Source organism: Methylobacterium sp. P5_C11 (genome assembly GCF_054049775.1).
The window spans coordinates 56,980-98,512 of the sequence record NZ_JBFULS010000016.1; the positions used below are offsets into that span (position 1 = coordinate 56,980).

43 protein-coding genes and 2 tRNA genes (1 of these 45 cut by a window edge) are annotated in these 41,533 nt (G+C 68.9%); 22 read left to right on the top strand and 23 right to left on the bottom strand.

The features are described 5' to 3' along the window. On the bottom strand, window positions 1-33 hold the beginning of the coding sequence (locus ACXJKQ_RS11155) for an efflux RND transporter periplasmic adaptor subunit (protein ID WP_457105813.1). The gene continues 1,251 nt to the left of window position 1, outside the view; the window shows 33 of its 1,284 coding nt (coding positions 1-33); it begins with the start codon at window positions 31-33; the stop codon falls past the left edge of the window. A gap of 178 nt (window positions 34-211) precedes the next feature. Here ACXJKQ_RS11155 and ACXJKQ_RS11160 point away from each other — a divergent pair, with 178 nt between their 5' ends. After that, window positions 212-394, top strand: coding sequence for a hypothetical protein (locus ACXJKQ_RS11160; protein ID WP_457105814.1), 183 nt, complete (start codon window positions 212-214; stop codon window positions 392-394). A 58-nt stretch (window positions 395-452) separates the two neighbouring features. Here ACXJKQ_RS11160 and ACXJKQ_RS11165 read toward each other — a convergent pair whose 3' ends face one another. The 4 genes from ACXJKQ_RS11165 to ACXJKQ_RS11180 all read right to left on the bottom strand — a co-directional run bounded on the left by ACXJKQ_RS11165 (window position 453) and on the right by ACXJKQ_RS11180 (window position 3,925). After that, a complete protein-coding gene (locus ACXJKQ_RS11165) occupies window positions 453-1,511 on the bottom strand; it encodes a glycosyltransferase (RefSeq protein WP_457105815.1) in 1,059 nt (352 codons plus the stop codon). Next, a complete protein-coding gene (locus ACXJKQ_RS11170; protein WP_457105816.1) occupies window positions 1,508-2,602 on the bottom strand; it encodes a glycosyltransferase in 1,095 nt (364 codons plus the stop codon). Before ACXJKQ_RS11170 ends, ACXJKQ_RS11165 begins: the two co-directional genes overlap by 4 nt. A 106-nt stretch (window positions 2,603-2,708) precedes the next feature. Further along, entirely contained in the window at window positions 2,709-3,803 is a 1,095-nt protein-coding gene (locus ACXJKQ_RS11175) for a glycosyltransferase family 4 protein (protein WP_457105817.1), read from the bottom strand. After that, window positions 3,800-3,925: a hypothetical protein gene (locus ACXJKQ_RS11180; RefSeq protein WP_457105818.1), complete on the bottom strand. Its 126-nt coding sequence runs from the start codon at window positions 3,923-3,925 to the stop codon at window positions 3,800-3,802. The genes ACXJKQ_RS11175 and ACXJKQ_RS11180 overlap by 4 nt, the downstream gene beginning before the upstream one ends. Before the next feature lie 210 nt (window positions 3,926-4,135). Here ACXJKQ_RS11180 and ACXJKQ_RS11185 point away from each other — a divergent pair, with 210 nt between their 5' ends. Together ACXJKQ_RS11185 and ACXJKQ_RS11190 are read left to right on the top strand one after the other, a co-directional pair. Beyond that, window positions 4,136-5,116: an SPFH domain-containing protein gene (locus ACXJKQ_RS11185; protein ID WP_457105819.1), complete on the top strand. Its 981-nt coding sequence runs from the start codon at window positions 4,136-4,138 to the stop codon at window positions 5,114-5,116. An 8-nt stretch (window positions 5,117-5,124) separates the two neighbouring features. Beyond that, window positions 5,125-5,592, top strand: coding sequence for an NfeD family protein (locus ACXJKQ_RS11190; RefSeq protein ID WP_457105820.1), 468 nt, complete (start codon window positions 5,125-5,127; stop codon window positions 5,590-5,592). Window positions 5,593-5,692: 100 nt separating this feature from the next. On the opposite strand, the gene ACXJKQ_RS11195 is transcribed toward ACXJKQ_RS11190, so the two are convergent. Together ACXJKQ_RS11195 and ACXJKQ_RS11200 are read right to left on the bottom strand one after the other, a co-directional pair. Next, the gene (locus tag ACXJKQ_RS11195) at window positions 5,693-6,064 is read right to left on the bottom strand and encodes a thiol-disulfide oxidoreductase DCC family protein (protein ID WP_457105821.1); all 372 of its coding nucleotides are present in this window, start codon (window positions 6,062-6,064) and stop codon (window positions 5,693-5,695) included. Window positions 6,065-6,168: 104 nt separating this feature from the next. Beyond that, window positions 6,169-9,048 carry a phosphoenolpyruvate carboxylase gene (locus ACXJKQ_RS11200; RefSeq protein ID WP_457105822.1) on the bottom strand — a complete coding sequence of 960 codons (2,880 nt, stop codon included), beginning with the start codon at window positions 9,046-9,048 and terminating at the stop codon, window positions 6,169-6,171. 141 nt (window positions 9,049-9,189) lie between these two features. On the opposite strand from ACXJKQ_RS11200, the gene ACXJKQ_RS11205 reads away from it, so the two are divergent. Beyond that, complete coding sequence (locus tag ACXJKQ_RS11205) at window positions 9,190-9,480, top strand: hypothetical protein (protein WP_457105823.1); 291 nt, start codon at window positions 9,190-9,192, stop codon at window positions 9,478-9,480. Then, window positions 9,477-10,163, top strand: coding sequence for a hypothetical protein (locus ACXJKQ_RS11210; protein ID WP_457105824.1), 687 nt, complete (start codon window positions 9,477-9,479; stop codon window positions 10,161-10,163). Before ACXJKQ_RS11205 ends, ACXJKQ_RS11210 begins: the two co-directional genes overlap by 4 nt. 18 nt (window positions 10,164-10,181) lie before the next feature. On the opposite strand, the gene ACXJKQ_RS11215 is transcribed toward ACXJKQ_RS11210, so the two are convergent. After that, window positions 10,182-10,541, bottom strand: a complete 360-nt coding sequence (locus ACXJKQ_RS11215) for a helix-hairpin-helix domain-containing protein (RefSeq protein WP_457105825.1) — start codon at window positions 10,539-10,541, stop codon at window positions 10,182-10,184. Window positions 10,542-10,766: 225 nt separating this feature from the next. Here ACXJKQ_RS11215 and rpmF point away from each other — a divergent pair, with 225 nt between their 5' ends. After that, the gene (gene rpmF / locus ACXJKQ_RS11220) at window positions 10,767-10,955 is read left to right on the top strand and encodes a 50S ribosomal protein L32 (protein WP_003601373.1); all 189 of its coding nucleotides are present in this window, start codon (window positions 10,767-10,769) and stop codon (window positions 10,953-10,955) included. A gap of 19 nt (window positions 10,956-10,974) precedes the next feature. On the opposite strand, the gene ACXJKQ_RS11225 is transcribed toward rpmF, so the two are convergent. Then, window positions 10,975-11,217, bottom strand: coding sequence for a hypothetical protein (locus ACXJKQ_RS11225; protein ID WP_457105826.1), 243 nt, complete (start codon window positions 11,215-11,217; stop codon window positions 10,975-10,977). A 167-nt stretch (window positions 11,218-11,384) separates the two neighbouring features. Further along, complete coding sequence (gene phaR / locus ACXJKQ_RS11230; protein ID WP_457105827.1) at window positions 11,385-11,975, bottom strand: polyhydroxyalkanoate synthesis repressor PhaR; 591 nt, start codon at window positions 11,973-11,975, stop codon at window positions 11,385-11,387. 324 nt (window positions 11,976-12,299) lie between these two features. On the opposite strand from phaR, the gene ACXJKQ_RS11235 reads away from it, so the two are divergent. The 4 genes from ACXJKQ_RS11235 (at window position 12,300) to ACXJKQ_RS11250 (ending at window position 15,572) form a co-directional block, all read left to right on the top strand. Beyond that, entirely contained in the window at window positions 12,300-13,484 is a 1,185-nt protein-coding gene (locus tag ACXJKQ_RS11235; protein ID WP_457105828.1) for an acetyl-CoA C-acetyltransferase, read from the top strand. A gap of 114 nt (window positions 13,485-13,598) precedes the next feature. Continuing rightward, on the top strand, window positions 13,599-14,327 hold the full coding sequence (gene phbB, locus ACXJKQ_RS11240; RefSeq protein WP_457105829.1) for an acetoacetyl-CoA reductase: 729 nt from the start codon (window positions 13,599-13,601) through the stop codon (window positions 14,325-14,327). Between the two features lie 480 nt (window positions 14,328-14,807). Beyond that, entirely contained in the window at window positions 14,808-15,311 is a 504-nt protein-coding gene (locus ACXJKQ_RS11245; RefSeq protein WP_457105830.1) for a hypothetical protein, read from the top strand. Window positions 15,312-15,332: 21 nt separating this feature from the next. Then, complete coding sequence (locus ACXJKQ_RS11250) at window positions 15,333-15,572, top strand: hypothetical protein (protein ID WP_457105831.1); 240 nt, start codon at window positions 15,333-15,335, stop codon at window positions 15,570-15,572. A 172-nt stretch (window positions 15,573-15,744) separates the two neighbouring features. On the opposite strand, the gene ACXJKQ_RS11255 is transcribed toward ACXJKQ_RS11250, so the two are convergent. Next, complete coding sequence (locus tag ACXJKQ_RS11255; RefSeq protein ID WP_457105832.1) at window positions 15,745-16,971, bottom strand: glycerophosphodiester phosphodiesterase family protein; 1,227 nt, start codon at window positions 16,969-16,971, stop codon at window positions 15,745-15,747. Between the two features lie 97 nt (window positions 16,972-17,068). Here ACXJKQ_RS11255 and yddG point away from each other — a divergent pair, with 97 nt between their 5' ends. Continuing rightward, window positions 17,069-17,974, top strand: coding sequence for an aromatic amino acid exporter YddG (yddG, locus tag ACXJKQ_RS11260; RefSeq protein WP_457105833.1), 906 nt, complete (start codon window positions 17,069-17,071; stop codon window positions 17,972-17,974). A 194-nt stretch (window positions 17,975-18,168) separates the two neighbouring features. On the opposite strand, the gene ACXJKQ_RS11265 is transcribed toward yddG, so the two are convergent. Next, the gene (locus ACXJKQ_RS11265) at window positions 18,169-18,657 is read right to left on the bottom strand and encodes a response regulator (RefSeq protein WP_457105834.1); all 489 of its coding nucleotides are present in this window, start codon (window positions 18,655-18,657) and stop codon (window positions 18,169-18,171) included. A gap of 606 nt (window positions 18,658-19,263) precedes the next feature. On the opposite strand from ACXJKQ_RS11265, the gene ACXJKQ_RS11270 reads away from it, so the two are divergent. After that, entirely contained in the window at window positions 19,264-20,220 is a 957-nt protein-coding gene (locus tag ACXJKQ_RS11270; protein ID WP_457105835.1) for an ABC transporter substrate-binding protein, read from the top strand. A 152-nt stretch (window positions 20,221-20,372) separates the two neighbouring features. Here the strand turns inward: ACXJKQ_RS11270 and ACXJKQ_RS11275 are convergent, their stop codons facing one another. After that, window positions 20,373-20,801 (bottom strand): cupin domain-containing protein, encoded by a 429-nt coding sequence (locus ACXJKQ_RS11275; protein WP_457105836.1) that lies wholly within the window; start codon window positions 20,799-20,801, stop codon window positions 20,373-20,375. 87 nt (window positions 20,802-20,888) lie between these two features. On the opposite strand from ACXJKQ_RS11275, the gene ACXJKQ_RS11280 reads away from it, so the two are divergent. Next, entirely contained in the window at window positions 20,889-21,512 is a 624-nt protein-coding gene (locus tag ACXJKQ_RS11280) for a ribonuclease D (protein WP_457105837.1), read from the top strand. A gap of 163 nt (window positions 21,513-21,675) precedes the next feature. Here the strand turns inward: ACXJKQ_RS11280 and ACXJKQ_RS11285 are convergent, their stop codons facing one another. After that, complete coding sequence (locus ACXJKQ_RS11285) at window positions 21,676-22,314, bottom strand: VOC family protein (protein WP_457105838.1); 639 nt, start codon at window positions 22,312-22,314, stop codon at window positions 21,676-21,678. A 221-nt stretch (window positions 22,315-22,535) separates the two neighbouring features. Further along, a complete protein-coding gene (glnA, locus tag ACXJKQ_RS11290) occupies window positions 22,536-23,945 on the bottom strand; it encodes a type I glutamate--ammonia ligase (RefSeq protein ID WP_238194911.1) in 1,410 nt (469 codons plus the stop codon). A 335-nt stretch (window positions 23,946-24,280) separates the two neighbouring features. On the opposite strand from glnA, the gene ACXJKQ_RS11295 reads away from it, so the two are divergent. Continuing rightward, the gene (locus ACXJKQ_RS11295; protein ID WP_457105839.1) at window positions 24,281-25,315 is read left to right on the top strand and encodes a glutamine synthetase beta-grasp domain-containing protein; all 1,035 of its coding nucleotides are present in this window, start codon (window positions 24,281-24,283) and stop codon (window positions 25,313-25,315) included. Between the two features lie 124 nt (window positions 25,316-25,439). Here ACXJKQ_RS11295 and ACXJKQ_RS11300 read toward each other — a convergent pair whose 3' ends face one another. After that, window positions 25,440-25,616: a DUF2735 domain-containing protein gene (locus ACXJKQ_RS11300; protein WP_457105840.1), complete on the bottom strand. Its 177-nt coding sequence runs from the start codon at window positions 25,614-25,616 to the stop codon at window positions 25,440-25,442. Window positions 25,617-25,797: 181 nt separating this feature from the next. Beyond that, complete coding sequence (locus tag ACXJKQ_RS11305; protein WP_003600526.1) at window positions 25,798-26,136, bottom strand: P-II family nitrogen regulator; 339 nt, start codon at window positions 26,134-26,136, stop codon at window positions 25,798-25,800. A 194-nt stretch (window positions 26,137-26,330) separates the two neighbouring features. Here ACXJKQ_RS11305 and ACXJKQ_RS11310 point away from each other — a divergent pair, with 194 nt between their 5' ends. Beyond that, window positions 26,331-27,833 carry an NAD(P)H-hydrate dehydratase gene (locus ACXJKQ_RS11310; protein WP_457105841.1) on the top strand — a complete coding sequence of 501 codons (1,503 nt, stop codon included), beginning with the start codon at window positions 26,331-26,333 and terminating at the stop codon, window positions 27,831-27,833. On the opposite strand, the gene ACXJKQ_RS11315 is transcribed toward ACXJKQ_RS11310, so the two are convergent. After that, a complete protein-coding gene (locus ACXJKQ_RS11315; protein WP_457105842.1) occupies window positions 27,826-29,370 on the bottom strand; it encodes a multicopper oxidase family protein in 1,545 nt (514 codons plus the stop codon). The genes ACXJKQ_RS11310 and ACXJKQ_RS11315 overlap by 8 nt on opposite strands. Before the next feature lie 148 nt (window positions 29,371-29,518). Here ACXJKQ_RS11315 and ACXJKQ_RS11320 point away from each other — a divergent pair. The 7 genes from ACXJKQ_RS11320 (at window position 29,519) to ACXJKQ_RS11350 (ending at window position 36,986) form a co-directional block, all read left to right on the top strand. Further along, window positions 29,519-29,603, top strand: a tRNA-Leu gene (locus tag ACXJKQ_RS11320). Between the two features lie 130 nt (window positions 29,604-29,733). Further along, a complete protein-coding gene (gene tig / locus ACXJKQ_RS11325; RefSeq protein ID WP_457105843.1) occupies window positions 29,734-31,170 on the top strand; it encodes a trigger factor in 1,437 nt (478 codons plus the stop codon). A gap of 127 nt (window positions 31,171-31,297) precedes the next feature. After that, window positions 31,298-31,924, top strand: coding sequence for an ATP-dependent Clp protease proteolytic subunit (locus tag ACXJKQ_RS11330; protein ID WP_012322036.1), 627 nt, complete (start codon window positions 31,298-31,300; stop codon window positions 31,922-31,924). Between the two features lie 185 nt (window positions 31,925-32,109). After that, window positions 32,110-33,381 carry an ATP-dependent Clp protease ATP-binding subunit ClpX gene (clpX, locus tag ACXJKQ_RS11335; protein WP_043385521.1) on the top strand — a complete coding sequence of 424 codons (1,272 nt, stop codon included), beginning with the start codon at window positions 32,110-32,112 and terminating at the stop codon, window positions 33,379-33,381. 249 nt (window positions 33,382-33,630) lie between these two features. Next, window positions 33,631-36,057: an endopeptidase La gene (gene lon / locus ACXJKQ_RS11340; RefSeq protein ID WP_457105844.1), complete on the top strand. Its 2,427-nt coding sequence runs from the start codon at window positions 33,631-33,633 to the stop codon at window positions 36,055-36,057. Between the two features lie 69 nt (window positions 36,058-36,126). Next, window positions 36,127-36,849: an aspartate/glutamate racemase family protein gene (locus tag ACXJKQ_RS11345; RefSeq protein ID WP_457105845.1), complete on the top strand. Its 723-nt coding sequence runs from the start codon at window positions 36,127-36,129 to the stop codon at window positions 36,847-36,849. A gap of 61 nt (window positions 36,850-36,910) precedes the next feature. Beyond that, window positions 36,911-36,986, top strand: a tRNA-Val gene (locus ACXJKQ_RS11350). A gap of 51 nt (window positions 36,987-37,037) precedes the next feature. Here the strand turns inward: ACXJKQ_RS11350 and ACXJKQ_RS11355 are convergent. The 5 genes from ACXJKQ_RS11355 to ACXJKQ_RS11375 all read right to left on the bottom strand — a co-directional run. Further along, window positions 37,038-37,949, bottom strand: a complete 912-nt coding sequence (locus tag ACXJKQ_RS11355) for an alpha/beta fold hydrolase (protein WP_457105846.1) — start codon at window positions 37,947-37,949, stop codon at window positions 37,038-37,040. Beyond that, a complete protein-coding gene (locus ACXJKQ_RS11360; protein ID WP_457105847.1) occupies window positions 37,950-38,963 on the bottom strand; it encodes an SDR family oxidoreductase in 1,014 nt (337 codons plus the stop codon). A gap of 645 nt (window positions 38,964-39,608) precedes the next feature. After that, window positions 39,609-40,988 carry an HD-GYP domain-containing protein gene (locus ACXJKQ_RS11365; protein ID WP_457105848.1) on the bottom strand — a complete coding sequence of 460 codons (1,380 nt, stop codon included), beginning with the start codon at window positions 40,986-40,988 and terminating at the stop codon, window positions 39,609-39,611. A 79-nt stretch (window positions 40,989-41,067) separates the two neighbouring features. Then, a complete protein-coding gene (locus ACXJKQ_RS11370; RefSeq protein WP_457105849.1) occupies window positions 41,068-41,256 on the bottom strand; it encodes a hypothetical protein in 189 nt (62 codons plus the stop codon). A gap of 47 nt (window positions 41,257-41,303) precedes the next feature. Continuing rightward, on the bottom strand, window positions 41,304-41,533 hold a 230-nt coding region (locus tag ACXJKQ_RS11375; RefSeq protein ID WP_457105850.1), incomplete at its 5' end, for a cupin domain-containing protein.

The following is a 41,533-nucleotide window of genomic DNA, read 5'->3' on the forward strand; positions in this document are numbered from 1 at the left end:
CTTATCCCTGACTGGGCAGGTCGGCGTTTTCATGACGGGCAATCCTGGACGCCCATCAGCATAGCGCCATCCGGCGATGCCGTCGCCGGCCCCCGCGCCGCAGGTTCGAAGCGGCGGCCGGGGAGCGGCTGTCCTGTTCTTTCAACCTGCAACCAGGCGCGAATGGCAACGTTATTGAATCGAAGGTCTTTGCGCGACCGGGGAGGAATCGATGAGCATCTTTCAGATCAAGCAGAAGAAGAGCGGCGCCGTGCTCTGGACCGGTGCGGCCAATGATGAGCAGACCGCCCTCGACGCTATGGCGCGCGAGGCCGGATACCGCGACTTCTCGGCCCTGCCGGATGCGATCCGGGCCGACGGGATCGAGGCGGCGAAGCTCGACCTGATCTCCTGAGGCACCGCTCCGCCCCGTGCTGAGACGACCGGGCGCCCGTTCCTGACGGGCGCCTTTTTCAGGTCGGCCCGAAGCCCTGAACAAGGGTCTCGATCGCGGCCGCACAGGCGCGCACCGCGTCCGGATCGTGGAGGGCTGCGATCGCCGACGGATCGAGGGCGAGGCCGTCCCGGATCAGGCCGGGCCAGGCTGCGGCCGCGGGCCAGCCCGGATGCACGATTGCGGCCCCGAGCCGCGCCAGGGCCGCGGCCTTCTCGGTCTGCTCGCCATAGGCCCGCTCCTCGGGCAGGCAGAGGAAGCGCTTCGCCTGCGCGGCGGCGAGAGCGACCACGCCGTCGCCGCCGCCGCCGACCAGCAGGGCCGCCCCCGCGACCCGCGTCTCGACGTCCGGGACCCAGCCGTGCAGGTGCAGGTTGCCGGGCGTCTCGCCGGAGCCCGAGACCGGACCGAGCACGTGCCAGGGCCGGTCGGGCACGGCCCGCGCCGCCGCGGCGAGGTCCTCGAAATGGCCCCCCGCGCCGCCGCGGCCGAACACCACCACGATGTCCCGGCGCGCCTCGGTCGCCACCTGGGCCGGCCCGCCGAGGAAGCCGGCGTAGAGCGTCTTGGCCCGGACCCAGTCCGGCACGCCCGCGCCGTCGAGGGCCGCGGGGAAGGGCGCGAGAAGCCGCGTCGCGCTCCGGAAGGCTTCGAGATGGGGCTGGTCGGTCCGGGTGCCGGCGAGCCGCACCACCAGCGTCGGGACCGACAGGAGGCGCGCCAGGAGGGCCACCTCCACCGAGACGTCGACCACGAGGAGGGCCGGGTCCGTCCGCTCCGCCCAGGCGGCGATGCGCGCCATCCGGGCGCGGAGGCCGGGATGGTTCAGGGGGGCGTAGTGCAGCGCCTCCGGCCGCTCGGCCTCGCCGTCGCGGCCGTCGAAGGCCGCGCCGCCGCCGAGGGGGCGGTCAAGGGGGCGGTCGTCGGGCAGGTCGACGACGTCGAGCCCGGTGGTGTCGAAACCCGCGAGCGTGCCGAGGATCGTGCAGGGGCGGGGCAGGGCCGCCGCCACGGCTCGGGCGCGCTGGAGATGGCCGGCGCCCTGGTGGTGGACATACCAGCCGATCCCGCGGGTCACGCCGCGTCCCGCACGGAGAGGGCGAGGGCGTCGAGATCGGCGATCGCCCGGTCGAGGGGGCATTCCCGCGCCGGCGCGGCACGCGCCTCGAGGATCCGGTCCGCCCGCTCCACGAAGGCGATGTCGTTGGGGCAGGCGCCGAAGGATGCGAGATCCTCCGCGTCGAGTCCGAGCCGTGCGCAGGCCGCGGCGCGGGCCTCCGGTTCCAGGTGGAAGGCCCGGCGCAACGTGGCCCGGCGCAGGATCAGCGCCTGCCAGTGGGCGGCCTCGGGCAGCAGGTAGGCCTCGCCGTCGAGGACGCGGGCGCGGCGCACCATCTCGGTGGCCATCCCGCCCGAGACCCGGCCCTGATGGCGGGACGAGACCAGCACCTGCACGTCCGGGCAGTGGCGCAGGCGCGCGCCGTTCGACCGCAGAAGCCCGACCAGGGCGTTGTCCTCGCCGCAGGGCAGCGCCGGGAGCCCGCCGACCGCCCGGTACAGGGCGGCCGGTACGGCCAGGCTCGCGCCGGTATGATCGCCGTGGCGGGGGGCGGGGTCGTACGGCGGCGGGTCGAGGAGGTCCTCCAGGCGCCGGACGCCGGACCAGTAGCGTTCGATGCGCGCGTGCAGGGCCGTGAGGTCTGGATCCCCGGACCCGTCGTCGTCGATCACGAGCCGGCCGCCGACCACGTCGGCGCATTCCAGCGCCCGCAGGTTCGCCGCCACCCAATCGGCCGGCAGGCGGGCATCCGCGTCGGTGGTCAGGAGAAATCCGTCGGGCTGTCCGTCGGCGTCGAGCCAGTCGGCACCGGCCTCGAGCGCCATGCGCCGGGCGGTCCCGACATGGGCGTCCGCTTCGCCGAGGGCGACGTCGATCACCCGGAGCGCGAGCGTCGCCAGGATCCCGGAGGCTTCGACATCCCGGACCGCCGGGACGGTCCCGTCCGTGCAATTGTTGGCGAGCACCACGACCCGCAGGGGGGCGCGCGCCGAGACGCCGTTCTGGGCGGCCAGGGACGCCAGCAGGCGGGGCAGGCGCTCGGCTTCGTTCCGGGCGGGGATGCAGACGACGCAGGGCAGCGGGACCGGATGGTCGGCGTCTGGGGTCATGTCAGGTCTCCCGTGGCACCGTCACGGGCCGCGGAGGTGCGGCGCGTCGCTCGCCAGGCTCCGGGCTCGGGTGCATGCATGGCCGGTGGCGCGGGCTCCACGCCGCTCAGCCCCGTCCTCCCGCGACGCGCAGCGCGGGCCGTGCCCGCTCGGCACAGCGCGCGATCACCGCATCGTAGGCTTCGAGGTAGCGCCCGGTCATGGCGGTGGCGTCATAGAGCGCCTCGGCCCGGTCCCGGCAGGCCCGGCGCGAGAGGCCGGCGGCCTCCCGGATCGCCACGGACAGGTCCTGGGGATCGTCCGGACGGGCGAGCCGGCCGCAGGACGCGTCGAGGATGTCGGGCATGGCGCCCCGCCGGAAGGCGGCCACCGGCGTGCCGCAGGCCAGCGCCTCCGCCACGACGAGGCCGAAGGGCTCTTCCCAGCGCGGCGAGACGATCGCCACCCGAGCCCGGCCGAGATGATGGGCGAGGTCCCGGTGCGAGAGGTGGCCGAGATGCGTGAGGTCCGGCCCGAGCCGCGGGGCGATCTCGGCGGCCCAGTAGCCCGGGTTGAGCTTCGGCCCGGCAAAGGTCAGCGGCAGCCCGGCGGCGCGGGCGGCGTCGATGGCGAGGTGCAGCCCCTTCTCGGGCACGATCCGCCCTGACCAGAAGGCGAAGGGCGGCGCGTCGGCAGCCTCCGAGAATGCGAAGGTGGAGAGGTCGACCCCATTGTCGACCACCTGCGCGCCGGGCACCAGATGCGCCCATTCCTGGGCCAGAGACGGCGAGACCGCGAGGAACGCCATGTCCGGATCGGCCTGCACGATGCCGCCGACGAGCGATTCGAAGGGCGGCGTGTGCAGCACCGTGATCCAGGGCAGGCCCAGCTGGGCGCTCTCGCGCAGCGGCAGCGCGTGCAGGGAATTGTTATGGACGAGGTCGAAGCCGCCGGCCGCGACCATCTCCATCATGCGCCGGTAGGCGTCGTGTTCCGCCCGGTCGATCGCGTCCTCGAGTTCCGGATCGAGGAGCGCGTCCCCGGTGGGATCGCAGAGCATCACCGGATCGAGCGCCGGGTCCGATCCGCGGCTGGCGAACAGCGTGACATCGTGCCCGTGCCGCCTGAGCGCGACGGTGAGGAGGTGCGTGTGCATCTCCAAGCCGCCGGCATAGGGCTGGCCGATCGGGTACTTCAGATGTGCGAGGACTGCGATCTTCACGCGCGCACCGAATCCGGTTGAATGGGGATTTCTGCCGCCCACAGCGACGCGAAAGGACTTATTTCCGCAGCGAGGGTGGCGGCGATCATGCCGATTGTTTCTTCAACAAGCGTTGCGTTCACGGGGCTGGTGCGACGACAAACGCGGCGCTTGCCGGCTGTTTAGGCGCGGCGGCCTGAACCAATGATGATCGAGACCGGTGGTGGGCCGTTCACCCTCCGGACGGCGCGGGGCCGGATTCCGCCCGTGTCGCGGAGCCTGCATCGACCTGTTAAGCTGCCTGCGCGTCGCCCGCCGGACGCGATGCGGCGAGTGAAGGGGGAGAGGGCGCGATGGGGCTTCCGGTCGGGCTCAGCGTGTTCGCGGTGGGTGTCGCGGCGCTGGCGATCGTCACCCTGGCGGCAGGCGTGAAGATCGTCCCGCAGGGCTACGTCTACACGGTGGAGCGCTTCGGACGCTACGCACGCAGCCTGGAGGCTGGTCTCGGGCTGATCACGCCGTTCATCGAGCGCGTCGGCCGGCGGGTCAACGTGATGGAGCAGGTGATCGACGTTCCGAGCCAGCAGGCGTTCACCCGCGACAATGCCGGCGTCACCATCGATGCGGTGGTGTTCTACCAAGTGCTCGACGCGGCGCGGGCCTCCTACGAGGTCACGAACCTCGACCTCGCCGCCACGACCCTGACCATGACGAATATTCGCACCGTGGTCGGCTCGATGGACCTCGACCAGCTGCTGGCCCATCGCGACGAGATCAACGAGCGTCTGCTGCGGGTGATGGACGCGGCGGCTTCGCCCTGGGGCGTGAAGATCAACCGCATCGAGATCAAGGACATCGTTCTCCCGGCCGACCTTGCCGGGGCCATGGCCCGCCAGATGAAGGCCGAGCGCGAGAAGCGTGCCTCGATCCTGGAGGCCGAGGGTCAGCGCGCCGCCGAGATCCTGCGGGCCGAAGGGCGCAAGCAGTCGGCCATCTTGGAGGCCGAGGGTCGGCGCGAGGCCGCGTTCCGCGACGCGGAGGCGCGGGAGCGCTCCGCCGAGGCGGAGGCGGCCGCGACCGGCATGGTCAGCCGGGCGATCGCCGAGGGCGACATCGCGGCCGCGAATTTCCTCGTCGCGGAGAAGTACGTCGACGCCGTGCGGGCGATCGCCACGGCGCCCAACCAGCGGGTCGTCGTTGTACCGATCGAGGCGGCGGCGCTGGCGGGGACGCTCGGTGGCATCGGAGAACTGACCCGCTCGGTGTTCGGTGATGGCGCCCCGGCGCCCCGGCGCACCGGGACCCCGCCCAACGTCGCCCCGCCGCGGGCCTGACGCGGGCCATGCTCACATCCGTCGCCGACGCGGTCGCGGCGCTCGGCCCAGCCTGGAGCTGGGTCGTCGCCGGGCTCGTGCTGGCGGGGACCGAGATCCTCGTGCCGGGCGTGTTCCTGATCTGGCTCGGCCTCGCGGCGCTCGCGACCGGTCTCGCCGCCGCAGCGCTGCCCATGCCCTGGCAGGCTCAGACCCTGCTGTTCGCGGCGTTGGCCGTCGTCCTGGTCGGGGTCGCCACCCGTCTGCAGCGGCGCGGCGCCGGACGAGCGGGGTCCGGCCTGAACCGCGCCGACCGCGGCCTGATCGGGCGCGAGGGCTTCCTCGAAGAGCCGATCGTGCAGGGTGCGGGCCGGATCCACTTCGACGATACGCTCTGGCGGGTCGCCGGGCCGGATCTTCCGGCGGGCTGCCGGGTGCGGGTGACGGGCATGACGGGAACGATCCTGCGGGTCGAGGCGGCGGGCGGTCGTCCCTGACCGCGAAGGGGCGTTGCGCGGGCCGGCCGCCCGGTATCAGCCGGGGATCGCAATCCCGGGCCGCCTCGAAAAAGGCCGTGTCTCCCCTCGGAGATCGGGATCAGGTCCGCACCCGCCGCTGGTCGAACCGCCGGACCAGCCGCTGCAGCCGGGGTCGGACGCGGAGGAACAGGCCGTAGAGCCGCTCGAGCAGGCTCAGGACCATGCCGGACCGCGCGAGGAGACCGAGCGGGCGCAGGACCGGGATCGCACGCCACATCGCCGCGAAGGCCGCGGCACCGGTCAGCACGCGCCCGCCTTCCCGCGCGTGGAAACGCGCCAGCATGTCCGCCCGCGACGCGGGACAGGCGCCCGCATTTTCCGCGACGTCGATAAAGGTGATCGCGCCGCGCCGATCCAGCCGGCGCATGAGCGCGATCTCCCGCCGGCAGAGCGGGCAACCCCCATCGAACCACACGACGACCTGTTCCATGACGGGCGATATAGGCCGGCGCCCGCGCGCCCGACAGGCCGCCGCGGGCCGCTCCCCTCGGTACCGAGCCGGCCTTGCGAGCGCCGCCGAGGGCAAAGGCCCCGTCAGCCGAACGCCCCGACCTCGTGCTGGATCATACCGGAGATTTCGCGGACCTGATCGAACATCCGGCGGATCGGCTGGAACAGGTTGGCGTGCTCCGCCTCGTAGGTGCCGACATCCCGCGGCCCCGCGGGCTCGCCGAAGTTTAGGCCGAGCGTCGGATCCGGCGTGATCGGGAAGATCGCGTCGAGGAGCGTCAGGCAGCCGTCGATGTCGAGGCGCAGGACGCGCTCCAGCAGCTGCTCGCGGGAGATGCCCGCCTGCGGCCGGAATCCCGGGATGTGCACCGCCAGGAACCAGATCCGGTGGATCAGGGCCAGCCGCAGCGCGTGGAGCAGGGTCAGCCGCGCCGACATGGCCGGGAGGTCGGGGGCGGCCGCTCGCAGGGCGAGCCAGTCGCGGGTCAGCCGTCCGAACAGGTTGCGGAGGGCGGGGGCGAGATCGAGGCGCTCGAGGGCACCGGAGATCACCACCAGCTCGTCCCGGCGGAAATCCTTCTGCGTGCGCCGCGCCCGCTCCAGCCACACGGCCGGATCGAGGGTGTCGATGTAGGCGCGCAGGACGTCGAGGTCGCCTACGGAGGCCGCGTGCTGCACCAGCCGGAAGGCCCGGGAGAACCGCACCGAATCGCGGCGCATGTCCCGGAACAGGTCCGGGCCGCGCTGGGCGGCCCGGCCGATCCCGTGGAGCGAATTCGCCAGGAAGCCGAGCTGGTGCAGGATCGCGTTGTTGGGGATCGCCCGCATCTGGCGCGGATGGGTGATCCGGGCCGGGCCGCCATTGTCGGACTGGCGCGCCACGGGACGGGAGCCGGTGCGGTCGATCAGGCTCGGGCCGAAGGTGCCGAGCAGGGCGGCGTAGCCCGGATCGTCGACCAGCGCCTCCATGTCCTGGCGGGCCGCGGTGAAGAATTCGAGGGCGAAATCCGGCTCGGAATAGATCGGATCGTCCTTGGGTGCCGACCCCTTCGGATGGTCGTTGAGGGCATAGTCCGAGAAGGTGTCCTCCTCGGTGACGTCCAGCGCGTAGACGTGCTCGGCGATCCGGGCGACGCTCGCCGCCGCCAGCGCCTCGGTGCCGTAGAGCAGGTAGCCGTCGGTACCCTGGAAGCTCGATTCGAGGCGGACCCGGATGCCGGCCTTCCGGGCGCGGTCCCGCGCATCCTCGGGGGCGAGGTAGGCGAGGCGGTCGCGCAGGGAGGTCGGATGCGCGCCGCGCCCGATCGACTCGCCGTGGGTGTCGAAGATCGCCAGCTCGACGTCGGAGAGGCCGTTCTGGACCAGCATCTCGGTGATCCGCAGCCGCAGCCGCTCGATCCAGAAGGTCGCCGCCAGCTGGCCGACGTAGCGACCGGAATCCGAGTAGCCGAACTGCACGGTGAGCCGGCCGATGCGCTTGAGGTATTGGCGCCAGTGCGGGTTGCGCAGGGCGTCGTCGAGCACCCGGATGCCCTGCTCGAGTGCGCTCGCCGTCTCGAACAGCGGCGTGATCTCCAGCTTGTCGGCGATGCCGTAGTGGCGGGCCAGCCAGAGGGCGGCGAGCAGGGTGTAGCCGGTCTCGGTCTCGGCGATCAGGAAGCGCACCGGATGGGTGCCGTCCACGTGCTTGAGGATCTGGGCGATCGTCATCATCAGGCGGGCGGCGGAGGCCCGCTCGGCCGCCAGCGCCCCGAAATCGACGGCGACCGGGCGGACGTCGTTGAGCAGGGCGTGGATGGTCGCGAGATGCGAGCGGCGCCGGGCCGCGTCGGCGGGCTCGCCCTCCAGGTCGATCACCCGGCGGACCGCGTTGTGGATCTGGCTGGCGTTCAGCCGGAAATGCGGCAGGGCGTTCGACAGGCCGTGGGTCGCGACGCCCGCGCGCAGGACGGCGATCCGCCGCTTGTCCGCCGCGTCGTCGGCGGAGTCCAGGGCGGTCGTCAGCCCGGCCACGAGGGCGCCCGCATCGGTCTGGGCACGCTCGCGCTCGATGATGAGCGCCAAGGCGAAGCGGTGGACCGCTTCGAGGGACGGCTTGTCGCCCAGGCGCGGCGCCACCGCGAGCTGGCGGTTCACCGCTGCCAGGGCGTTCTCGGCCAGGGACCGGACCTCGCGGCAGGCGGCGATCTCGGGCAGGTCGCGCATCACCCGGTCGAATTGCATGCGCTTCGAGATCAGGCGGTAGCGCAGGGTGTCCCACCAGCCGATATCGGTGCGCCCGTCCGTGTCGCAGCCGACCCAGCTGGCGATGGCGAACGGGCGGGGCGTCAGCTCCGTCCAGCCTTCCGGCCAGCGGGCGCGGGCGGCGTCGAGAACGGCGCCGTTGAAGGCGTCCAGGGCGAGACGGCCGTTATTGGCCGCTGCGCAGGCCTGCTCGAACTCGACATCCAGGGTGATCGGCGCGTCCGGTCGCGTGGACAGGGCCGCAGCGCGGGCGATCAAGCCGGCACGGGCGCCGGGATCGGGCAGGCTCGCGGCCTCGGCGAGGAGGCCGGCGACGGCCCTCGGCATGCCGAAGGTCGGATGGGCGGTGAACACCACCGCGAAGGCGGTGCGGTGGATCAGGGCCGCGAAGGCCTCAAGGCTGTCGGGCCGGTCCGGGACGGCGGCCACGAGGCGGGCGGGGATCGCCGCCTGGGGATCCTCCGAGCCGCCGTCGAGACCCACATAGGCCCGCAGCCGCTCTGCCCGGGCCGCCAGGGCGGCGGCGCGCAGGCGCACGAACAGGGCTTCCAGGTCGCCCGTCGCGATCTCGTTCCGGTCGAACCGGCGGGTGATCGCGAGGGTCACCGCCAGGACGGGGTTGCGGAACGGGTCCTCCCGGGCCTGATCCCGGGCGGCCTCGATCAGTCCGAGGAGGTGCGCCTCCAGTTCCTCGGGCTCGCGGCTCGGCTCATGCTGCATCGGTCGGTCCCGGCTCCGGTCTGCCCGCATCTACCCGGTCGGGCGAGCCACGCAAGGAGCGTTCCGCGCGCGATCGGGGACTCGACGGGGTGGCGGCGGCCCCACGCGCGGGTTAGAGCTTGCCTCCTCATGGAGCGCCTGTTGATCATCCTGGCTATCCTGGTCTTCGCCGTCGCCCTCGTCGCCGTCGCCGCGATGGCGGCCCGCGGCCGGCGCGAGCCCCTGCGCATGGGCGCCGAACTCGACCATGAGGATGAGAATCTGCTCATCGGATCCATCGGACCCCGCAGGAGTCCGATCGACCGCAGCGCCCAGGTTCTCGATCCACGCGTTCTCGATCTGGAAGCGATTGAATTGGAACCGATCCGGGCGCTCGACCGAACTGAGCGCGGCGAGCCCCGCCGTCGAGACCTGCCGGGAGCCGGCCAATGAGGCCTTTCGCATGCGGAGCAGGCCGGCTGCTGCTGGCCGCCCCCCTGTGCCTGTCGATGGGGCAGGCCGTTCCGGCGGCTCCCGCCGGCAATCCGCCTGCGCCGGCCGCTCCCGCCCAGGCCGCTCCCGCCCAGGCCACACCGGCTCCGGCGCCCACCTCGGAGCCGCCCGCCGCTCAGGCGCCAACGCCCACGCCGGCAGCCGGCCCGCCCCTCGCACAGCCCTGCGGGACATCGGCGGCCCGCTTCGAGAACGGCAAAGGGTTCAAGATGCTGATCACCCGGGCCGGGCAGGTCCGGACGACGAACCCGCTCAGGCCGCTGACGCCCGAGGTGAACGAGGTTCTCCAGGTCGTGATCGCCGGCAAGGTCGCGACCGCCTACGGACCGGACTTCACCACGCTGCGGCGCGGCAGCGCGGCGTCGGCCATCGAGGCGATGTTGGGCGGATCGATTCGCTGGCAGCCGGCGCTGCCGACCTTCCCCGATCCGATCGCGATCGTCACCGAGGAGGGGACGCCCCTGGCGCAGCTCTCCTTCCGCGCCTGCGAAAGCCCGCCTGCCGTCAAGGCTCCCAAGGCCGAGGCTCGCAAGAAGGCGCCCCCCCGGCACGCGGCCCCGAAGGCCGCGGCCCAGAAGACGCCTTCGGGCTTTTCCATGCCGCAGGGGGCGATCGCCGAATAGGCGCGCCTGTTTCTGCGCCTATTTCTGCTTGGCGATGACCTTGTCCTTGATGCCGTCGTAGACGCCCTTTGAGAGGATCTTCTTGGAGACCAGGTCGTCCTTGCCGTGGTAGGGGCGGCCCTTGATGATCGCGGCGGCGCGGGCCGCACCGATGCCGGGCAGGGCGTCGAGTTCCTCGGCGCTGGCGCTGTTGAGGTCGACGAGCACGCCCTTGGCGGCGTTCGGCGAGCCGGCGACCGGCGCGCTCGGGGCCGCGGGCTTCATGGGTGCCGTCGGCGCTGCGGTGGTCGGCGCCTGGGGCGACTGCGCCAGGGCCGGTACCCCGACGAGGCTCGACAGGAGGGCGAGGAGGGCGAGTGTCTTGGTGGAGGAGGCCATGGCGTTCTCCCGAGGGGCACGGCCCGCTCAGCGGTACCGTCGCGTCAGATCTGCGCCGCGCCGCTTGAACCCACGCTTAACGGTTGTGGCCCGGAACCCCTAGCCAGGCGCCGGCGCCGAGGCTATAAGCCCGCCCTCATCCGTATCCCGCGGTGTGCGAGGCGATCCTCGATCGAGGAGCCGCCCGCGCGCCGCTTTGTCCGCGGCGTCACGAAGGATCCAGCCATGGCCGTTCCGAAGCGAAAGACTTCCCCCTCCCGCCGCGGCATGCGCCGCTCGGCCGACGCCCTCAAGGCGCCGACCTACGTCGAGGACAAGGATTCGGGCGAGCTGCGCCGTCCGCACCATATCGACCTCAAGACCGGCATGTACCGCGGCCGTCAGGTCCTGAAGGTGAAGTCCGCAGAGGCCTGAGCTTCGCGAGGGCGGCGCCTCAGGCGAGGCGCCGCGCAGCTTCCGCGTAGCGCGCGGCGGCCACCCGGGTCCGTTCCAGGCGCGACGGCTGCAAGGTCGGGTCGTCGGCCGACAGCAGCTGCGCGACGAAGACGGCCCGGGGTTTCCCGACCGCCGCACGTTCCGCCGACAGAGCCTCCCGCCGCCCGTCGGACTGCCCACCATCGATGACGGTGAGGGCGCGGGCCGTCGGCTGACCCGGCTCCGCGTCTGTCGATGACATCACATCCGGCGCGCGTCGGCCGGGCCGGGCCTGTACCGGATCGAGACGGCTGACTGTTCCGATCCGCACCATGGCCACGCCCTCCGCACGTTTCCGTGCCGGTGTCGCAAAGGTGGGGCCGGCGTTTACTAATCGTCAACCCTTTATCCGGTCGCGCCGACTACCGATTATTTTTTCGCGAGCGCCTCGAGGCGCTGCTGCATCTCCAGCATCTGGCGCTTGAGGTCGTCCAGCTCGCCGCCGGCATAGGCTGCGGGCTGTGCCGCCGTGGTCGGCTGCGCCCCCGTTGCGGGCGGCGCGAACCCCGTGAACATCTTCATGGCGTCGCCGAAGAAGTTCATGTTGGTGCGCACCTGCTGCTCGATCGCGTTCTGGAACGCGGCCGGACCGAAGCTGTGGGCGAACTTCTCGCGCAACCCGTCTTGGTCCTTGGCGAAATTCGCCATGGAGAATTCGAGGAAACTCGGCACCATCGTGCGCATGCTGTCGCCGTAGAACCGGATCAGCTGGCGGAGGAACGCCACGGGAAGCAGATTCTCGGCCCCGGCCTTGTTCTCCTGCTCGAAGATGATCTGCGTGAGTACCGAGCGGGTGATGTCGTCGCCGGTGCGCGCATCGTAGACGATGAAGTCCTCGCCGTTCTGGACCATCGTGGCGAGGTCCTCCAGCGTCACGTAGGTCGAGGTACCGGTGTGATAAAGGCGCCGATTGGCGTACTTCTTGATGACGGTCTGGGTGGCCTTGACGGTATCCGCCATCGGGAACGGCCTTTCTGGACTCGGGACCGGGGGGCGTTGCAGGCGCGCGGTGCAGCCTGACGGGGGCTGTCTTCGCGCCCGCAACACGATCCTTAAAGCCTTCGCCGAGCGCAGAAAACAGCAAACTGCACGTCTTCAACGCAGAATAATGCAGGCTGCTCCCACGCACGAACCGTCTCGATTCCGCAAGTGTGTCGGCGTCGCGATTTAGCGCTTTGAACGGCAACCTTGACTTCGCTGATCCCACGCCCTTCATCCCAAGACCGGCATAGAGCGCGCCCAGCACGACAATGGCGCGCCGGCTCGCGAGAGGAGAACGTTCACATGGCAGGCAGCGAAGAGATCGTCATCGTCGGGGCCGCGCGCACGGCGGTCGGCTCGTTCGGCGGCGCCTTCGGGGCGGTGCCGGCCCACGAACTCGGCGCCACGGCCATCAAGGCCGCCCTGGAGCGGGCCAAGGTCTCCCCGGACGACGTGGACGAGGTGATCTTCGGTCAGGTGCTCACTGCGGGCGCCGGCCAGAACCCGGCCCGGCAGGCCGCCATCAAGGCCGGCATCCCCGAGAAGGCCACCGCCTGGGGCCTCAACCAGGTCTGCGGCTCGGGCCTGCGCACGGTCGCCATCGGCATGCAGCAGATCGCCAACGGCGACGCCAAGGTCATCGTCGCCGGCGGACAGGAATCCATGTCGCTCTCGCCCCACGCGCAGTACCTGCGCGCCGGCCAGAAGATGGGCGACGTCAAGCTCGTCGACACCATGATCAAGGACGGCCTGTGGGACGCCTTCAACGGCTATCACATGGGCCAGACAGCCGAGAACGTCGCCCAGGCCTTCCAGCTCACCCGCGAGCAGCAGGACCAGTTCGCCACGCGGTCGCAGAACAAGGCCGAGGCCGCCCGCAAGGAGGGGCGCTTCAAGGACGAGATCGTCCCCGTGACGGTGCCGGGCCGGAAGGGCGACACGATCGTCGACACCGACGAGTACATCCGTGACGGCGCTACCCTGGAGGCGATGGCCAAGCTGAAGCCGGCCTTCACCAAGGACGGCACCGTGACGGCGGCCAACGCCTCGGGCCTCAACGACGGCGCCGCCGCCCTCGTGCTGATGTCGGCCTCGGAGGCCGAGCGCCGCGGCCTTACCCCGCTCGCGAAGATCAAGTCCTGGGCGACCGCGGGCGTCGATCCGAAGGTGATGGGCACTGGCCCGATTCCCGCCTCCCGCAAGGCCTTGGAGAAGGCCGGCTGGAAGCCGTCCGACCTCGACCTGATCGAGGCCAACGAGGCCTTCGCCGCCCAGGCGCTGGCGGTGAACAAGGACATGGGTTGGGACGACGCGAAGGTGAACGTCAACGGCGGCGCCATCGCCATCGGTCACCCGATCGGCGCGTCCGGCGCCCGCGTCCTCGTCACCCTGCTGCACGAGATGAAGCGCCGTGACGCCAAGAAGGGCCTCGCCACGCTCTGCATCGGCGGCGGCATGGGCGTCGCGATGTGCGTCGAGCGGGCCTGATCGCTCCGGGGCGGCGAGCCTGCTGGACAACTTAGACTTAAGGCCGAGATCACAAAAATTCGCGTGCGGACGCCATCCGCACGCGGCATCACGGGATGCGAACAGGAGGAAACAATGGCTCAAGGACGCGTCGCCCTGGTCACGGGCGGCACTCGCGGCATCGGCGCGGCGATCTCGAAGCGGCTCAAGGACAAGGGCTACCGGGTCGCGGCCAATTACGGCGGCAACGACGAGGCGGCCAACGCCTTCAAGGCCGAGACCGGCATCCCGGTCTTCAAATTCGACGTCGGCGATCTCGCGAGCTGCGAGGCCGGCATCAAGGCGGTCGAGGCCGAACTGGGGCCGATTGAGGTGCTGGTGAACAACGCCGGCATCACCCGGGACGGCGCCTTCCACAAGATGACCTTCGACAAGTGGCAGGCCGTCATCAAGACCAATCTCGATTCGATGTTCACCTGCACACGTCCGCTGATCGAGGGCATGCGCAGCCGCAACTTCGGGCGCATCATCATCATCTCGTCGATCAACGGCCAGAAGGGCCAGGCCGGCCAGACCAACTACTCGGCCGCCAAGGCCGGCGTGATCGGCTTCGCCAAGGCCCTGGCGCAGGAGAGCGCGTCCAAGGGCATCACGGTGAACGTGATCGCGCCGGGCTACATCGCCACCGAGATGGTGATGGCGGTGCCGGAGGAGATCCGCAACAAGATCATCTCCACCATTCCCACGGGCCGCCTGGGCGAAGCCAACGAGATCGCCCACGCGGTCGAGTATCTGGCGAGCGACGAGGCCGGCTTCGTGAACGGCTCGACGCTGACCATCAACGGCGGCCAGCACTTCGTCTGATCGCCAGCGGGCGCGCACGGTTCAGGCCGGCGCGCCCGCATTCGGGTTCGGCAGCGGTTTCCGGCCTTCGACGGGGACGCGCCTGCCGGGCCGCTTGTCCGCCGTGCGGAGCGCGGTCCCATCCCGGCGAGGTCGCATGATCCCGGCTCGGACCCGCCGCTCGAAGGCCGCCTGACGGCCACGCCGATCATCCACCGGTACGGACGACGCCACCGCCTGTGCGGACCGGCATGAGGCCCGACACCGCGGCGCGCGGGCGCTCCGGCGCAGGCCCAGCGATCTATCCCTGCGATCCACGAGTGAAAGCGTGACGAAGGCCCTTCTCGGCGCGCGGTCTCCGGGGCCGGGCGGGATAACGGGCATTGCGGGCACCGATCGGCGCCATCGCCCGCGTGTTCTGAGACACGAACAATTCGACCGGCCTCGTATATCTCTCGTTCCATCGGGTCGCGGAAGGTCGCCCCGACAGTTTACGAGTCCATGGTCATCATGAACAAATGGATTAATGGTAAATTCGGCGTTCAGTTTATCGGTGAGGAACTGGATTGTTATTTGCTAAGCGCATCCGCTCGTGCCGATCGTCCGGCGAGCCCCCGGAGCCGCGCCCGTCCCTCCGTCGCGAAGCTTGGTCTGGCCGCGGCCTGTGTCCTCGGGCTGGCCGCGTGCGTCACGCCGCAGGAGCGCCACGCGATGGATCGGAACCAGTGCGCTGCCTTCGGCTTCGAGCCCGGAACCGACGCCTTTGCCGAATGCATGATGGGGCTCCACCAGGAGCGCGCCGTCGCGCAGGCCAACAGCACCCTGTACGCGCAGGCGCAGCTCGCGGAGCAGAGCCGCCGCCGCGAGGCCCGGCAAGACCTCTACAAGATCGTCAGCCTGCAGCGGAGCGGCGACGCGGGCTTTCCGATCTGCGGAGCGTCGTCCGAGGGCGGCATGGATCGCCGGACCATGACTTGGTACGGCCCGAACTGCCGCGCCCGCTGATCGATATCAGGGAGATCGACGATGTCGGACGTCACCGCCCAGGGACCGGGGAACGCGAGCAAGTTCATCTTCGCCACGACGGCGATGTTCGCGGCCACGATCGGTATGGTCACGCAGGACTGGGGATGGTTTTTCCTGGCGATGCTCGGCAGCGCCGCGGTGCAATGCGTGATCTACATGCCGCTTCAGCGCTCCCGCGGATGGAAGCCGCTCAACTTCGCCCATCTGGGCCATCTCGTCCTGCTGCTGTTCCCGCACTGAGACGCCCATCCCCGGCGGCGCCCCGAGAGGCCGCCGCCTGTCCCTTTGCTCCGGCACGCCGAGACAACCCCTCATGACGCTCGCCCTGATCATCGCCGGCTTCCTCATCGTCAACGTCGCGATGGCCGGCGTCTTCTCCCTCGTAGCCCTGTGGGCCGACTGAGCCGCACCCCTACGGCGCGCCGACGCAGTTGGCGTAGAAGGTCGTCGTCGCAGGCCAGTCGGAGAAGACGCCCAGCACGCCCACCTGCCCGTGCAGGACATCGAGCAGCCGCAGGATGTCGCCGTCGTCGGTGACCACCGGCTTGATCGACTGATAATAGTATCCGCCGCCGCCCTTCAGGGGGCCCGAGCGCTCCAGGGACCACGCGATCAGGCCCAGCCCGGCCGTCTTCGCCGCCCGGGCGTAGGTGGAGGGCTCGATCGTCCCGTCCGGTCCCGGCCGGACCAGCATCCAGAGCGGCGGGGCCAGGATCGTCACGCCTTTCTGCGCCAGCTCAGCCATGCCGGGCTGCCACGTGGCCGGCTTCTCCGGGTCGAAGCCCTTGGCGGTCTCGTCGCGGTCGTCGAGGAAGATCGCCTGGCGGCCGAAATCCGGATCCTTGTCGAGCCAGTACAGGATGTCCCGGAGCTGGAAGCTTTGCGGATAGACGTCTGAGGCCGGGATGCCGGCCTGCCTGTACTCGTCGATCAGCTGCTGGGCGTACATGTCCTGGGTGTAGGTGCCGTCGAACGGCATCGCGACCTGGGGTGCCTTCAACTCGGGCGTGAACTTTCGCCCCATCCCCTTCACGAGCGCGATGTACTCCCTGTGGGTCATCAGCGTGCCGGTGCCGGCATAGAGATCGGTGCGCCAGCGCGGGGTTGCGCTCATGTAGGCTGCGACCGTCGTGGCCTCCGGATCGGCCGCATCCATCTTGCCGTTGAGCGCCTTGAACTCGTCCAGCGTCAGGTCGCTGGTGCAGCACTTGGCCGAGGCCTTGCGCCCGGTCGCCGGATCGGCCGGCGCGAAGCCCTGCGTGCACTTCGCCGCGAATTCGGGCCGGGCCAGGATGTCGGTGGTCGTGTGCAGGTCGCACTGACTGTGGCGGCAGACGAGCTGCCGGTCCTTGGTGAAGGCCACGTCGCACTCGATGATCCCGGCGCCCATCCGGTCGGCAGCGATCAGGCCCTCCCGGGTGTGCTCGGGGAACATCAGCGGCGCGCCGCGATGCGAGATCGAGAAGGTCCTGGGCGTGTAGGTCCGGTTGACGCCGCAGGCTGCGAGCTTGTCCTTCAGGGGGCCGGGCTTGAGCCGGTCGACAAGGTAGAACGGCCGCGGCCCGAGCTGGGCGGCCTCGCCGGCGAGCCCGGGGCTCGCCAGCAGGAACAGACTCAGGCCGATCAAGATCGCACGCATCGCGAACCTCCCCTCTCGGATCGCAGGTAGAGCACCGCGGTGACGACGGCGTGACCCCAGTCTCGCCGACTCGCGAGCCGCGTGATAGCCGCGGGCCATGAGCGCGTCCGCATCGAGTCCCTCCGCCCGCACGCCGGCCGCGACCCTTGCGGGTTTCGGGGCGATCCTGCTGTGGTCGCTGCTCGCCCTCTTCACGGCGGCTTCCGGGGCGGTTCCGCCGTTCCAGCTCGCCGCCATGACCTTCCTCATCGGCGGCCTGTGCGGCTGCGCGACCTGGATCGCCCGGCCGAGCCGCGCCCGTGCGCTGATTCAGCCCTGGACGGTCTGGCTGCTCGGGGTCGGCGGCCTGTTCGGCTACCACGCCCTGTATTTCAGCGCCCTGCGTCTCGCGCCGCCGGCCGAGGCGGGGTTGATCAACTATCTCTGGCCGCTGCTCATCGTCCTGTTCTCCGCACGGCTCCCGGGCTCGGCCGGTCTGCGTCCGGGCCACCTCGCCGGGGCTTTCCTGGGCCTCGCCGGCGTCGCGGCCCTGTTCGCCGGCAGGGGCGATCTCGGCTTCGCGCCGGGCGCGGTGCCGGGCTACGCGGCCTCCCTGGCGGCAGCGTTCGTCTGGGCCGGCTACTCGGTGCTCTCGGCCCGGGTCGGGGCGGTGCCCACGGATGCGGTCGCGGGCTTCTGCCTCGCCACGGCCGCGCTGAGCCTTGCCTGTCACGGCGCCTTCGAGGCGACGGTCTGGCCCGCCGATGCCGCGCAGTGGGGCGCGGTGGTCCTGCTCGGCCTCGGACCGGTGGGCGCCGCCTTCTACCTCTGGGACATCGGCTGCAAGCGCGGCGACGTCCGCCTGCTCGGCGTCACGGCCTATGCGGCGCCCGTGCTCTCGACGCTGATCCTGGTGGCGGCGGGCTATGCCAGCCCGAGCCCGGCGTTGGCGCTCGCCGGCCTGCTGATCGTGGCGGGGGCGCTCGCAGCGGTGCGCGCTTCGCGGGTCGTGCGGCGGGCCTGAGGTGGGACGCCAATCAACTGGACCGTGCGGTGGCTGCTGACGACCCACCTCCGCCGTTCATGCTGACGCGCGCCGATCGCGAAAGCCGACGCACGGACGGTATCCAGTGGGGCTTCCGCGATGCGGATCGAGTGCGTCGAAGCTGTCTCTGGCGCCGTGACCGATCGAGGCTGGACGGTAAGGGCGAGCGGAGGTCAGGTCTTGTCCGGCTCGGTGGTGGGGGCCGCAACAGCTCCGACACCGCCGCTCACTTCCGTTCCCGTATGGGGCGGCACGCCACTAGGCAGTACGGGAGCGGCGGAGGGCTCGTCCTCGACCTCTCCGAGGCTGGCCTCCACCTCGTGTATGAGGTCCGCGAAATCGTATGGCTTGTTGAGCAGGCGTGTGCCCGGCGGCAACGCGCGCTTCAGGTCAGCGCCGGCTCCCGAGGTGACGATGATGCCGACGGCGGGCCAGCGGTGATGAACGAGATGCGCGAGGGCCACCCCATCGCCCACGATGCCACGCCCTGTGATCAGCATGCGTACGGCGGCAATTTCTTCGAGCACCGCCAACGCCTCCGCGGCCGTGCGCACCTCGATGGCCCGAAAGCCGACATCGCTCAGCATGTCGGCCGTGACCATACGGACGAGCCGATCCGACTCCGCGATGAGGATGGCTACAGGTCTGCTGTCGACAGTCATCAAGCCTCCTCTTCTCACACTGACGGTCGTCAGGACGAGGAGCTTCGGAGCACTCCGGCATGGCGATGTCGCGGCTCCGGGGGCATCGGAGCCAGCCTGTATCTTATCGCACCACGAGCGGGATCCCTAATCCGGAAGACGTGCGTTGCAGACGGTGCATCCCATTTGGTTCGGGTAGGCCGACGCAGACCGGCGCGATCGGTCCACCTTGAATGCGCCTTTGGAAGGCCGCTGTTTGCGGCTGTTTTCGACCCGTAACGGCCGTACAGACAACTGTCGGCGTTTCTCGAAAGCGGCCATGATCTCTTTCCGTGCGACCCTGCAACTACGCACTGCGGATGAAGGTCCCGCACAGTTTGCCACTCAGTTGGTTCTTCCGTCAGATTTGGACCAAGATCCGAGCGCTTCAAGCGTGGTCCAACACGTTTAAGGCCCGGCCTGAGGGCCAAGTCTACGATCCGTCTCCGCTCTTGATAAGTTGATCTTTGCCGGTTATATTTTCATAGGTCATTGCATTCAGTGGTGTTAAAAAGCATCTCACCGATCATATTTGACCTTCGCGTCTGATGAGCGCTTACCGCAATGCTTAAGATAATACTAATCCAAATGCTGGCGGTTGCAATTTTCTCGACGGCCGCCGTCGGCGATCAGGGACTTAAGGAAATAAAAGTATCGGTCATCACAAATTTTTCCGAGTCAGATCCTGCGGCTCAAATTCTCGTAAAACAATTTGTAGACACTCTAAACGGTGAAAAATCTAAGGATATATCCATAAAATATGAATACTATTGGTCAAGTGGAAATGTCGAAGCTGTGCGAAGTTACGCCAAGAAAATTGTTTTAAGTCAACCCGACGTGATATTTGCCGCTACGACGCCGGTGGTGCGGTCCCTTCTGCAGGAAACAAAAACAATACCTATCGTATTCGCGACAGTGGCTGATCCAGTCGGCAGCGGATTTGTAGAAAACTTGGCTGCTCCTGGAAAAAATGTTACCGGATTCGTGAATTCAGAAGGCAGTATCGCCGGCAAGTGGGTGCAATATTTGAAAGAATTGATACCCGGAATGTCCTGCGTAACGATGATGTATAATCCTAGCACCGCTCCATACTATAAATACTACGTGTCTCCATTCGAGGAAGCATCGAGATCAATGAATGTGACATCCAGGCTATCTCCTGTTGCCACAGAAAAAGATATCGAAAACACCATAAAAGGACTGTCGGTAGAAAAATGTGGCCTCATTCTCATGAATGACAGCTTTAATTATATACATCGTCGAATAATAAGCTCAACCTCCGAGAAATATGGCATCCCAGTGGCCGCCTATAACAAAGCAACCGCGCAAGATGAGGCACTAGTAGCTTATGGTCCTGAAGAGGCGGACGCGTATAAAAAGGCCGCTGGGTATGCTAAGAAAATAATCGATGGCGCTGATGTGGGAAAGCTGCCAGTTCAGTTCAATACTAGTTTTTACTTATCTATCAATATTCAGAAGGCCAAGAAACTTGGATTAGAAATTCCAGCCTCTTTTCTCTCGCGGGTCGACGAAGAGGTTGAATGAATCTGCATGGCATTTGAATGAAGTGGGCAGGCTTCGACGTTTTCCCGCATGTGACAGTGACGTCCGCTCCGACGCACGTGACGCTCGGAAGCGGACCAACCGAAATCCAGCCCTCTCAGACATCCACGCGTTCACCACACGTGGCGCAGACCCTAACCCCGCGGCGTCGGCCGCCAGTCCGGCGGCGCCATCTCGAACCCCGAGAATTSGAAGCCCGGCGACACCGTGCAGCCGACGAGCGTCCAGGCGCCGAGGCTGGTGGCGGTCTGCCAGTGGCCGGCCGGGACGACGCAGTGCGGGCGCTGGCCGGCGGCGAGATCCGGTCCGAGATGCCGGGCCTCGGCATCGTGCCCGTTCGGGCTCGTGGTGATCACGAGCGGCGCGCCAGCATGCCAGTGCCAGATCTCGGTGGCGTCGACCCGGTGCCACGCGGAGACCTCGCCGAGATCCAGCAGGAAGTAGATCGCCGTGCCGACCGAGCGGCCGTCCACCGTCCGGGGATCGCGGAAAGTCTCGCGGTAATGGCCGCCCTCGGGATGCGGTTTCAGCCCCAGCGTCGCGATCACTTCGGCTGCCGTCATGGTCCGCCTCTCCTTCCGCCGCGCCGGCCGCTTGCCGGCCCTTGGCGCCGATGGTACCGGCCGAAAAACCCGCAAGGTCCGAAAACGATGCCGAGCCCGACCGTACGCCTCCACCACGGCGACCTGCCCGCCGATTACGACGCGGGCCGGGCGGTGGCCATCGATACCGAGACGCTCGGGCTCAACCCGCACCGGGACCGGCTCTGCGTGGTGCAGCTCTCCACCGGCGACGGCACGGCCGACATTGTCCAGATCCCGCAAGATGGTCCGGAGCCGGTCGTGCTCAAGGGCATCCTGGCCGATCCGGCGGTCGTCAAGATCTTCCACTTCGCCCGGTTCGACGTCGCGGTCCTGTTCAAGGCGTTCGGGGTGATGCCGGCGCCGGTCTACTGCACCAAGATCGCCTCGAAGCTCGCCCGGACCTACACGGACCGCCACGGCCTGAAGGACGTGGTCCGCGAACTCGTCGGCGTCGACCTGTCGAAGCAGCAGCAATCCTCGGATTGGGGGGCCGACAGCCTGTCGCAGGCGCAGCTCGATTACGCGGCCTCGGACGTGCTCCACCTCCACGCGGCCCGCGACCGGCTCGATGGGATGCTGGCCCGGGAGGGGCGAAGCGACCTCGCAGCGGCCTGTTTCGCCTTCCTTCCGACCCGTGCCCGCCTCGACCTCGACGGCTGGCCCGAGACCGACATCTTCGCGCATACCTGAGGATGCGGGGGACACGCGCACGTCCTGCGTCGCGTGAGACTTTCCTGTCACCGCGCCGCGACGCGTCGCTGGTAGGTTGCGGCTGTCGGCGCCTTCGGGTGCCGGCCAGGCCCTCCTCGCCGGTCGCCAACCCGATCAGGCCGACGAGGAGGGCTCGTCCCAGTCAGGTCAGTGTCCGCGTGCCCGACGGCGTGGTGATCCGGGCCGTGAAGCGGGGGAGGGCGCCCCGTGCGAGGTGCGGCGGGTCGCCGAGGCCCAGCCGCCCGTGGAGCGCCGCCACCCCGTCCGGATCCGGATGGGCCAGCTCCACCGCATCGAGATGCACCCCCAGATCCGGCATCCCCCGGGCGGGGTTGCCCCGCGGACCCCACGCCATCACGCAGGGCGCGGCGCCGTCGGCCGGCCACGCCCCGTCCGGACGCAGGCCGAAGCGCCACGACAGGTCCCCGCGGGTCATGGTGGCGGCCTGTCCGAGCAGGGCGCCATGGGCGGCGAGAACGCCATCGAGATCGTCCGTCCGGGCGACCAGGCCGCGCAGCCGACGTCCCGCCTCCCAATCCGCCCGCACCTGTCCGGCGTCATCGAGGCCGAACCAGCGGGCGCCGGACGGCGGTGGCGCCTCGGGATCGACGGCGATCACCTCGAGGAACAGGGCTTCGCCGAGGCGCAGAAGGTGGTTGCGGGTGCCCAACTCGCGATGGCGTCCGCCCTCCGGCATCACGAGGCCAAGGCAGTCGCGGACATGGGCCACGCCCTCCGCGAGGTTGGGGGCGACGACGACGAGGTGGTCGAGGGTGAGCATCGGCCAGGCTCCGTGCGACCCCTCCAGCTTACACTTTGGGCCGGCAGGCATGCCACGGGCCGCGCCGGTCTCCGCCGTGCCCGCGTCCCGGCCTGCATGCCTCAGGATGCGCGGATGGATCGGCTGACTCTTGAACATCCATGAAAAAGGCCGGAACCCCGTGAGAGGCCCCGGCCCGGGAGAGGATGGCGGGCCGGGCATCGCGCCCGGCCCCTCTCACCTCACAGCGAGTAGTACTGCACGAACTCGATCGGGTGCGGGGTCATCTCGTAGCGCAGCACCTCGGTCATCTTCAGCTCGATGAACGAGTCGATCTGGTCGTCCGAGAACACGCCGCCCTCCTTGAGGAAGGCCCGGTCCTTGTCGAGGCTGGCGAGCGCTTCGCGGAGCGAGCCGCACACGGTCGGGATCTTCTTGAGCTCCCGCGGCGGCAGCTCGTAGAGATCCTTGTCCATGGCCGGACCCGGGTCGATCTTGTTGCGGATGCCGTCGAGGCCGGCCATCAGCAGCGCTGAGAAGGCGAGGTAGGGGTTCGCCATCGGGTCGGGGAAGCGGACCTCGACGCGCTTGGCCTTCGGGCTCTTGGTCCACGGGATGCGGCAGGAGGCCGAGCGGTTGCGGGCCGAGTAGGCCAGCAGCACCGGCGCCTCGTAGCCCGGCACCAGGCGCTTGTACGAGTTGGTCGACGGGTTGGTGAAGGCGTTGAGCGCCTTGGCGTGCTTGATGATGCCGCCGATGTACCAGAGGCATTCCTGGGAGAGGCCGGCATACTTGTCGCCGGCGAAGACCGGCTTGCCGTCCTTCCATATCGACTGGTGGACGTGCATGCCCGAGCCGTTGTCGCCGTAGACGGGCTTCGGCATGAAGGTCGCGGACTTGCCGTAGCTCTGCGCGACGTTGTGGATGCAATACTTGTAGATCTGCATGTGGTCGGCGAGCAGGGTCAGCGTGTCGAACTTCATGCCGAGTTCGTGCTGGGCCGAGGCCACCTCGTGGTGGTGCTTCTCGACCTTCACGCCCATGGACTGCATGGCGGCCAGCATCTCGCCGCGCATGTCCTGGGCCGAATCCTGCGGCGGCACAGGGAAGTAGCCGCCCTTGGTCTGCACCCGGTGGCCGAGGTTGCCGCCCTCGTAGTCGGTGAAGCCGTTGGTCGGCAGCTCGGTGGAATCGAGCTCGAAGCCGGTGCGGTAGGGGTCGGCGCCGAACTTCACGTCGTCGAACACGAAGAACTCGGCCTCGGGGCCGACATAGATCGTGTCGCCGATGCCGGTCTGCTGCAGGTAGGCCTCGGCGCGCTTGGCGGTGCCGCGGGGGTCGCGGCCGTAGGGCTCGCCCGTGGCCGGCTCCAGCACGTCGCAGACGATCGACATCGTTGCGGCGGAGAAGAACGGGTCGAGGGTGGCGGTCACGGGGTCGGGCATCAGCAGCATGTCGGACTCGTTGATCGCCTTCCAGCCGGCGATCGAGGAGCCGTCGAACATGGTGCCCTCGTCGAAGATCTCCTCGTCGATGAGCGACACGTCGAACGTGACGTGCTGCCACTTGCCGCGCGGGTCGGTGAACCGGAAGTCCACGTAGCGCACGTCGTTGTCCCGGATCGTCTTCAGCACCTCGGCCGCTGTGGTCATCGTGGGCATCCTCCAGGGATCTCTGAAACGTCTGTCGTGCGCACCCGCATCCAGTCGGCTACGCCGGCAAGCGGCGCTTGATATCCGTCGCGGGCGTCTGTTGCCACCCGCGTGGCGCCGGAATCGGCCGACCGGTGAAACGTTTGCTCCGCGAATGCGCCCGATCTCGAAAGCGTGAACGCGTCCATCCCCGTCTAGGGCGTCGTCCTCTCGCTGCAAAGGCGTTTCTGGCACGCTCCGTGCAAAGGCGGCATCGGCCGTCGTGGAGGCGGCAAGCCGTTCGCGTCTTCCCGGGTTGCCCCAGGTCGCGCATCGATACGGACGAGAGAACCGGAATGACCAAATATAAGCTCGAGTACATATGGCTCGACGGGTATACGCCGACCCCGAACCTGCGCGGTAAGACGCAGATCAAGGAATTCGACAGCTTCCCGACCCTCGAGCAGCTCCCGATGTGGGGCTTCGACGGCTCGTCCACCAAGCAGGCCGAGGGCGGCAGCTCCGATTGCATGCTCAAGCCCGTGCGCCACTTCCCCGACCCGGCCCGCAAGAACGGCGTGCTGGTGATGTGCGAAGTGATGATGCCGGACGGCGTGACCCCGCACGAGTCCAACAAGCGCGCCACGATCCTGGACGATGCCGGCGCCTGGTTCGGCTTCGAGCAGGAGTACTTCCTCTACAAGGACGGCCGCCCGCTCGGTTTCCCGGCCTCCGGCTACCCGGCGCCGCAGGGCCCGTACTACACCGGCGTCGGCTATTCGAACGTCGGCGACGTCGCCCGCAAGATCGTCGAGGAGCACCTCGACCTCTGCCTCGAGGCCGGCATCAACCACGAGGGCATCAACGCCGAGGTGGCCAAGGGCCAGTGGGAGTTCCAGATCTTCGGCAAGGGCTCCAAGAAGGCCGCCGACGAGATGTGGATGGCCCGATACCTCCTGCAGCRCCTCTGCGAGACCTACGGCATCGACGTCGAGTACCATTGCAAGCCGCTCGGCGACACCGACTGGAACGGCTCGGGCATGCACTGCAACTTCTCGACCGCGTTCATGCGCGAGCACGGCGGCAAGGCCTATTTCGAGACGCTCATGGAGGCGTTCAAGAACGCCCGCGAGGAGCACATCGCCGTCTACGGTCCGGACAACCACATGCGCCTGACCGGCAAGCACGAGACCGCCTCGATCCACGAGTTCTCGTACGGCGTGGCCGACCGCGGCGCCTCGATCCGCGTGCCGCACTCCTTCGTCAACAACGGCTACAAGGGTTACCTTGAGGACCGCCGTCCGAACTCCCAGGGCGACCCCTACCAGATCGCCTCGCAGGTGCTGAAGACGATCGCTTCCGTGCCGACTGAGGCCGCCGCAGCCGCGTAAGTCGCGCGGGGGGCATCACGCGCCCCACGTCAAGTCAACGAAGCCGGGCTCTTCAGTCCGGCTTCGTCGTGTTCAGGCTTCGGGATTCCGCCGTGGCCGCCATGGCGGCAAGGGCCGCCTCGCCTCAGGAGCGGCGTGGGCGGTCGTCCTCGCGGATGGCCGCCTCGTGATACCACGCGCCGCCGAAGCTCGGCGTCGGCGCCGGCTTCGCATCCGGACTCGTCCGGGGCGCCACGCGCACGCGCCGGAACGCGGACAGATCGTAGATCTTGGCAGTCTCGCGCGGGTCCGTGACGGCCATCGCACATCCTCCTGCATCGGGTTCACGCGGCCGATGATCCCGGCCGTTCCCGATGATGTGGGGTGCGGAGAGCGGCGCTCCATAGCGAGGAACGCCGATGCCGGACATTCGCGCAGTGCGAAATCTTAGGCAGTGCCCGGAAAAGACGGTTCCGAGGGGCGGGACCGCGGGACGATGCGGGTCAGATCGCGTCCGTGCCGGTCTCACCAGTGCGGATGCGGATCGCCTCCTCGATGGTCGAGACGAAGATCTTGCCGTCGCCGATGCGGCCGGTCTGGGCCGACTTGCGGATCGCCTCGACGGCGCCCTCCACCAGCGCGTCGGACAGAACGATCTCCAGCTTCACCTTTGGCAGGAAGTCGACCACGTATTCGGCACCCCGATAGAGTTCCGTGTGGCCCTTCTGGCGGCCGAAGCCCTTCGCTTCGATCACGGTGATGCCCTGGAGGCCGACCTCCTGGAGCGCCTCCTTCACCTCGTCGAGCTTGAAAGGCTTGATGATCGCTTCGATCTTCTTCATGCCGCTCGGGCCTGCGCTGCGGTGTCCGTCATTTCTAACATCCTCGTGACGCCTCCGCCATGCCGTTTTCTTGGCGTGTCCGATGATAGTGCCCATTTCCTGTGCGATCTACGCACATCCTTCGGGCGATTGGCGGGTTTTTGGCGAAATTTTAGTCAGGACTGATCGGTGCGCGGGCAAAGGCGGAGACGGATATGCGGTTGTTGACGGTCGCGGCCATGCGGCGGGTCGATGCCGCGGCGATCGCGGGTGGTGTGCCCGGCATCCGCCTGATGGAGGCGGCCGGGGCGGCGGTCGCGGCCCGCGCCCGGGGGCGGCTGCCGGCAGGCGGCCGGGCGCTGATCCTGTGCGGACCGGGCAACAACGGCGGTGACGGCTTCGTGGCCGCCCGGCTGCTGGCCGAGACCGGCCACGTGGTCGACCTTGTTCTCCTCGGGGACCGGGCGGCGCTGACGGGGGATGCCGCCCTGGCGGCCCAGGCCTGGACGGGAGCGGTCCAGCGGGCCGCCCCCGGCGCGCTGCCGTCCTGCGACCTCGTGATCGACGCCTTGTTCGGGGCGGGACTGTCGCGCGACCTCGACGGGGAGGCCCGTGCGCTCGTCGAAGCGGTGAATGCCGCCGGGATCCCGGTACTGGCGATCGACGTGCCGAGCGGGGTCGACGGCGATACCGGCGCGGTTCGCGGCACGGCGATCCGGGCCGTGGAGACCGTGACGTTCGTGGCGTTGAAGCCCGGGCACCTCCTGCAACCCGGGCGCGGCCTCTGCGGCCAGCTTAGCCTCGCTGAGATCGGGACGGGACCGGAGGCGCTCGAGGCCGGCCTCGCCACCGGCGCACCGCTCCACCGAAACGGACCGGACCTGTGGGCCGCGGCCTTCCCACGCCTCGATGGGGCCAGCCACAAATATACCCGCGGCCACGCCCTCGTGCTGTCGGGACCGGCGACCAAGACCGGTGCCGCCCGGCTCGCCGCCCGCGGCGCCCTGCGGGTCGGCGCCGGGCTCGTGACCGTCGCCTCGCCGACCGCGGCGCTCGCCGAGAACGCCGCGCACCTCACGGCGATCATGCTGCGGCCATGCGAGAGCGCCGACGATCTCGACGACCTGCTCACCGACGAGCGCCTCAACGTGATCCTGGCCGGCCCCGGTCTCGGCACCGGCGCGCCGACCCGGGAGCGCGTCGCCGTGGCGGCGGCGGCCGGGCGCAACCTCGTCCTCGATGCTGACGCGCTGACGAGCTTTTCCGGACAGGCGCCGCTCCTGGCCGCGCATCTCGCCGACGGCGATGCGCGCGCCGTGCTGACCCCCCATGCCGGGGAATTCGCGCGCCTGTTCGACGGCACGGACGCCATGGCGGAGACGGCCGACAAGGTCGCCCGAACACGCGCGGCAGCCGAACTCGCCGGCGCGGTGGTGGTCCTGAAAGGGGCCGACACCGTCATCGCGAGTCCCGACGGGCGTGCGGCGATCAACGACCACGGCAGCCCCTATCTCGGCACGGCCGGCTCGGGCGACGTGCTCGCTGGCCTGATCGCGGGCCTGCTGGCGCAGGGCATGGAGCCCTTCGCGGCCGCCGCCGCCGGCGTCTGGCTCCACGGGGATGCCGGCCTGCGGCACGGCCCCGGGCTGATCGCCGAGGACATTCCCGAGCTGATGCCGGCGGTGCTGCGGGACCTCGCGGCGGCCGATTTCAGGTGACCTCGAACACCGTCCACAGGCCGGTGTCGAACCGCTCCAGCACCGTGGCGCTGATCAGCCAGCGGCCGGGATTATCGGCCAGGAAGCCGATCCGGGCGGTCYGGCCTTCCAGCAGTTGGAACGTGTCGAGCCAGTAGGGCTCCCAGCCGTCGTCCAGGGGATGGAGCAGGCGGAAGCAGTGCCCGTGGAGGTGCAGCGCCTGGGGGAAGGCGGTCTCGTTGCGCAGGGCCAGGACCACAACCTGGCCCCGCTTTACCGAAAAGATCGGCTGGAGGCCCGCGACCCCGGCGGCCCCGTTCACCGACCAGATCTTCTGCGGATCGCCCGTATAGACCGGATCGGGCGTGGCGGTCTCTCTGGCGGCGTCTTTGGCGCCCGCCTTGTCCTTGGGCACAAAGGCACCGCCGGAGATCACGACATCCCGGCGCAGGGCGTTCTGGAGCTTGATCTCGGCCGGGAGGCGCTTGTTCTCGCCGATCGGGCCGATCGGCGGCCGCTTCTCGGTGATCCGGGCGCCCTTCGTGGTCACGCTCGCCAGCGTCAGGCCCTTCCCGACCAGCGCCTCGATCGTGCATCGGGCGCCCTCTTCCTCGGGGAGGTCGACCAGGAGGTCGTAGCGGGTGCCCGGCGGGAAGGGGAGGGTGGCGCGCAGGGGCTCGAACGTGTCGGTCGGCTGTCCGTCGACCGCCGCCACGTAGACCTTCACGCCCTCGAACCGGAGCCGCGTCGCCCGGGCGTTGCAGGCGTTCCCGAGACGCAGGCGGACCCGTGCCCCCGGGCGCGCCTCGATGGTCCCCGGCACGGGCTGGCCGTTGACCGTGACGAGGTTGCCGAGCCGGCCGTGGGCGGCGGCGAGGGCCGTCTGCCCGAACGGCATCAGGCTGCCGTCGTCCTGAAGGCGCCAGTCCTGCAGCACGACGCTGACATCGGCGTCGACGGAGGGCGGGTTCGTCTCCTCGACGACCAGCATGCCCGCGAGCCCGCGGCCCGACGGCTCGCTCGCTCCGCCGACGACCAGGGGGCGGATCAGGTAGGATCCGGCATCGGGCGGGGTGAACGCGTAGAGAAAGTCGCCCCCCGGCGGGATCGGCGCCTGGGTGACCCCGCCGACGCCGTCCATGGCGTTGACGATGCGCACGCCGTGCCAGTGCAGCGACAGGGGCTTGTCGGTTCGGTTCTCCACCTTCAGCCGCACCGGCTGGCCGAGCTTCACCCGGATGACGGGGGGCAGGGCCTTGCCGTCGAAACACCAGACCGCCGTGTCCGGCGCCGGCTCGGGCCTGAACCGCGCCCGGCCGGGGGCCGCCGCCAGGGAAGCGGGTTCCGGCTGCGCCGGCGCGGGCGGCGTCGTCCCGGGTGCAGACCCCGGCGGGGTTCCCGGCCCCTGAGCCCACGCCGCGCCCGGCGCGAGCCCGAAGGCCGGCACGAGCCCGAAGGCCGGCACGAGCCCGAAGGCGGCCGCGGCGGTGAGCAGGGTCCGGCGCGAGGGCGCGCCGTCGCGCGATTCGGTCGGCGGCACGGGGCGGGATGGCGGCATGGTCACTCGGCTGCGGCTCGCGACGGGTCCGCTCCTTAGCGGCGCGCGGGCTCCCGCGCCACAGGGGCAAGTTTTTTGCTGCGGGCCGTCCGGCCCATGCTATAGGGCGCGCTTCCGGCGGCCGGCGATGCGCCGGATGTCGGCGCGCGCGGGCGTGGCGGAACTGGTAGACGCGCTGGATTTAGGTTCCAGTGTCGCAAGACGTGGGGGTTCGAGCCCCTCCGCCCGCACCAGGAATTCTGCTGCGGTTGCGGTCCCCCCGGGACCCTCCGTCTCGTACCCGACATCTCGGCATCCCGGTCCGCGCGAGCACGACGCCGGCCCGGCCGGCGACCACAGGTTCTTTGAAGAGCGACGACGACGATGCAGGTGACCGAGATCAACGCCCAAGGGACTGCCACCCCTGGGCTGAAGCGCGAGTTTCAGGTTCTGCTGGCCGCCCAGGAGCTCGAAGAGCGCCTGACCAACGAGCTGTCCGGCATGAAGGACAAGGTGCAGCTCAAGGGCTTCCGCCCCGGTAAGGTGCCGGTGGCGCACCTGCGCAAGGTCTACGGCCGCTCCGTGATGGCCGAGGTGGTTCAGAACGCCGTCAACGAGGCCAACCGTCAGATCGTCACCGATAACGGCCTCAAGCTGGCCCTCGAGCCGCAGGTCGAGTTCCCGAGTGATCAGGCCGAGGTCGAGAAGGCGCTGGACGCCAAGGGCGATCTCGCCTTCAAGGTCGCCCTCGAGGTGATGCCGAGCTTCGAGCTGGCCGACCTCTCCGACGTCAGCCTGACTAAGCGCGTCGCTAAGCCCTCCGACGCAGAGGTCGACGAGGCCCTGGCGCGCATGGCCGGCCAGAGCCGTCCCTTCGCCGAGCGCGAGGAGGGCGCCGAGGCCCAGAGCGGCGACCGTGTCACCATCGACTTCGTCGGTCGCATCGACGGCGAGGAGTTCCAGGGTGGCAAGGGCGACGGCATCGATCTGGAGCTCGGGTCCGGCTCGTTCATTCCGGGGTTCGAGGAGCAGCTCGTCGGCGCCAAAGTCGGCGACAAGCGCCTCGTGAAGGTCACCTTCCCGGAATCCTACGGGGCCGAGCACCTCGCCGGCAAGGACGCCGAGTTCGACGTCACGGTCACGAAGATCCAGGCCGCCGGCGAGGCCAAAGTCGACGACGAACTCGCCAAGTCCATGGGCATGGAATCGCTGGAGAAGCTCCGCGAGGCCGTGTCGGAGGCGATCGGCCGGGATTTCGAGACCGCCTCGCGCCGACTCCTCAAGAAGGACCTCCTCGACGCCCTCGACGGCAAGTACGCCTTCGAGCTGCCCCCGTCCCTGGTGGCGCAGGAATTCGCCGCCGTGTGGGCGCAGGTGGAGCAGGACCTCAAGACCCGCGGCAAGACCTTCGCCGACGAGGACACCACCGAGGAGAAGGCCCAGGCCGAGTACAGGAAGATCGCCGAACGGCGCGTCCGTCTCGGTCTCGTGCTTGCGCAGGTCGGCGAGAGCGCCGATATCAAGGTCTCGGACGAGGAGGTGAACCAGGCCCTCATCGCCCGGGTCCGGCAGTTCCCGGGCCAGGAGCAGCAGGTCTGGGACTTCTACCGGAAGAATGCGCAGGCGCTCGCGGAACTCCGCGCGCCCCTGTTCGAGGAGAAGGTGGTCGACCACGTCCTCGGGCAGATCAAGCTCGTCGAGGAGCCCGTCTCGAAAGAGGCGCTTTTCGCAGACGAGGATGACGACGACACGACCGGCGCAAAGCCGGCAGACAAGGCCGAGGCCAAGGACGAGTCCAAGACCGAAGCCAAGGCCGACTGAGTCCCGCACTGTCCGAGCGACGGCGGGCAAGGGTTAGGCGGTGGTTAAGCATCGCCGATGTTCGCTGACATGCCCGGGGCTGCCCTGATTCGCGGCAGCCCCGGGCCTCACTCCGGGGCAGGACGAGATGAGAGATCCGATCGACGTCTATAACAACGCGCTCGTGCCGATGGTCGTCGAGCAGTCGAGCCGCGGCGAGCGCGCCTTCGACATCTACTCCCGCCTTCTCCGCGAGCGCATCATCTTCCTCACCGGCCCCGTGGAGGATTACGGCGCGTCGCTGATCGTGGCGCAGCTGCTGTTCCTCGAGGCGGAGAACCCGAAGAAGGAAATTTCCTTCTACATCAACTCCCCCGGCGGCGTGGTCACCTCCGGCCTGTCGATCTACGACACGATGCAGTTCATCCGCTGCCCGGTGACGACTCTCTGCGTCGGCCAGGCCGCCTCCATGGGCTCGCTCCTGCTCACCGCCGGCGAGCCGGGTCACCGCTTCGCCCTGCCGAACGCCCGGATCATGGTTCACCAGCCGTCGGGCGGCTTCCAGGGCCAAGCGACCGACATCCTGATCCACGCCCGCGAGATCGAGGCGCTGAAGCGGCGCCTGAACGAGATCTACGTGAAGCACACGGGTCGCGACTACGACACGATCCATACGGCGCTGGAGCGCGACAACTTCATGACCGCGGACGCGGCCAAGGAGTTCGGGCTCATCGACGAGGTGATCGAGAAGCGTCCCGAGCCGGCGGCCGCCTGATCGGATCCGCGACGCCTGACTGCCGCGGCGCGGCCTTGATCCCGCCGCGGCAGCGTGTTTGCATCCGGGATCGGGTCCGTCGGTCAAAGGCGCGCAGCACACTGTTTCTTTAAACGGACCCCCTACATTCAAACGATGCGCGTTCGCCCCTTGCCGGCTGCGGACGCGAGGAATCGGAGACCGATATGAGCAAGACTGGCGGCAACGACTCCAAGAGCACGCTGTATTGCTCGTTCTGCGGCAAGAGCCAGCACGAGGTCCGCAAGCTGATTGCCGGACCGACGGTGTTCATCTGCGACGAGTGCGTCGAGCTGTGCATGGACATCATCCGCGAGGAGTCGAAATCCTCGCTCGTGAAGAGCCGCGACGGGGTGCCGACCCCGAAGGAAATCCGCCGCGTCCTCGACGACTACGTCATCGGCCAGGACTTCGCCAAGAAGGTCCTCTCGGTCGCGGTCCACAACCATTATAAGCGGCTCGCCCACGCGACGAAGCACAACGACGTCGAGCTGGCCAAGTCCAACATCATGCTGATCGGGCCGACCGGCTCGGGCAAGACGCTGCTCGCGCAGACGCTGGCCCGGATCCTCGACGTGCCGTTCACCATGGCGGATGCCACGACGCTCACCGAAGCCGGCTATGTCGGTGAGGACGTCGAGAACATCATCCTCAAGCTGCTCCAGGCGTCGGACTACAACGTCGAGCGGGCACAGCGCGGCATCGTCTACATCGACGAGATCGACAAGATCTCCCGTAAGTCCGACAACCCGTCGATCACCCGCGACGTGTCGGGCGAGGGCGTTCAGCAGGCCCTCCTCAAGATCATGGAGGGCACGGTCGCCTCCGTCCCGCCCCAGGGCGGCCGGAAGCACCCGCAGCAGGAATTCCTGCAGGTCGACACGACCAACATCCTGTTCATCTGCGGCGGCGCCTTCGCGGGGCTGGAGCGGATCATCTCCCAGCGCGGCAAGGGCACCTCGATCGGCTTCGGCGCGACCGTGCAGGCCCCGGACGACCGTCGCACCGGCGAGATCTTCCGCTCGGTCGAGCCCGAGGATCTGCTGAAGTTCGGCCTCATCCCGGAGTTCGTCGGCCGTCTGCCGGTCCTGGCGACGCTGGAGGACCTCGACGAGGCGGCCCTCAAGAAGATCCTGCAGGAGCCGAAGAACGCCCTGGTCAAGCAGTACCAGCGCCTGTTCGAGATGGAGAACGTCGACCTGACGTTCCAGGACGACGCGCTGTCGCTCGTCGCCCGCAAGGCGATCGAGCGCAAGACCGGCGCCCGCGGCCTGCGCTCGATCCTGGAGACGATCCTGCTCGACACGATGTACGACCTGCCGGGCCTGGAATCCGTCGAGCAGGTGGTCATCGGCCCGGAGGTAGTCGAGGGCAAGTCGCGCCCCCTCTACATCCACGGCGACCGCAACAAGGAAGCGCCCGCCAGCGTCAGCGCGTAAGCGCTTGGTAGGGTTGCATTAAGCGCCCGGCTCCGGCCGGGCGCGCTGCGGGGAACATCTTGAAAACGCTGCCCCCCGCAGCCACCTCAGGCTCAGCGCGGAGGCCGTACGCTCCTTCGAGGTGCGGTCCGCGTTACCAGCCGCAAAGTCCCAAAAAGCCCCGACCCTCGCGGCCCGGTCGGCCCCTGGCTGTAGGCGCGCTCCATGCATGGAGGCGTCGAACCCGGGCGTCCCTGAGAGGAAGTCAGCATGTCACAGTCGAAATCGCGCCAGCCGGTGGTCCCGGGTTCGACAGGCTCATACGCCGTCCTCCCCCTGCGCGACATCGTCGTCTTCCCGCACATGATCGTGCCCCTGTTCGTGGGCCGCGAGAAGTCGATCCGCGCCCTCGAGGAGGCCGTCCGCACCGATCGCCACATCCTGCTCGCCACCCAGATCAACGCGGGCGACGACGATCCGGCGACCGACGCGATCTACAAGATCGGCACCCTTGCCTCGGTGCTCCAACTCCTGAAGCTGCCCGACGGGACCGTAAAGGTTCTGGTCGAGGGCGTCGGCCGCGCCAAGGTCACGGGCTTCACCCGTTCGGACGAGTACTACGAGGCGACGGCGGAAGCCCTCCATGACGAACTCGGCGACCGCGTCGAGGCCGAAGCCCTCGCGCGCTCGGTGCTCTCGGAGTTCGAGAACTACGTCAAGCTGAACAAGAAGATCTCGCCCGAGGTCGTCTCTGCCGTGACCCAGATCGACGAGCCCTCCAAGCTCGCCGACACGATCGGCTCGCACCTGCTCGTCAAGATCTCCGACAAGCAGGGCATCCTGGAGACGCCCACGGTTGCGCAGCGCCTCGAGCGCGTGCTGTCGCTGATGGAGAGCGAGATCTCCGTGCTCCAGGTGGAGAAGCGCATCCGGACCCGCGTCAAGCGGCAGATGGAGAAGACCCAGCGCGAGTACTACTTGAACGAGCAGATGAAGGCGATCCAGAAGGAGCTGGGTGACTCCGAGGATGGCCGCGACGAGCTGGCCGAGCTGGAAGAGAAGATCGAGAAGACCAAGCTCTCCAAGGAGGCCCGCGACAAGGCGACGGCCGAGCTGAAGAAGCTGCGCCAGATGTCGCCGATGTCGGCCGAGGCGACCGTCGTGCGCAACTACCTCGACTGGATGCTTGGCATCCCGTGGGGCAAGCGCTCGAAGATCAAGAAGGATCTGCTCGGCGCCCAGGCGCTGCTCGACGACGATCATTTCGGCCTCGACAAGGTCAAGGAGCGGATCGTCGAGTACCTCGCGGTGCAACAGCGCGCGAACAAGCTCACCGGCCCGATCCTGTGCCTCGTCGGTCCCCCCGGCGTCGGCAAGACCTCTCTCGGCAAGTCCATCGCCAAGGCGACGGGTCGCGAGTTCGTCCGCATGTCGCTCGGCGGCGTGCGCGACGAGGCCGAGATCCGCGGTCACCGCCGGACCTATATCGGCTCGATGCCCGGCAAGATCGTGCAGTCGATGCGCAAGGCGAAGACCTCGAACCCGCTCATCCTGCTCGACGAGATCGACAAGATGGGCATGGACTTCCGTGGCGATCCTTCCGCGGCGCTCCTCGAGGTTCTGGATCCCGAGCAGAACAGCACCTTCAACGACCACTACCTGGAGGTGGATTACGACCTCTCGAACGTGATGTTCGTGACCACGGCCAACACCCTCAACATCCCGGGCCCGCTCATGGACCGGATGGAGGTGATCCGCATCGCCGGATACACCGAGGAGGAGAAGGTCGAGATCGCGCGCAAACACCTGATCCCGAACGCCCTGAAGAAGCACGGCCTCGGGACGCAGGAGTGGTCGATCGACGATGACGGGCTGATGATGCTGGTCCGCCGCTACACGCGGGAGGCCGGCGTCCGCAACCTGGAGCGGGAGCTGTCGAACCTGATCCGCAAGGCGGTGAAGGAGATCCTGATCACCAAGACCAAGTCGGTCGCGGTGAACGTGGAGACCTTGCCGGTCTTCCTCGGCCCGCCGAAGTTCCGCTACGGCGAGATCGATGCGGACGATCAGGTCGGCGTCGTGACGGGTCTGGCCTGGACCGAGGTCGGCGGCGAGTTGCTGACGATCGAGGGCGTCATGATGCCTGGCAAGGGCAAGATGACGGTCACCGGCAACCTGAAGGACGTGATGAAGGAGTCGATCTCGGCGGCCGCATCCTACGTGCGCTCCCGGGCCATCGACTTCGGCATCGAGCCGCCGCTGTTCGAGCGGCGCGACATCCACGTTCACGTTCCCGAGGGCGCGACCCCGAAGGACGGTCCGTCGGCCGGCATCGCCATGGCCACCGCGATCATCTCGACGCTGACCGGCATCCCGGTCCGCCGCGACGTCGCGATGACCGGCGAGGTGACGCTCCGCGGTCGGGTGCTTCCGATCGGCGGCCTCAAAGAGAAGCTGCTCGCCGCGCTCCGCGGCGGCATCAAGACGGTGCTGATCCCCGAGGAGAACGCCAAGGACATCGCCGAGGTGCCCGACAGCGTGAAGAACGGTCTGGAGATCGTGCCCGTCTCCCGGATGGATCAGGTGCTGGAGAAGGCGCTGGTCCGGCAGCCGGTCGCGATCGAGTGGGAAGAGCCCCTGCCGGTGGCCAAGCCTGCCCGGTCCGAGGAGGACGGGGCCGCCTTCGTGGCACACTGACCCGATGCGCGAGTGACGCGAGCCCCCGGAGCGAGAGCCCCGGGGGCTTTTTCATGCGCGGAGGGCTGGATGCGCATCCTTCTGATCAATCCCAATACCAGCACGGCCGTGACCGACCTCGTCGCGGGCTATGTTCGGGCTCAACTCGCGGGCCGGGCTGCGTTGCGCGCGGTCACGGGTCGTTTCGGCGCCCGCTACATCGCGAGCCGCTCGGCCGCCGCCATCGCGGGCCATGCCGCCCTGGACGCCCTCGCGGAGCACGGTTCGGATTGCGATGCGGTCTATCTGGCCTGTTTCGGCGATCCCGGCCTTCTGGCCCTGCGGGAGCTCTCGCGGGTGCCGGTGGTCGGCATGGCGGAAGCCGCCTGCCGCGAGGCCGCCGCGCAGGGCCGCTTCGGTATCGTAACCGGCGGTCCGGCCTGGGAACCGATGCTGCGCGAGTTCGTCGGCACGCTCGGTCTGTCGGGGCCGCTTGCGGCGATCCGCACCGTTGCGCCGAGCGGCGGTGCGATCGCCGAGAACCCCGATGCCGCACTCTCGGCCCTGGCCGAAGCCTGCATCGCCTGCGCCGAACGCGGTGCTGACTCCGTGATCCTCGGTGGTGCCGGGCTGGCGGGACTTACCGCGCGCATCGCGGGCCGGGTACCGTGTCGGCTGATCTGCTCCGTGGAGGCCGGCACCCGCGCCGTCCTGGCGGCCGCGCACGGATCCATGTCGCCCCGGAGTGGGCCAGAAGCGGTGGAGAGCATCGGGCTTGGCCCCGCCCTCGCTGCCCGGCTCGTCGGCTCCTGACACCTGGGCGCACCGGGCGCCCTTGCACGGGACCGGCGCCATGCCGTAACGGTCCACGACCGGGCGGTTAGCTCAGTCGGTAGAGCGTCTCCTTTACACGGAGAGGGTCGGGGGTTCGAGTCCCTCACCGCCCACCATCCGTCCGGACCTGCCGCGCCACGCACCGTCTGCTTGCCGCGACGGGCGCGTTACGGGCTCGCATGCGCCGCGAGGGCCGCGCGCACCACCGCGTCGGGCCGCACATGATGCAGCATGTGTCCGACGCCGGCCAAACGCTCGAACCGCGCGCCGGGGATCATGCTGGCCGCGCGCTGCCCGTGCAGGGTTGTATTCACCACCAGATCGGCGCTGCCGCCTAGTATATGGACAGGCCGGCGCAGCGACGGATAGCCGAGGACGCTGCGCGAGAGCGCCGGCCAGAGCCAGCCGGCATCCTCGCCGTCGGCCGTGATCTGCGCGGCGCCGCCGGCGAGGGCGAAGGGAAATTGACGGGCGAAGTGTGGCGGCATCGCCTCGGGAAGGAACATGGCGTTCCACAACAGGGGCAGGAGCACCCGGTCGCTGCTCCCGCCCAGCAGGGCTGACAGAGCATCGCCGCCGAATGGCAGCGCCCGTGGCCAGAACAGCACCTGCTCGAGGCGGAGTTCCGGGAAGCAGATCGGCGCCAGGGCGACGATACCGGCGATTTCGTCCGGATGGAGCATCCCGTAGGCGAGGGCGACGGCCGCGCCGAACGAGTGACCGAGGATCACCGGCCGCTCCAGACCGAGGCGGCGCACCGCCTCGCGGATCTGCGCAGCCTGATCCCATATGTCGGCGGCGCGCCCGCGGGGCCGGCGGCTGAAGCCGTGGCCGGGACGGTCGACGGCGACGACGCGGAAATGCTCGGACAGCGCCGGCACCGGGCCGAGCCAGACGTCCTCCAGGCACATCAGCGTGCCGTGAATCACCACGAGATCCGGGCCAGTGCCGGTCTCCGCGTAGGCGATCGTCCGATCCTCGGCCAAGGACAGGATCCGGCGCGGTACGATCCGGGGATCCGTCCCGGCTTCCTGTGCGGGCCGGTCGAGGCCCGGCACGGTTAGCGACACGATAGACACTTACAGGCGCCGCCGGCGACCGGGCGAGGTGCCGATCACGGCGAGGGCGGTGGCGGCACCAACCCCGAGGAGGCCGGCTGCTGCGGCCAGGGGATGCAGGGTCGCGCGGGTGTAGGCGCTGGTCCGCATGACCGGCACGGGCGGATCGCCCCGCGTGTCGCCGGCCGCCACCGGCCCGTGCAGGGCGCCGTCGGGGTGGCGCGGCGGGCTTCCCCGCTTCTGAAGGGCTATGATCGCCGGCGCGAGGTGATCGTAGGCACCCGGCGCCAACTCCTTGCCGGCCACGAAGGCCTTGCCGGCGCCGCCGACGAAGATGTCGCGCTGCGGGCGCACGGCCGCGTGCAGGATGGCGTTCGCGACCTCTTCGGGCGGGTAGATCGGCGGCGGCAGGCTCGGCTCGCGGTCCATGTAGTTGCGTGCGCGCTGGGGCAGGGGCGTGTCGATCGAGGCCGGCTTGATCAGCGTCACCGAGACCGGCGCGTTCTCGTCCATCAGCTCCATGCGCAGGGCGTCGGTGAAGCCCTTCACAGCGTGTTTCGAGGCCGCGTACATGCCCTGGTACGGGAAGGCGAGATCCGAGGCGATGCTGCCGACGTTGACGAGGGCGCCGCCGTGCCGGCGCAGGTGGTCCGCCGCCACCAGGGACCCGTACACCGTGCCCCAGAAATTGGTCTGGATCAGGCGCTCATGGTCGGCGTCGCTGATCTCGCGCAGCCGGCCGTAGATCGTGCCGCCCGCAACGTTCACCCAGGTGTCGAAGCCGCCGAATGTGGCTGCGGCCCGATCGGCGACCGCCTGCACGTCGGCCCGCCGGCCGACATCGGCGACGACGTCGATCGCTTTGCCGCCGACGCCCTCGATCTCGGTCCGGATGCGCGCCAGGGCGTCGCCGCTGCGCGCCGCCAGCACAACCCGGGCGCCGCGCCCGGCGGCCATCCGGGCGGTGGCGAGGCCGATGCCGGACGATGCGCCTGTGATTACGATGACCTGCTCGCGGAGCGGCTTGTGCTTCATGCTCTGTCCCGGGGTCTCGATGTGCGGCGGGCTGCGGTGCCCCTACGTCCCGCTATCCACCGGGCGGACAGCATTGTTCCTGGGAAGGGGCCGGTCTTCGAGTCGCAGGCGCGCTCCGATCAGGGTTGATCCAAATGCCTGAAGGCGAACGGCCGGCTGGTGGGATGTCCGAGGCGGGCGGCCGGCGGATCTCGGTCCGTGATCCGGAAGTGGACGCTCCGCCTGCAACCCGACGTCACCTTGGATGCCGATACAGGCCGTTCCAGAACGGGGCCCAGGCCGCTTTCCGGCAGGACCGGCGGGCGATTCGATTTTACACCTAGAAGGTGCAGTTTAGGTTGTATCAAATACAATTGAAATTGCTTTCGGCCTGTACTGTCGGACCATGCATCCTGCAGTCACCGGACGGAAGGCGGCTTCGTCGGCGATCGACATCTGCCACGTGTCCCTGGACCAGGAAGCTCACAGCATGCTCGCACGCATCGGCGATTCGCTTTATCTTCGGGCTCTGCGTTCGCCGGCCTGCGGATGGCTGGTGCGCACAGCCATCGTTCTGGCGTCACGTGGCGCATCATCGCCCTGCGGCGCAGCCGCGACGATGGTCCCGGTCCGGTAGCCGAACTACGCGCGGAGGGGCGGCGCGCCTTATGCCGCCCGAGCGAGATCGCCCTCGATCGCGGCGAGCGCCCGCTCCAGCGCCGCGAAGCAGGTGGGATCGAACGCCGTGCCGAGGTCCGCGCGCATGATGCCGAGCGCCTTCTCGAGCGACATGGCCGCCCGGTAGGGGCGGTCGGCGGTCAGCGCGTCGAACACGTCTGCGACCGAGACGATGCGGATCTCGGGTGCGATCGCATCGCCTTTCAGCCCACGGGGATAGCCCTTGCCGTCCAGCCGCTCGTGGTGACTGCCTCCGATGCAGGCCATCTCGTGAAACACCGCCGCGCGGGACAGGATGGTCTCGGACAGGGCGGCGTGATTGCGCATGTCCCGCCACTCCGCATCGTCCAGCTTGCCGTTCTTGTCGAGGATCGCGTTCGAGACCCCGAGCTTGCCGACATCGTGCAGGAGCGCGGCCCGTTTGAGCCAGCGGCGGCGTTCCGCGGAAAACCCGAGTTCGGCCGCGATCATATCGGCGTAGACCGCGACCCGCTCCGAGTGACCGGACGTGAACGGGCTCTTGGCATCGATGATCTGCGCGAAGGCACGGGCGACGTCGTCGAGATAGTCCTCGTCTACGACGATCGGGCTGGCCGGTGCCAGCGCGAAGACCGCCGCCTCGACCGCGTCCGATCCCAGCGTCTCCCAGAAGCCGGGTTCGACCGCGACCGCCTCGAAGCAGGCGACGACCTGAGGATCGAACCACGTGCCCGAGCGCGCCCGCACTTCAGCGATCGCGGCCGCAGAACCGGCTGCGGTGTGAAAGACGTCGACGACCTGCGCGAGCAGCGCCACGCGTGCGTAGATCGGGATCGCGGGGCCGGCGAGACGGTCCGGTCGGCCGCTGCCGTTCCAGTGTTCGTCCAGCGCGTGGATGGCGTCGCAGACGCTCGCCGGGAAGCGGAGCTGACGGGCGATCTGTGCCCCGCGCTGACAGCGGGTCTGAATGAGATCATCGGCAATCGCGCCGCCGTTCTRCAAGATGTTGAGCACCGCGCGGAAACGTTCGGCCAAGCCTGCCTTGAGGCCCGTGTGCGAGAAGACGAAGCCCAGGACTTTTGGCAGGCTGTCGCTCACGGTCTTGAAATCACGCTTGAAGCTGAGATCGTCGGACAGGTAGAGTTCGCAGATGCGCGCGGCGTTGCTGGAGCATCCGAGATCCTTCAGCATGACCGTGTGATAGAGTTCCCAGAGCTGCAGCTCGGGGAGGCCCATGGCCCGACCTATGTGGACGCCGATCCAAGTCGCGCGCACGCAATGGCCCACGGGCTGACCCTCCGTCAGGTCGAGGGCGTGGCTCATCGCTCCGAGGACTTCCGATAGCTGAACCGTCCTGGCTCCTTCTTCGCCGCCTGACACGATCCGCATCGTTCTCGTCCAATCTCTTGCCTTATAGGCGTCGAGACTGCCTGTAGAACCTGATCAAAACGTTGCGTTGCCGTCGTGTTCAAGCCGGACGGAGACCGAGCCGACGGTACGGCAGGACCATCCGCAGCGCGGCTCGAACCGAGACGACGGCGATGGCCAGTTCGACGCCATGGCTGCTCGGCAACGGATTGGCGCGGATCCAGCCGTTGCGGCTTTCGGTCTCGCCCTCACCGATCCGCCTGCGAGCGGGCGTGCCCGACTTCTGCAAGAGATCCGAGGCGGGCGCCCTGGCTCGCGCGCTCAGTCGTCCAGGCCTCAGCGTCCGTAGATATCCTCGACGCGGATGATGTCGTCCTCGCCGGTGTAGGATCCGACCTGGACCTCGATCAGCTCCAGGGGGATCTTGCCCGGATTGGCCAGGCGATGCATCGAGCCGATCGGCAGGTAGACCGCCTCGTTCTCGTGGACCAGCACGATCCGGTCGTCGATCGTCACCTCGGCGGTGCCGCGCACCACCACCCAGTGCTCGGCCCGGTGGTAGTGCT

Excerpts from the sequence above, each read along its gene's own strand:
- ACXJKQ_RS11345 (WP_457105845.1), top strand. The coding sequence starts at position 36,127 with ATGCGCATCCTTCTGATCAATCCCAATACCAGCACGGCCGTGACCGAC.
- ACXJKQ_RS11310 (WP_457105841.1), top strand. The coding sequence starts at position 26,331 with ATGCGGTTGTTGACGGTCGCGGCCATGCGGCGGGTCGATGCCGCGGCG.
- ACXJKQ_RS11235 (WP_457105828.1), top strand. The coding sequence starts at position 12,300 with ATGGCAGGCAGCGAAGAGATCGTCATCGTCGGGGCCGCGCGCACGGCG.
- ACXJKQ_RS11300 (WP_457105840.1), bottom strand. The coding sequence starts at position 25,616 with ATGGCCGTCACGGACCCGCGCGAGACTGCCAAGATCTACGATCTGTCC.
- phbB (WP_457105829.1), top strand. The coding sequence starts at position 13,599 with ATGGCTCAAGGACGCGTCGCCCTGGTCACGGGCGGCACTCGCGGCATC.
- ACXJKQ_RS11360 (WP_457105847.1), bottom strand. The coding sequence starts at position 38,963 with ATGAAGCACAAGCCGCTCCGCGAGCAGGTCATCGTAATCACAGGCGCA.
- ACXJKQ_RS11270 (WP_457105835.1), top strand. The coding sequence starts at position 19,264 with ATGCTGGCGGTTGCAATTTTCTCGACGGCCGCCGTCGGCGATCAGGGA.
- phaR (WP_457105827.1), bottom strand. The coding sequence starts at position 11,975 with ATGGCGGATACCGTCAAGGCCACCCAGACCGTCATCAAGAAGTACGCC.
- ACXJKQ_RS11170 (WP_457105816.1), bottom strand. The coding sequence starts at position 2,602 with ATGACCCCAGACGCCGACCATCCGGTCCCGCTGCCCTGCGTCGTCTGC.
- ACXJKQ_RS11160 (WP_457105814.1), top strand. The coding sequence starts at position 212 with ATGAGCATCTTTCAGATCAAGCAGAAGAAGAGCGGCGCCGTGCTCTGG.
- yddG (WP_457105833.1), top strand. The coding sequence starts at position 17,069 with ATGAGCGCGTCCGCATCGAGTCCCTCCGCCCGCACGCCGGCCGCGACC.
- ACXJKQ_RS11330 (WP_012322036.1), top strand. The coding sequence starts at position 31,298 with ATGAGAGATCCGATCGACGTCTATAACAACGCGCTCGTGCCGATGGTC.
- ACXJKQ_RS11305 (WP_003600526.1), bottom strand. The coding sequence starts at position 26,136 with ATGAAGAAGATCGAAGCGATCATCAAGCCTTTCAAGCTCGACGAGGTG.
- ACXJKQ_RS11255 (WP_457105832.1), bottom strand. The coding sequence starts at position 16,971 with ATGCGTGCGATCTTGATCGGCCTGAGTCTGTTCCTGCTGGCGAGCCCC.
- ACXJKQ_RS11245 (WP_457105830.1), top strand. The coding sequence starts at position 14,808 with ATGGTCATCATGAACAAATGGATTAATGGTAAATTCGGCGTTCAGTTT.
- ACXJKQ_RS11285 (WP_457105838.1), bottom strand. The coding sequence starts at position 22,314 with ATGCTCACCCTCGACCACCTCGTCGTCGTCGCCCCCAACCTCGCGGAG.
- lon (WP_457105844.1), top strand. The coding sequence starts at position 33,631 with ATGTCACAGTCGAAATCGCGCCAGCCGGTGGTCCCGGGTTCGACAGGC.
- clpX (WP_043385521.1), top strand. The coding sequence starts at position 32,110 with ATGAGCAAGACTGGCGGCAACGACTCCAAGAGCACGCTGTATTGCTCG.
- ACXJKQ_RS11195 (WP_457105821.1), bottom strand. The coding sequence starts at position 6,064 with ATGGAACAGGTCGTCGTGTGGTTCGATGGGGGTTGCCCGCTCTGCCGG.
- glnA (WP_238194911.1), bottom strand. The coding sequence starts at position 23,945 with ATGACCACAGCGGCCGAGGTGCTGAAGACGATCCGGGACAACGACGTG.
- ACXJKQ_RS11280 (WP_457105837.1), top strand. The coding sequence starts at position 20,889 with ATGCCGAGCCCGACCGTACGCCTCCACCACGGCGACCTGCCCGCCGAT.
- ACXJKQ_RS11265 (WP_457105834.1), bottom strand. The coding sequence starts at position 18,657 with ATGACTGTCGACAGCAGACCTGTAGCCATCCTCATCGCGGAGTCGGAT.
- ACXJKQ_RS11225 (WP_457105826.1), bottom strand. The coding sequence starts at position 11,217 with ATGTCATCGACAGACGCGGAGCCGGGTCAGCCGACGGCCCGCGCCCTC.
- ACXJKQ_RS11250 (WP_457105831.1), top strand. The coding sequence starts at position 15,333 with ATGTCGGACGTCACCGCCCAGGGACCGGGGAACGCGAGCAAGTTCATC.
- ACXJKQ_RS11190 (WP_457105820.1), top strand. The coding sequence starts at position 5,125 with ATGCTCACATCCGTCGCCGACGCGGTCGCGGCGCTCGGCCCAGCCTGG.
- ACXJKQ_RS11185 (WP_457105819.1), top strand. The coding sequence starts at position 4,136 with ATGGGGCTTCCGGTCGGGCTCAGCGTGTTCGCGGTGGGTGTCGCGGCG.
- ACXJKQ_RS11200 (WP_457105822.1), bottom strand. The coding sequence starts at position 9,048 with ATGCAGCATGAGCCGAGCCGCGAGCCCGAGGAACTGGAGGCGCACCTC.
- rpmF (WP_003601373.1), top strand. The coding sequence starts at position 10,767 with ATGGCCGTTCCGAAGCGAAAGACTTCCCCCTCCCGCCGCGGCATGCGC.
- tig (WP_457105843.1), top strand. The coding sequence starts at position 29,734 with ATGCAGGTGACCGAGATCAACGCCCAAGGGACTGCCACCCCTGGGCTG.
- ACXJKQ_RS11210 (WP_457105824.1), top strand. The coding sequence starts at position 9,477 with ATGAGGCCTTTCGCATGCGGAGCAGGCCGGCTGCTGCTGGCCGCCCCC.
- ACXJKQ_RS11215 (WP_457105825.1), bottom strand. The coding sequence starts at position 10,541 with ATGGCCTCCTCCACCAAGACACTCGCCCTCCTCGCCCTCCTGTCGAGC.